This window comes from Candidatus Thiodiazotropha sp. AKAK3 (assembly GCF_058244645.1).
Genome location: NZ_JBSYOQ010000034.1, coordinates 115343 through 173013, shown reverse-complemented (window position 1 = coordinate 173013; position 57671 = coordinate 115343). Strand labels below are relative to the sequence as shown.

50 protein-coding genes (2 of these 50 running past the window's edge) are annotated in these 57671 nt (G+C 49.2%); 32 read left to right on the top strand and 18 right to left on the bottom strand.

Annotated features, from left to right (window positions below):
• A protein-coding gene (locus AC4IE7_RS06165) for an Lcl domain-containing protein (RefSeq protein WP_490775937.1) crosses the window boundary here: on the bottom strand, positions 1–262 show its 5' portion. It extends 1517 nt beyond the left edge of the window; 262 of the gene's 1779 nt are visible here — the first part of the coding sequence; the start codon lies at positions 260–262; its stop codon lies beyond the left edge, outside the window.
• A gap of 476 nt (positions 263–738) precedes the next feature.
• On the opposite strand from AC4IE7_RS06165, the gene AC4IE7_RS06160 reads away from it, so the two are divergent.
• The 5 genes from AC4IE7_RS06160 (at position 739) to minE (ending at position 5643) form a co-directional block, all read left to right on the top strand.
• A complete protein-coding gene (locus AC4IE7_RS06160) occupies positions 739–2352 on the top strand; it encodes an Lcl C-terminal domain-containing protein (protein ID WP_490775936.1) in 1614 nt (537 codons plus the stop codon).
• 126 nt (positions 2353–2478) lie between these two features.
• Entirely contained in the window at positions 2479–3165 is a 687-nt protein-coding gene (locus AC4IE7_RS06155) for a DUF599 domain-containing protein (protein ID WP_490775935.1), read from the top strand.
• Between the two features lie 606 nt (positions 3166–3771).
• Positions 3772–4491: a septum site-determining protein MinC gene (minC, locus tag AC4IE7_RS06150; protein WP_490775934.1), complete on the top strand. Its 720-nt coding sequence runs from the start codon at positions 3772–3774 to the stop codon at positions 4489–4491.
• A 67-nt stretch (positions 4492–4558) separates the two neighbouring features.
• Complete coding sequence (minD, locus tag AC4IE7_RS06145) at positions 4559–5368, top strand: septum site-determining protein MinD (RefSeq protein WP_490775933.1); 810 nt, start codon at positions 4559–4561, stop codon at positions 5366–5368.
• 5 nt (positions 5369–5373) lie between these two features.
• The gene (minE, locus tag AC4IE7_RS06140; protein ID WP_490775994.1) at positions 5374–5643 is read left to right on the top strand and encodes a cell division topological specificity factor MinE; all 270 of its coding nucleotides are present in this window, start codon (positions 5374–5376) and stop codon (positions 5641–5643) included.
• Between the two features lie 132 nt (positions 5644–5775).
• On the opposite strand, the gene AC4IE7_RS06135 is transcribed toward minE, so the two are convergent.
• Positions 5776–6810 (bottom strand): cytochrome-c peroxidase, encoded by a 1035-nt coding sequence (locus tag AC4IE7_RS06135; RefSeq protein ID WP_490775932.1) that lies wholly within the window; start codon positions 6808–6810, stop codon positions 5776–5778.
• Positions 6811–7059: 249 nt separating this feature from the next.
• On the opposite strand from AC4IE7_RS06135, the gene AC4IE7_RS06130 reads away from it, so the two are divergent.
• Positions 7060–9012 carry a diguanylate cyclase domain-containing protein gene (locus AC4IE7_RS06130; RefSeq protein WP_490775931.1) on the top strand — a complete coding sequence of 651 codons (1953 nt, stop codon included), beginning with the start codon at positions 7060–7062 and terminating at the stop codon, positions 9010–9012.
• A gap of 71 nt (positions 9013–9083) precedes the next feature.
• Here AC4IE7_RS06130 and aroE read toward each other — a convergent pair whose 3' ends face one another.
• Both aroE and hemB read right to left on the bottom strand, forming a co-directional pair.
• Positions 9084–9896, bottom strand: a complete 813-nt coding sequence (gene aroE / locus AC4IE7_RS06125; RefSeq protein WP_490775930.1) for a shikimate dehydrogenase — start codon at positions 9894–9896, stop codon at positions 9084–9086.
• Positions 9897–9901: 5 nt separating this feature from the next.
• Positions 9902–10915: a porphobilinogen synthase gene (gene hemB, locus AC4IE7_RS06120; protein ID WP_490775929.1), complete on the bottom strand. Its 1014-nt coding sequence runs from the start codon at positions 10913–10915 to the stop codon at positions 9902–9904.
• A gap of 464 nt (positions 10916–11379) precedes the next feature.
• Here hemB and AC4IE7_RS06115 point away from each other — a divergent pair, with 464 nt between their 5' ends.
• The gene (locus AC4IE7_RS06115; RefSeq protein ID WP_490775928.1) at positions 11380–11745 is read left to right on the top strand and encodes a thioredoxin family protein; all 366 of its coding nucleotides are present in this window, start codon (positions 11380–11382) and stop codon (positions 11743–11745) included.
• A gap of 302 nt (positions 11746–12047) precedes the next feature.
• On the opposite strand, the gene tsaC is transcribed toward AC4IE7_RS06115, so the two are convergent.
• Positions 12048–12620 (bottom strand): L-threonylcarbamoyladenylate synthase type 1 TsaC, encoded by a 573-nt coding sequence (tsaC, locus tag AC4IE7_RS06110; RefSeq protein WP_490775927.1) that lies wholly within the window; start codon positions 12618–12620, stop codon positions 12048–12050.
• Positions 12621–12802: 182 nt separating this feature from the next.
• Here tsaC and AC4IE7_RS06105 point away from each other — a divergent pair, with 182 nt between their 5' ends.
• The 3 genes from AC4IE7_RS06105 to AC4IE7_RS06095 all read left to right on the top strand — a co-directional run bounded on the left by AC4IE7_RS06105 (position 12803) and on the right by AC4IE7_RS06095 (position 16119).
• A complete protein-coding gene (locus AC4IE7_RS06105; protein WP_490775926.1) occupies positions 12803–14239 on the top strand; it encodes a transporter substrate-binding domain-containing protein in 1437 nt (478 codons plus the stop codon).
• 119 nt (positions 14240–14358) lie between these two features.
• Positions 14359–14994 (top strand): MlaC/ttg2D family ABC transporter substrate-binding protein, encoded by a 636-nt coding sequence (locus tag AC4IE7_RS06100; protein ID WP_490775925.1) that lies wholly within the window; start codon positions 14359–14361, stop codon positions 14992–14994.
• A 207-nt stretch (positions 14995–15201) separates the two neighbouring features.
• Entirely contained in the window at positions 15202–16119 is a 918-nt protein-coding gene (locus tag AC4IE7_RS06095) for a hypothetical protein (protein ID WP_490775924.1), read from the top strand.
• A gap of 216 nt (positions 16120–16335) precedes the next feature.
• Here AC4IE7_RS06095 and AC4IE7_RS06090 read toward each other — a convergent pair whose 3' ends face one another.
• The 3 genes from AC4IE7_RS06090 to AC4IE7_RS06080 form a co-directional block, all read right to left on the bottom strand.
• Positions 16336–16977 (bottom strand): methyltransferase family protein, encoded by a 642-nt coding sequence (locus tag AC4IE7_RS06090; RefSeq protein ID WP_490775923.1) that lies wholly within the window; start codon positions 16975–16977, stop codon positions 16336–16338.
• A gap of 93 nt (positions 16978–17070) precedes the next feature.
• Positions 17071–17985 carry a polyphosphate kinase 2 gene (ppk2, locus tag AC4IE7_RS06085; protein WP_490775922.1) on the bottom strand — a complete coding sequence of 305 codons (915 nt, stop codon included), beginning with the start codon at positions 17983–17985 and terminating at the stop codon, positions 17071–17073.
• Between the two features lie 92 nt (positions 17986–18077).
• A complete protein-coding gene (locus tag AC4IE7_RS06080; protein WP_490775921.1) occupies positions 18078–19808 on the bottom strand; it encodes a chloride channel protein in 1731 nt (576 codons plus the stop codon).
• Positions 19809–19917: 109 nt separating this feature from the next.
• On the opposite strand from AC4IE7_RS06080, the gene AC4IE7_RS06075 reads away from it, so the two are divergent.
• From AC4IE7_RS06075 to AC4IE7_RS06035, 9 genes are all read left to right on the top strand, one after another.
• Positions 19918–20649, top strand: a complete 732-nt coding sequence (locus AC4IE7_RS06075; RefSeq protein ID WP_490775920.1) for a class I SAM-dependent methyltransferase — start codon at positions 19918–19920, stop codon at positions 20647–20649.
• A 128-nt stretch (positions 20650–20777) separates the two neighbouring features.
• Positions 20778–21029: a FeoA family protein gene (locus AC4IE7_RS06070; RefSeq protein WP_490775919.1), complete on the top strand. Its 252-nt coding sequence runs from the start codon at positions 20778–20780 to the stop codon at positions 21027–21029.
• Between the two features lie 25 nt (positions 21030–21054).
• Complete coding sequence (gene feoB / locus AC4IE7_RS06065; protein WP_490775918.1) at positions 21055–23409, top strand: Fe(2+) transporter permease subunit FeoB; 2355 nt, start codon at positions 21055–21057, stop codon at positions 23407–23409.
• Positions 23409–23645 (top strand): FeoC-like transcriptional regulator, encoded by a 237-nt coding sequence (locus tag AC4IE7_RS06060; protein ID WP_490775917.1) that lies wholly within the window; start codon positions 23409–23411, stop codon positions 23643–23645. The genes feoB and AC4IE7_RS06060 overlap by 1 nt, the downstream gene beginning before the upstream one ends.
• A gap of 938 nt (positions 23646–24583) precedes the next feature.
• Positions 24584–25528 carry a hypothetical protein gene (locus AC4IE7_RS06055; RefSeq protein WP_490775916.1) on the top strand — a complete coding sequence of 315 codons (945 nt, stop codon included), beginning with the start codon at positions 24584–24586 and terminating at the stop codon, positions 25526–25528.
• Entirely contained in the window at positions 25470–28223 is a 2754-nt protein-coding gene (locus AC4IE7_RS06050; protein WP_490775915.1) for a Kelch repeat-containing protein, read from the top strand. The genes AC4IE7_RS06055 and AC4IE7_RS06050 overlap by 59 nt, the downstream gene beginning before the upstream one ends.
• Positions 28224–28229: 6 nt before the next feature.
• The gene (locus tag AC4IE7_RS06045) at positions 28230–28886 is read left to right on the top strand and encodes a hypothetical protein (protein WP_490775914.1); all 657 of its coding nucleotides are present in this window, start codon (positions 28230–28232) and stop codon (positions 28884–28886) included.
• Between the two features lie 682 nt (positions 28887–29568).
• A complete protein-coding gene (locus AC4IE7_RS06040; protein ID WP_490775913.1) occupies positions 29569–29862 on the top strand; it encodes a hypothetical protein in 294 nt (97 codons plus the stop codon).
• 601 nt (positions 29863–30463) lie between these two features.
• On the top strand, positions 30464–31066 hold the full coding sequence (locus tag AC4IE7_RS06035) for an SRPBCC family protein (protein ID WP_490775912.1): 603 nt from the start codon (positions 30464–30466) through the stop codon (positions 31064–31066).
• Positions 31067–31238: 172 nt separating this feature from the next.
• On the opposite strand, the gene AC4IE7_RS06030 is transcribed toward AC4IE7_RS06035, so the two are convergent.
• From AC4IE7_RS06030 to argS, 3 genes are all read right to left on the bottom strand, one after another.
• A complete protein-coding gene (locus AC4IE7_RS06030) occupies positions 31239–31811 on the bottom strand; it encodes an NnrU family protein (protein WP_490775911.1) in 573 nt (190 codons plus the stop codon).
• A 264-nt stretch (positions 31812–32075) separates the two neighbouring features.
• Positions 32076–32660: an SPOR domain-containing protein gene (locus AC4IE7_RS06025; RefSeq protein ID WP_490775910.1), complete on the bottom strand. Its 585-nt coding sequence runs from the start codon at positions 32658–32660 to the stop codon at positions 32076–32078.
• 5 nt (positions 32661–32665) lie between these two features.
• Complete coding sequence (gene argS, locus AC4IE7_RS06020; protein WP_490775909.1) at positions 32666–34426, bottom strand: arginine--tRNA ligase; 1761 nt, start codon at positions 34424–34426, stop codon at positions 32666–32668.
• Between the two features lie 235 nt (positions 34427–34661).
• Between argS and AC4IE7_RS06015 the strand changes: the two genes are divergently transcribed.
• From AC4IE7_RS06015 to phoU, 7 genes are all read left to right on the top strand, one after another.
• Positions 34662–35015, top strand: a complete 354-nt coding sequence (locus AC4IE7_RS06015; RefSeq protein WP_490775908.1) for a PilZ domain-containing protein — start codon at positions 34662–34664, stop codon at positions 35013–35015.
• Between the two features lie 159 nt (positions 35016–35174).
• Positions 35175–35867 carry a phosphate regulon transcriptional regulator PhoB gene (gene phoB / locus AC4IE7_RS06010; protein ID WP_490775907.1) on the top strand — a complete coding sequence of 231 codons (693 nt, stop codon included), beginning with the start codon at positions 35175–35177 and terminating at the stop codon, positions 35865–35867.
• Between the two features lie 198 nt (positions 35868–36065).
• Positions 36066–37109, top strand: coding sequence for a PstS family phosphate ABC transporter substrate-binding protein (locus AC4IE7_RS06005; protein ID WP_490775906.1), 1044 nt, complete (start codon positions 36066–36068; stop codon positions 37107–37109).
• A gap of 78 nt (positions 37110–37187) precedes the next feature.
• Positions 37188–38570: a phosphate ABC transporter permease subunit PstC gene (pstC, locus tag AC4IE7_RS06000; protein ID WP_490775905.1), complete on the top strand. Its 1383-nt coding sequence runs from the start codon at positions 37188–37190 to the stop codon at positions 38568–38570.
• Positions 38563–39861, top strand: a complete 1299-nt coding sequence (gene pstA / locus AC4IE7_RS05995; RefSeq protein ID WP_490775904.1) for a phosphate ABC transporter permease PstA — start codon at positions 38563–38565, stop codon at positions 39859–39861. The genes pstC and pstA overlap by 8 nt, the downstream gene beginning before the upstream one ends.
• A 33-nt stretch (positions 39862–39894) precedes the next feature.
• Positions 39895–40755 carry a phosphate ABC transporter ATP-binding protein PstB gene (pstB, locus tag AC4IE7_RS05990; RefSeq protein WP_490775903.1) on the top strand — a complete coding sequence of 287 codons (861 nt, stop codon included), beginning with the start codon at positions 39895–39897 and terminating at the stop codon, positions 40753–40755.
• Positions 40756–40773: 18 nt separating this feature from the next.
• Complete coding sequence (gene phoU / locus AC4IE7_RS05985; protein ID WP_490775902.1) at positions 40774–41502, top strand: phosphate signaling complex protein PhoU; 729 nt, start codon at positions 40774–40776, stop codon at positions 41500–41502.
• A gap of 305 nt (positions 41503–41807) precedes the next feature.
• Here the strand turns inward: phoU and AC4IE7_RS05980 are convergent, their stop codons facing one another.
• Positions 41808–44006: a primosomal protein N' gene (locus tag AC4IE7_RS05980; protein WP_490775901.1), complete on the bottom strand. Its 2199-nt coding sequence runs from the start codon at positions 44004–44006 to the stop codon at positions 41808–41810.
• A 338-nt stretch (positions 44007–44344) separates the two neighbouring features.
• Here AC4IE7_RS05980 and AC4IE7_RS05975 point away from each other — a divergent pair, with 338 nt between their 5' ends.
• Positions 44345–45223, top strand: a complete 879-nt coding sequence (locus tag AC4IE7_RS05975) for a fructosamine kinase family protein (protein ID WP_490775900.1) — start codon at positions 44345–44347, stop codon at positions 45221–45223.
• A 696-nt stretch (positions 45224–45919) separates the two neighbouring features.
• On the opposite strand, the gene hisC is transcribed toward AC4IE7_RS05975, so the two are convergent.
• The 6 genes from hisC to AC4IE7_RS05945 form a co-directional block, all read right to left on the bottom strand.
• Positions 45920–46975, bottom strand: a complete 1056-nt coding sequence (gene hisC, locus AC4IE7_RS05970) for a histidinol-phosphate transaminase (RefSeq protein ID WP_490775899.1) — start codon at positions 46973–46975, stop codon at positions 45920–45922.
• A gap of 5 nt (positions 46976–46980) precedes the next feature.
• Entirely contained in the window at positions 46981–48291 is a 1311-nt protein-coding gene (gene hisD, locus AC4IE7_RS05965; RefSeq protein WP_490775898.1) for a histidinol dehydrogenase, read from the bottom strand.
• Between the two features lie 102 nt (positions 48292–48393).
• Positions 48394–49032, bottom strand: coding sequence for an ATP phosphoribosyltransferase (gene hisG, locus AC4IE7_RS05960; protein ID WP_490775897.1), 639 nt, complete (start codon positions 49030–49032; stop codon positions 48394–48396).
• A gap of 167 nt (positions 49033–49199) precedes the next feature.
• Positions 49200–50459: a UDP-N-acetylglucosamine 1-carboxyvinyltransferase gene (murA, locus tag AC4IE7_RS05955; RefSeq protein WP_490775896.1), complete on the bottom strand. Its 1260-nt coding sequence runs from the start codon at positions 50457–50459 to the stop codon at positions 49200–49202.
• A gap of 493 nt (positions 50460–50952) precedes the next feature.
• Positions 50953–52023: an adenylate/guanylate cyclase domain-containing protein gene (locus AC4IE7_RS05950; RefSeq protein ID WP_490775895.1), complete on the bottom strand. Its 1071-nt coding sequence runs from the start codon at positions 52021–52023 to the stop codon at positions 50953–50955.
• Positions 52024–52361: 338 nt separating this feature from the next.
• Entirely contained in the window at positions 52362–53519 is a 1158-nt protein-coding gene (locus tag AC4IE7_RS05945; protein WP_490775894.1) for a trypsin-like peptidase domain-containing protein, read from the bottom strand.
• Between the two features lie 153 nt (positions 53520–53672).
• Between AC4IE7_RS05945 and AC4IE7_RS05940 the strand changes: the two genes are divergently transcribed.
• The 5 genes from AC4IE7_RS05940 to sspA form a co-directional block, all read left to right on the top strand.
• The gene (locus AC4IE7_RS05940; protein ID WP_490775893.1) at positions 53673–54425 is read left to right on the top strand and encodes a Nif3-like dinuclear metal center hexameric protein; all 753 of its coding nucleotides are present in this window, start codon (positions 53673–53675) and stop codon (positions 54423–54425) included.
• Positions 54426–54635: 210 nt separating this feature from the next.
• Complete coding sequence (gene petA / locus AC4IE7_RS05935) at positions 54636–55235, top strand: ubiquinol-cytochrome c reductase iron-sulfur subunit (protein WP_490775892.1); 600 nt, start codon at positions 54636–54638, stop codon at positions 55233–55235.
• Positions 55232–56473, top strand: a complete 1242-nt coding sequence (locus tag AC4IE7_RS05930; protein WP_490775891.1) for a cytochrome b — start codon at positions 55232–55234, stop codon at positions 56471–56473. Before petA ends, AC4IE7_RS05930 begins: the two co-directional genes overlap by 4 nt.
• The gene (locus tag AC4IE7_RS05925; protein WP_490775890.1) at positions 56470–57207 is read left to right on the top strand and encodes a cytochrome c1; all 738 of its coding nucleotides are present in this window, start codon (positions 56470–56472) and stop codon (positions 57205–57207) included. The genes AC4IE7_RS05930 and AC4IE7_RS05925 overlap by 4 nt, the downstream gene beginning before the upstream one ends.
• A 134-nt stretch (positions 57208–57341) precedes the next feature.
• On the top strand, positions 57342–57671 hold the 5' portion of the coding sequence (gene sspA, locus AC4IE7_RS05920) for a stringent starvation protein SspA (protein ID WP_490775889.1). 294 nt of this gene lie beyond the right edge of the window; only the first 330 of its 624 coding nucleotides appear in the window; it begins with the start codon at positions 57342–57344; its stop codon lies beyond the right edge, outside the window.

Genomic DNA, 57671 nt, shown 5'->3' with positions numbered 1-57671 from the left:
ACTGTAGTCCAGTATTCAGGTCGGTGACGGTGCCGTCCCTGTTGTCACGATATGCCGGTGGATGGCTCTGGTATTGCGCATCCTGACCAAAGAAGGGTTGCCCAAGTGTAGGGCAGCGTATGGCCCTGGCCTGGTTGTAACAGCGGATTTGCCCTGTATCTGGAATCTGTACAGCAGATCTTGCCTCCTGTGCCGGTAAGGCCAGGATGAGTGTCAAAAGAGTGGTAACGGGTAGAAGCCGGTTTAGTGAACAAGTGCTCATATGTTTACTCGATTGTTAATGCAACCAGGAACTTGCCAATGATAATGAATTATCTCCGAGGAAAGCTCATTAAATGTGACTTATAGGAAAGTTTAGTGAATAACTGTGGAGCGACTATGGTGAAAATATGAAGATACTCAGGAGCTGTTGTTCCAGCACTATGTTCACACTATTCACTATTAACCCGGCGACTAAGTATGTTGTCTTCAGCCGAAGTGTGCCTGCCTTCGAGCCGCGCCCCGAAGGAAGTGCCTTTGGGGTGCGCCTTGATCAAGGGCAGGCTTGAAACCCTGAAGACGACATACTTAGTCGCCGGGTTAATATAAGTGCAGAGAATCTTCACGTTTCCTCCATGATTCCTCCACTTTGTTTGGCTTAAATTGAAGGTAGCTCTGAATAAGTCAATCACCGACAAAATATTTAAGCTCGACCTATTCAGGATGAGAGTCTCAAGTTAACCTGTTGTGGAGAGTGTCATGTCAATTTTTAAAATAGTGTGTGTGGCAGGGATCTCGCTTTGCCTTGTGCTGACGGGGTGTGGAGGTGGTGGTTCAGGCGATAGTAGCGAAGATATCATTGATAGCGGTGATGGTACTGACACTAGTGGAGATGAAGAGACCGATAGCAGTGGTGATGATACTGATGGCAGTGATGGTAATGTATTGTACTACAGTATTGGCGGTACGGTTTCCGGTTTGATTGGTAGTGGCTTGGTTTTGCAGAACAATACAGGTGATGATCTCTCCATCGATAGTGATGGAGATTTTACATTCAGCACAACCTTGGCTGATGAGACTGTTTATGAGATATCTGTTGCGACTCAACCCAGTTTTCCGAACGGATATTGCAATATCTTAAATGGCAGCGGCACACTGTCTGGAAATGCGATCACCAACATTGAGATAATTTGTACCGGAGGACGTTACACGATTGTCGATACCAATCAAAGCCTGTGTTATGACTCCTCGACTGGTGTAGAGACGGTCTGCTCTGGAGTCGGTTATGATGCTGACTACAGTGGTCACCAGCCAGACTACACTTTGAGTGAGGACGGTAACAGTGTATTTGATCATGTTACCGGATTGATCTGGACTCAGAGCGCCGATCTGGATGGGAGTGGCGTGATTGATGTGGATGATAAGTTGACCCAACCTGAGGCGGCTAGCTACTGTTCTGGGCTGACTGAAGGTGGTTACGAGTGGCGCTTACCGTCGATTAAAGAGCTCTATTCATTGATGGACTTCACCGGTGGTGATCCCAGTGCCTATACAGGTAGCGACACATCCCGGTTAATCCCATTTATCGATAACACTATCTTCGCGCCGGGATTTGGTGATACCAGTGCTGGTGAGCGCATCATTGATGGCCAATACGCAACAACTACAATTTATCTCTCACCCGAAGGTACAATGGGAGGCAATGACACTATGTTTGGTGTCAATTTTGTGGATGGCCGGATTAAGGGCTACCCGTATAACTTCCCAAGTAACAATTCTAAGACTTTTTATCTGTTCTGTGTGAGTGGTAACGATCATTACGGCATCAACGATTTTGTCGATAACAGTGATGGTACAATCAGTGATAACGCAACTGGTCTGATGTGGGAGACGAATGACTATCGATCTTCAAATTTTGAGGATGCGATCAACTATTGCGAATCGAACACTACGGCTGGTTGGAGTGATTGGCGTCTGCCTGACATCAAGGAGCTACAGAGTATCGTCGACTATGAGCTTGCTCCAGATTACAGCGGAAGCGCCGCCATAGATCCTCTATTCAATGCTACTTCATTTACAAACGAAGGCGGTGAGGAGGATTGGGGTGCCTATTGGGCATCTACTACCCATGCTACCTCTGAGGGGATGGGTTTTTCCGCAACCTATCTCTCCTTTGGACGGTCTCTTGGTTACTTCAATAGTGAGGTTGTTGATGTACATGGTGCGGGGGCTCAGCGAAGTAACCACAAGTCAGATATCACTTTTCAAGCTGACGGTAGTGCCAATGAGGGGTTTGGTACTTTTTATTATCATGGGCCTCAGGGTGACATTTTACGGCTTGATAATATGGTCAGGTGTGTGCGAATACCTTAGATCGTATATGAATCGATATGGGCTGGGGTGACTCAGTCGATATCGATCAAAGGAGTTTAGGGTGGTAGGTACAAACTAGTGAAATCTTGCTAAACTCTGACCGTAAGCCCTCTACGACCCGGTCTTATGATACCTCTACTCGACTTATCTGCTTTTATCTGGTTTATGATCTGCTGGGTAAGTTATACCCGCTATGCCGACCTGCAGGCTCGTGACAATCTTACCCTGATGAGTGTCATGCATGGCTACCGTTTGCAGTGGATGCATGAAATGTTGAAAAGGGATGTACGGATCGTTGATTCAAATATTGTTTTGATCCTTGCAAGAAGCGCGACTTTTCTTGCATCTACAACTATTTTTATCCTGGCTGGGCTTATCGCCATATTAGGGACGATGGATACGGCCATTGAGATAATAGGTGAATTACGCTACGCGGTTCAGAGTTCGCGAGAGATATGGGAGCTGAAGCTGATTGTTCTGCTACTTATTTTTATCTACGCTTTTTTTAAGTTTACCTGGTCAATGCGTCACTTCAACTATCTCTCCATTATGATCGGTGCTGCACCCAGCAGTGATGCACTACCGGAATGGAGTGATACCTTTGCTGAACGAGCTGCCAAGGTAAGTTCAAAGGCGAGCAATACTTTTAACCGTGGTCTTCGTGCTTACTACTTTGGTTTGGCTTTTCTGAGTTGGTTCATACATCCGCTTGTTTTTATTCTTGCTACTCTACTTGTGGTCGGGGTTTTATATCGTCGTGAATTTAAATCAGGGATGCTGCGCGAGTTGGGAGATCCGAAAGATTTTTGCTAGTCGTATCAGCTACGGTGATAGTTAATGATCTGCGGAAGCTTGCAGGCTGTTTTGTGAATTTCCAGCGCGATTTGGAGGGGCAGAGCCCCACCCCACCTTTCCGTATAAACGTAGGGTGGGGCCCTGCCCCACCAGCTTCACTAGAAAGAAAAGTGGCGCTTCTAAGAATTTAAGTGGATTTCTACCAGACACTACCCTGTGTGTCGTAATATTTATGGTCTGAATACTACGTAGTTACAGGTTGATATTCTATTGCTGAGTATCGCCGGTAATCAGGATATGTTAAATGCTGTTCAAATATATTTATTAACAAGATCATTCCAAAATTTTATATTAAAAATTCCATAATCTGAGCTGGTTCACAAGATGTAAGAAACAATAGGGTCGGCAGCTTGAATATCCATTACGATTTGCTGGCTGCCACTGGGTAACCCGTGATTGTTCCTGATTCGTGTTTAATTGGCGAAATATCAACTGAGTTTTCTGAGATGAGTATGCGTCTGATATTTTCAAGACGGATCAGTGGCTGTTATTCGTTAACCTTTTAAAGCGTCAGGTAGCCTGTTTAATGATTGTGAAACATTTCAATATAGAGGTGACTGATCAGTGAGTTCAGATTCACAGACTGCTTATAGTGCAGACGGTAATGTCGAATTGAAGGCAGGATCATTTACACTACTCAAGCTGACGATGTCAGAACTGAATATTGAAGCTATAGATGAGCTGTTATCGGATCGTATCGCAAAAGCGCCGAATTTTTTTCGAAATACACCCATTGTGATAGACCTCAAGTCATCATCTGATGGTGCAAATATAGATAATCTTGCAGTAGCCATAGGTGCGATCCGTGGTTATGGCATGGTTCCTGTTGGTGTTCGTGGTGGTTCTAAAGCCTTTCATGAACAGGCCAGTCTGTTGGAGTTGGCGGTTTTTTCTGAGAAGCGCCGAACTTCTGCCACTTCTCCTGCCAAGTCGACAGCAACTAAGGTGCATAGATCACTTCCTGCAAAAATTGTTGACTCGCCTGTGCGATCTGGGCAGCGTGTCTATGCCCAGGATAGTGATCTGGTTTTACTGGCGCCGGTGAGTAGTGGGGCTGAGGTGGTGGCAGACGGGCATGTCCATGCCTATGCGCCGATTCGGGGTCGGGTGCTTGCAGGTGTCAAAGGGGATAAAAGCGCCTCTATTTTCTGTAAAGATTTAAGGGCTGAGCTGGTGTCAATTGCTGGGCGTTATAAAGTAAGTGATGATCTGTCTCCAAGGCATATGGGGCATTTTGTCTCTGTCTCTCTTCGTGGAGATGCATTTGTATTCAAAGAGATCTGATTGTTTTCTGTGCAAGTTCAAAATGATTATTCGAATCATTATTTTAGAGAATCTTAGGAGTGATTAATTGGCCAGAATTATCGTAGTCACGTCCGGTAAGGGCGGTGTAGGTAAGACGACAACTGCTGCTGCATTGGCTATGGGTCTTGCAGAGAAGGGGCATAGAACCGTAGTTATCGATTTCGATGTTGGTTTGCGGAATTTGGATTTAATAATGGGATGCGAAAGACGGGTTGTCTATGATTTTGTCAATGTCATTCAAGGGGAGGCTCGTCTAAAGCAGACGCTGATCAAGGATAAGCGTAACGATAACCTGTTTATACTGCCTGCATCTCAAACCCGTGATAAAGAAGCCTTAACAAAAGAGGGTGTAGGAAAAGTACTGGATGAACTGTCGGGTGATTTTGATTTCATTATCTGTGATTCGCCAGCAGGTATCGAGATAGGCGCTACTATGGCGATGTACTATGCGGATGACGCGTTTGTTGTAACCAACCCTGAGGTTTCTTCAGTCCGTGACTCAGATCGTATGATTGGAATTCTCTCTAGTAAATCGAGGCGGGCCGAAGAGGATCGAGAACCGATTCGGGAATACCTTTTACTGACCCGTTACTCCCCTGAGCGAGTTCAGCGCGGAGAGATGCTTAGTGTGGAAGATGTTCAGGATATTCTATCCCTCAACCTGATTGGTGTGATACCTGAATCTCAGGCAGTACTTAACGCCTCGAACTCGGGGGTACCGGTTATCATGGATAATGAAAGTACAGCAGGGCAGGCATACAGTGATGTGGTTGCGCGGTATCTCGGTGAACAGTTACCTCACCGGTTTTTGGATATCGAGAAGAAGGGTCTGTTGGGCAGGTTGTTTGGGGGTTAATGGCAATGGGTTTGCTGAACTACTTTAAATCAAAAAAGAGCACCAACTCAGCATCTGTTGCAAGAGAGCGATTGCAGATTTTGGTGGCTCATGACCGGGCTGGACGAGATGCGCCGTCATACCTGCCTCAGTTACAACGGGATATCCTCAAGGTGCTACGTAAATATGTTGCAGTTGAGCCAGGTGCGGTTAATGTTAATGTCGAGCACGATGAGCATCATGAGATACTTGAACTTAATATAGTTCTACCTGAAGGAGAGCGAAAGACAGGATAGGCATAGTTACTCTTTGGTACTATGCCCAGCCTTATCTTTCTGTCTGCCATCCGTTAACTTTTAATCATTATCTTGTTAACGGTTAATCTTTTCTGGCTTCTCTTGATGCATGCAGGTTGTATCAACGTGTGATTATTCGAGTAGATCTCCTGGTGTGGCTGGCAGCCTTGGCATGGTCTGTATAGGGAACTCTCCATTTAAGGTCTCTAAGAAGGCGACGATCTCTTGAACGTCACTATCTGAAAGATCTTTATCAAGTTGCGTTTTACCCATTACCCTTACCGCTTCATTAATTGATTTGACAGTCCCGCTGTGCATATATGGCGCGGTGTAGCGTAAATTCCGCAATGTTGGTACTCGCCACATGTTCTTGTCCGCAATATTTCCAGTAACATTCATGCGGCCAGTGTCATTCATTAATCCATACTTGGTAACATATGAGTTGTTGGTAAAGATCGGAAACTTTTGAAAGAAGCCTTCTCCAGCAGGTAGTGAAGGGCCATTGAAGTTTGCCCCTGAATGGCAACCAGTACAACCCGTGCTGGCGAAAGTCTTCATGCCACGGATCTGTTGTTCATTCATCGCCTTGCCATCACCCCGTACATATTTGTCATAGGAACTGTTAGGTGTGATTAATGTTCTTTCATAGGCGGCAATTGCTTTGGCGATATTGTCAATTGTAATATTATCGCCTGCGCCAAAAACATCATTAAAGTGCGTTTTGTATCCAGGTATTTTGGCAATTCTATCAGCAACTGCATCGAGATCAGACATGCCCATCTCGATGGGATTGGCAGGGGGGCCTTTGGCCTGGTCTTCCAGGCTGGTAGCTCTGCCATCCCAGAATTGAACAGAGTGGAAGGCTGCGTTCCAGACAGATGGGGCGTTTCGTCCACCTGCCTGACCATGCACCCCAATCGATGTGGTGCGGTGATCATCACCACCCTCCATGACATTATGACAGGAGAAGCAGGATACTGTGCCATTGGATGAGAGTCGTGGATCAAAAAAGAGCATCTTACCCAGTTCGACTTTTTCTGGTGTGGTTGGATTGTCTGGCGGTGAAGTTGCTGTTTCCGGTAGCGCCTGCCACTGCTGCGCTATTGCTGAACTGCTGATAAGCAATAAGATTAAGTAAGCTGGGTATCGTTGTTTTGAGTTAAACATGTCGAAGCCTCCAATGCGTCATATCATATTAACTTTTTCACGCTAATAGCCCTGAAGTGTTAAATTCGAATAGGGCTGATAGTAATAGTTAACCTGTCAAGCTGAAATGAAGCTGAAAAAATATTGTTTAATTAATAAATCCTCAAGTCCAATAGATGGTTGCCGATGCCCAATTCAGGCAATTGGAAAAGGATAGAGGCAGTTCGTCTGATTTATAGATTCTATTTATGCTTGCTCGAGGCTAGGTAAGTGAGCCACTTTTGGGCCAATTTGAATGCTGCTTGGCGGGTGCCTTTCATCCGTTATGGCTTGATTGTGTCTGTTGCCGCTGTATTGGCATTTCCAATACTCTCTTCGCACTATCTACAGCCTAAGTTTTCTGATTTATTGATCTCAGTTGTTGAGCGTAATGCAAAGTTATCCGCGGGGCACATGAGCAGTATGCTCGGTCTGTTGGAGCAGCCTGTCAGCTCCAGGAATGTTGACCATGAATTTAGGCATCATATATCGATGTTGGAGAAAGATTATGCGCTATGGAAAGCCAAATTGTTTGACGCCTCAGGAGTGACAGTCTACTCAACGGATAGCAACGATATTGGTCAACAAAACATCTATACCTATTTTCACGAGAAAGTTGCAGTTGGTGAGGTCTATAGCAATCTTGTGAGTAAGCAGGCGAAAACCCTGGAAGGTCAAATCGTCCCTCGGGATGTAGTCGAAATCTATGTGCCTATTATGGATGGCGACGAATTTCTCGGTGCTTTCGAGCTCTACTACGACATAACAGAGGACAATCAGGCGCTGATTGCTCTGATTAGATATGGTACATCGCTAAGCCATGGTCTATCTCTGTCCATAATGATTTTACTGTTGATCATTGCGTTACGGGCAGGCTTTGATGTTCGAAGACGCCAGCAATTTCAGGATCAGCTGGCTGAAGAGGAGATGAAGTTGCGTACCATGACCGATTCAGCTCAGGATGCGATCATTTCAATTAATCACAATGGCGATGTCGAAAGCTGGAATCCAGCTGCGCAACGCATATTCGGCTACCAGGAAGAGAATATCATTGGGCAACCAATTCAACATTTGATCGGTACCCCTCAGCTGAATGAGGGGCAGGTCGGTGGATTGTCCGATTATATCAATAATGGAAAAGGTCGGGTTGTTGGTGCGGTTATTGAGCAGCTGGGGATTAGTAGGGATGGCAGTGAGTTTCCCCTGGAGATGTCGATTGCATCGATGCAGCTTCAGAATCATTGCCACTCAGTTTGTGTTATTCGAGATATCACAAGCAGAAAGCAGGCAGAGCAACAGCTGCGGCTCAGCCATCAGGTTATGGCATCGGCTACAGAGGGAATCATTATCACCGATAGTCATGAACAAATTGTATCTGTGAATAATGCCTTTACTGAGATTACCGGTTATACCTTTGAAGAGGTCAGCGGTAAACATCCAAGTCTACTGAAATCGGGTAAACACCCTGAGGATTTCTACCATAAAATGTGGTCAGAAATTCAAGATAAAGGCTCATGGCGGGGTGAGATCTGGAACAGACGTAAAGATGGTGCTGTTTATGTTGAGTGGCTGGGCATTAGTGCGGTTTATGATCAAAAGGGTGAGCTATCTCACTATGTCGGTATTTTTTCCGATATGACCCAGCGCAAACGTGAGGAGGCGGAACTGGAACGGCTTGCGTTTTATGATCCGTTGACGGGCCTTGCAAATCGGCTCTTGCTTCATGATCGACTGGAACAGTCCTGTAGTTATGCCAAGCGGAATGGTTCAATGGTCGCTGTTCTGTTTCTGGATCTCGATCGATTCAAAGCAGTTAATGATAGCTTTGGGCATGAAGTCGGTGATCAGTTACTGCAGGAGGTATCCAGGCGAATACAGGGAGTGGTTCGTGAAGGTGATACGGTAGCGCGTCTGGGGGGGGATGAGTTTGTCGTTGTATTGCGGGATTTAAAAGATAGCGATGGTGTTACTCTGGTTGCGGAAAAGATAGTCTACGCAATAGATCAGCCTATATATATTCAAGAGAATCACTGTGCGATTGAGGCCAGTATTGGTATTGCCCTCTATCCCAATCATCAAGAGGTCGATAGTTTACTTAAGCTTGCGGATCACGCAATGTACGAAGCTAAGCGAAACAGTAAAACTAAGATCTGTTTTGCTGACTTGGGTGATATTTCTGAATAGTAATTTCGATCACGACCAGATCGTTGTTTTCACGCCAAGCTGACAATTCATGAAATGGTCGAAACCTTGTATCAACGCCGCAATTGGGCAATCACTGGCGGGGTTTCCGGTAAGATGTCTCGCCAGAGCCGGAAGGATTCAGCAGCCTGTTCCACCAGCATGCCTAATCCATCCAATGAGCGGGCGGCATGATGGGCGCGCGCCCAAAGCTGAAAAGGTGTCGCCTGGTTACTGTAGAGCATGTCGTAACACCATCCCCCTTTGGCCAGTATATCATCGGGTATCCGGGGTACCTCTCCTGCAAGTCCAGCCGCAGTGCCGTTGATGATCAGATCGAATTGCATGCCTGCTATCTCTTCCAGGCCGCAGCCTGCGACCTGTCCATAGGGTGCCAGTCCACTGGCCAGTGAATAGGCTTTGCTGGCTGTACGGTTAGCAATAATGATGCGTTTCGGTTTCTCTTCCAGCAGTGGTCGCATTACCCCCCGAACAGCGCCACCGGCACCCAGCATCAGGATGCGTTTGTCAGCCAAACGAAAACCCTGGTTCACTGATAGATCACGGACCAGGCCAACCCCATCGGTGTTGTCACCCCGTAACAGATTGCTGTCCAGGCGAATCAAGGTGTTTACTGCACCCGCGGTATGGGCTCTGTCACTCAGTTCATCAGCCATTCGCCAGGCTTCTTCCTTAAACGGGACTGTGACATTCAATCCACGCCCTCCCTCGGCCAGAAAAGTGCGGACGTCAGCAGCGAAGTTCTGCTTGTCGCCCAGCAGGCGTTCATAGCTTATTGATTCTCCTGTCTGTCTGGCAAAAGCCGCATGTATGTCAGGTGACTTGCTATGCTCTATGGGATTGCCGATTACCGCGTATTTATCCATATGGGCTAGTCTTGTTGCAGCCAAAGGGCGGCCTGCTTTGCAAAGTAGGTGAGTATGCCATCACAGCCAGCCCGTTTAAGGCAGAGCAGAGATTCCATCACAACCGCTTGTTCGTCGAGCCAACCGTTCTGTGCCGCAGCCTTGAGCATGGCGTATTCGCCACTGACCTGATAGACAAATGTGGGTACCTGATAGGTCTCTTTGACCCGGCGCACGATATCCAGGTAGGGCATACCGGGTTTCACCATCACCATGTCAGCCCCTTCCTGAAGGTCGAGTCCTACTTCGTGCAAGGCCTCGTCACTGTTGGCAGGATCCATCTGGTAACTATATTTATTGCCGCCACCCAGGTTTGCAGCTGAGCCAACTGCATCACGGAAGGGGCCGTAGAAGCTGGAAGCGTATTTTGCTGCGTAGGAGAGAATCCTGGTGTGAATATGGCCATGCTCTTCAAGTGCTTCACGAATAGCACCGATTCTTCCATCCATCATATCTGACGGTGCCACCACATCAGCACCCGCATCAGCATGGGAAATAGCCTGCTTTACCAGAACCGCTTTGGTTTCATCATTCATCACATAGCCGGTGTCATCGATAAGGCCATCCTGACCATGGGTGGTGAATGGATCAAGGGCCACGTCGGTAATCACCCCAAGGTCGGGCAGAGCTGCTTTTAGCGCACGCACAGTTCGTTGGGCCAGTCCATCGGGATTGTAGGCTTCACAGGCATCTTCGCTTTTTGCGGAGAGCGGCGTGACAGGGAAGAGGGCCATAGCGGGAATGCCCAGGGCATGAATCTGTTTGGCCTCTTCCAGCAGCAGGTCGATGCTCATGCGCTCAACGCCAGGCATTGAAGGCACTTCCTCTCGCTGCTGCTCGCCTTCTAGAACAAACACCGGATAGATGAAGTCTGCTGGGGTCAAAATGTTTTCACGCATCAAGCGACGGGAGAAGTCATCGCGCCGCATACGTCTCATACGCGTGGCGGGAAATTGGGATCGGCGATAGTGGCTGGACATGATCGATACTCTGTCGGCTTGGGTAAAACCCCTAAGATAACCTATGATCCTGAAAAAATCAGTTGACCGTTCCGTTCTAGGGCCTGTTAACACTAATCCAGCAGGTTCCTGGCTTTTTAGAAAATAGCTTATGATGCCGGTCTGAGTTTACTATCCGCTGAAAATGGCTATTCAGTCACTATCCCCCGGCAGATCTTTTCGTTCATTCACGGCCAGGCTCAAATCAGAGCCAGGTAAGGCCTGCCGACCATTGTGATGTGGGTTTCTGCCAATTCCAGGATACTTTCCTCGTTACCCTCAACCTCTGTAGAATCGGGCTCTCTATCAACCGGCTTGTCAGGTGGCTTTGATTTCGGTTGGAGATAGTGCGGCAGGACTGCACACTTGAATCTATCCTCGGGTAATTACCGCAGATTAACTCTAAATTAGACGACCGGCTGAGATATCCGGAGCAGGCAGTATGTATGAGTAGTAATAAACAACAACCTTCCTATATCTATGCTGTTGATGAGGCATCTTTTGAGGCAAAAGTGATCCAAGCGTCCCATGATCAGCCTGTTCTGGTCGATTTCTGGGCGGAGTGGTGCGCCCCTTGCCTATCCCTGGCTCCTGCTCTGGAGCGGGTGATCATAGAGCATGAAGGTCAACTATCCCTTGCCCAGCTTGAAGTAGATGACAACATGCGTTTGGCGGGACACTATCGATTACGTGGATTCCCGACAGTAATCATTTTTGTGGATGGAAAAGAGATTGGCCGGTTTCATGGTTCCCGGGCCAGTCATTGGATTCGGGAGTGGATCAATGAGCATCTGCAATCTAAAAAAGTATGAGTGGGTGGCCTGCAGCCTGAAGAGGTGAAATAAAATCCTTTGATGAATCGCTTTTTGCAACTGGGCTTAATGGGTAGTATTGAAAATAAGTTATTTATTTCAATTGGTTATGGCGTTTTGGTTGTGTAACCGAAAAAACTGCTCTCTCGATTAAAGTTTTTTCCAGATCCGCCGTCATAAAGGGTAAGTTTTGATGGTTTCGATCCTCCTCCGGCGCTGTTATATATAAGCGCTTTAAGCCCACCCATCCCCCGGGTGGGTTTTTTTTTGTGTCGAATCTGTGTTGGGTTTTCACGCTTAAATCAGGCACGAATCAATGCCTCACTCAGGGCGTCACGAATCACTGTCGGTTTTGTCTGTCCCCCCGTTTTACCATGCAATATAAGGTCTATCCCATCTCCACAGCGAAGATGGACTTCCATTGGGGTTCTGGCAGGGGGGTGTTGACTGATGTTGGCACTGGTGGATACCAGCGGTGTCGCTGCGATTTTACAGAGTGCTGACGCCAGAGGGTGGTCGGTAACCCTTACCGCCAGGGAATTATGACCTCCTGTTAGCCATTTTGGCGTCTTTTCTGAAGCGGGTATGACCCATGTGGTTGGGCCTGGCCAGTGCTGCATCACACGATCCCATACCTTGCTCGGCAGATCCCCCAGATAAGGGTAGAGTGCTTCCGCTCTATCTGCGATAAGAATCAAGCCTTTCTCCATAGGGCGTTGCTTCAACGCCAGTAGCCTCAACACAGCATCACCATCAAGGGGGTGGCATCCCAGGCCAAAAACAGCCTCAGTAGGATAGGCGACCAGCCCTCCCGCATGAATGACCTTTCGTGCCAGCCGAAAGTGCCAGGGATGAAGATATTGATCCGGGTTCAAGATTTATCCACAGAGTTGTAAATTCACCATTGTACGAACTAGGCTCTGTTAACACTAATCCAATCGGCCCTGCTGACCTGACGATTGTCTAATATTCTGTAAATCTATCTTGGCAGAAGGCTCAGTTCATGAAATAGTCTGTAACAGATGGGTAGAGGGTGAGTGAAGCGGTGAGTTCACGGATGTTATTACAGAAGCTTGGTCTGGGCCTTTTAGGGCTATTTCTTGCAGGCCAGGTATGTGCTCAGGTCTCCAGATTTAATCTGGCTGAAAAACAGTGGTTGGATGATCATCAGAACCTGAAAGTGGGTGTGGTTCAGATGACTGCGCCAGTGCTCTATTTCGAAGGTGGTCAGGCGATGGGACTGGCTGCTGACTATCTGCGCGCCTTATCGTCTAAGACCGGGCTGAATCTGGATATTGTTAAGTACAACAATAGTGAGCGCCTGGAGCAGGGGCTTCGAGAAGGTGAAATCGATCTGATAGGGGCTATGGTTCATTCCGCATCCAGCTCTGCCGATCTACATTTTTCCCGTCCCTATCTGAATTTACCAGCTGCGCTCTATGGTAAGGGTAAGATTACCGCCCAGGGCCTTGCCGATATCGCAGGGGGGGAGATCGCGGTGCTTGCCGGAAGTATCTGGGAAGAGGTTCTGCCCCACTACTTGCCTGGACTTCGTGCTAAATCATTCCCGACCCTGGATGCTGCTTTGCAGTCGGTGCTCGATGGTCGCATTCAAGTCTACCTTGGCGATGCAGCCAGTGTTGACCATTTACTGAAAGTTGGACGATTCAATGGGTTAACAGCGAGCCAACGGCTCGACCTGACTCTGGACATTGCATTGGTGACCCATGCATCCACGCCCGTCCTGCACAGTCTACTGCAAAAAGCGATGGATCGACTGAGTGAAGAAGAGATACATGAAATCTGGAATAACTGGCCGGGGATCGAACGTCCTCTACCTTATCAGTCCGGTTTCCTGGTCTATCTGCTCTGGGGTGTATTGCTGATTGCCTGGAGCCTGTTGCTGATGTGGATTGTCAAAAAGCGCTCAAAGCAGGGGCTTGAGCACCATCGTAGTAAGACTCGTCGTTCAATCAAACGATTGAGGCGACGTGAGGAGCTACTTAAACATAAACTGATGCAAATCAAGCACAAATCCAAACGTTACAGGATTCGATCAAAGAAACTGCAGCATCAGATAACATTCATGGAGGAGATTCTGCCGAGTGCCTCCTGGAGTTGGGATCCTGCCAATGGTGACTGTTTTTGGGAGGACGATATGTTCACCCTGACCGGCCTGGAGAAAGATGAATTCAAGCCGACTCTGGAGTCATTTCTGACACTGGTTCATGAGCAGGACAGAGTCTTGTTAGAGCCCCTATTGCAGAAAGAGACGACGGGTTCGAGTAAAATCAGTTATCGGATAGTGTTGCCTGATGGCACTGAAATTCAGCTATTACAGTACAGTCACTTTGAAGGGGCAGCAGAGGAGAGTGATCCCAAGTGGGTATGTATCTGTTGGCGGATCGACAACTATTCAAGTGCTCAGAATCAGCGGCATCTATCTGTTGTGCCTGCTGCTACACCAATTAAGGACGAGAAAGCGGGAGACTGAAGAGGCTGACACACGCTTGGAAATATGATTTCCGGCATGTGGTTTGTGTGGCATTCCCACGCACCTTTCCTAAAATCTGTTGTCTCAACAACCAGCTAAAAATTACGGGATTAAGACCCATGATGAGATTGTTTGCCATTTTACTGCTAACCCTGACGTTCACTGCCAGTCTGCCGGCTGCAGCCAAGGTGACCCCTTCAGAACGGGTTAAAGAGACAGTTAACAGTATCCTTGAGATACTCAAAGATGAAAATCTTGGTAAGACCGAGCGCCGGGAGATGGTGAAGAGCATTGTTCGTTCTCGATTCGACTATGACTCCATGTCCCAGGTGATTTTGGCGACCAACTGGCGCAAGGCAACTGATGAACAACGTCAACAGTTCATCATACTGTTTCGTGAATTACTGGAGCAGACCTACTTTTCGGCCATGGATAGCTACACTAACCAAACTGTACGAATGGGGCGTGAGCGCCTGAAGGGTAAGCTGGCAAACGTACAGACCTATATTGTCGCATCAAATAAAGAGTTGCCGGTGAGCTACAAGCTACGTTACCGCAATGAAGACTGGTACGCTTATGACGTGGCTGTGGATGGAGTGAGTCTTGTCAGTAACTACCGCACTTCGTTTAGAAACCTGGTAAAAACCAAGGGGATGGACGGGTTGCTTGAGGAACTTGCGAAAAAGGTTGCTACACTCAAGTCTCAGAATAAGAAAATTGAAAAAGAAGAGATGCCTGAAGCATCTACAGATTAAGGAACCTCTGAACAATATAGTGCCGAACTGTTTAGCTGATCAAAACATTCCGATCATGTGTGAGAATTCTGCGTAGTAGTCTGCTATTGCTAAGATCCTCAACACTGTATGGGTGCCTGTTGGCAGCAAGATGTCGGTCAATGGCTTGTTCAGAGGTTGCTTGAAAATCCCTATATACCAATCTGGATCATCGAAGGAGAAACAAGCATGTATAAGAAGAAACTCTTGACCCTGATGGTGGCATCCCTGCTGCCTTTTAGCGCAATACTGAATGCTGAAGAAGCCACCACTGAGGCTGCTGGCCTTGAAACTGAAGTGGCTGAAGAGGTTGTGGAGGCAAATGTTAGTGAATCGGACACCGCATCATCTGAGATGATGGAGCCCGCCCCAGCAGAGGAGAGTACGGAGGCCGATTCGAGTGAAGCCGCGGTTCCTCAGGTTGCGGAAAGTAGTGAAGCGGAACCCGTTGAACCTGCTGCCGTCGATGAGGCTGCCTCAGATCAAGCAGCTGAGGCTGAGGTGACTGCAAAGCACGATCCTGAGGAAATCATGGCTCAGCGCTGGAAAGAGCGGGAGCAGCGATATCAGGCTCTGCGGCAACGTGCAGAGGAGGCTGGGGTAATGTTGCCAGCTCAACCACCTTGGCGTTCGTCCCAACGAGACTCTGTCAGACCCAGTATGGATGAGCGCATGGAGCACCACCAGAAAATGATGAACATGAGTTCTGAAGAGCGTGATGCTTTTCGTCAGCAGCGCTATCAGGAGATGCGTGAGAAGGCTCAGCAACAGGGCCTTGAAATGCCGGAGACTCCACCTTGGGTAGCTCGCAGGCAGGCAATGGAGGATGAGTGGGCAAAGCATCAGAAGGTCATCGAAGGCATGTCTGAAGAAGAGCGGGCGGCTTGTCATGCCATGCACCGCCGCCATATGGGACGGGGGGCAGGTCACGGCATGGGGCAAGGTCATGGTATGGGGCATCCCGGTATGGGATGTGGTGGCCCAGGTAATTGTCAGGGGCCTTATGGAAACCCTGGCGGCGCTCCAGCACACGGGTATCCTGGTTACGGCTACGGCCCGGGCGCTGCACCCTATGGTCAAGGGAGTTTCTGGGATCCAAGTTACTAAGTGCTGGGCTAGTGTGAAGCAGCACCCTAGTATTGATCCTGATTTAGACTCCGTTGGTGGGGCATGGCCCCACCCTACCAAATAGCACAAGGTTGGGATGGCCCCACCCTACCAAATAGCACAAGGTTGGGATGGCTCCACCCAGTTAAATAGCTCAGGGTAGGGTGGGGCCATGCCCCACCAATCAAGGCAGAAAATACTTACGGTACTTTGCGACTACTCATTCTGTAGGGCTTTAGCCTGATGTTTTGAGAGATACTTCCAGGGTCTTGGAACCAGTCCCGGAACGCGTTTACGGTAGTCACGATAGCGTTCACCGTGAAACACCAGCAGTTTCCTCTCTTCCAGAACGGAACCGTAGATCAGATAGAGAGAGATACAAACAGCAGAAACCAATCGTGCCGGATCCATATCCTGGGTCCAGACAAGCACCAGTCCAAGGCTATACCAGGGGTGACGTACAAATCGGTGTAGCGGTGAGATGTGCAGCTGTTCCTGGTCTGCCGTACCCTGTTGTTGTCGCTGCAACTGTCTTAAGCCGAGAAATTCCCTGCTGTCGTAATAGCGTAGTGACCAGACGAATCCCAAGCAGGCCATCAGCATCAATAAGTAAGCAACCCAGGCCCAAGCTCCCTGCCAACGCCATAAGGGTTCACTATGAAGCCACCATAGGGCCAGCAGTGGTGGCACTATTAAGACCACAGCCAGGATATTGTAGAGAATTCGATACCAGGGCAGTATTCCCGGAAGACGTGATGCAAGCCACTGTTTCAGGGTGAGTGAAGCCAGCAGAGAGTGGATTGCAAAGTAACCCAGCCACAACAGCGCTAGCAGCGTAAGGTGGAGTGTTTGCGGCATAGTGTTGTGTCTGGTATGACCTGTTCCTGAAGGTCGTGAACAGGGCATATATTGCCTGGATAACGCCGAAGTAATCTCCGGCGAGGTTATTGATCAGCCGACGAACTTGCCTTTTTGCAAACGTTGAGCCTCCATCAATTCCAACTCTCTGGAACCGGAGATGACCACGCTCGGGTCGGGAACATAATCGAGATCGCTATTCAAACGCTCATAGGGTACCGAATTGAGGATCACCCGCATGGCGTTGAGACGGGCCAGATGTTTGTCATTTGAGCGAATAATCGTCCAAGGGGCATGGGTGGTATTGGTACGTCTCAACATCTCATATTTCTGAGTTGTAAAATCGTCCCATCGATCCTGAGCCTGTACATCGATCTCAGACAGTTTCCACTGACGGAGATTGTCGCTCTTACGACGCTCGAACCGTCTTGCCTGCTCCTCTTTTGTTACAGAGAAATAGAGTTTTACGAGAATGGTGCCCTGACGAACCAGATCTTTTTCAAAGCCTGGGCAGCCGACCATGAAGTTCTCATACTCTTCATCACTGCAAAAACCGAAGATCGGTTCCACCACTGCACGGTTGTACCAGCTGCGATCGAAGAGCACCACTTCTCCGCCACGAGGGCATTGAGTGACATATTTCTGGAAGAACCACTGGGTTTTCTGTTCATCGGTGGGTTTGCCCAGTGCAACGACCCGATAGTGTTTCTCATTCATATATCGGGTGACACGTCGAATAGTGCCGCCTTTACCTGCAGCGTCGCGTCCTTCGAAAAGAATGACCATGCGGGTGCGGGTCGCCTCCAGGTATTGCTGCATTTTGATCAGCTCAGCCTGGTAAGGTTTTAGCTCTTCCTCTCGGTTGAATCTTCGAACGGCCTTCTTTTCCTGCTTCTGCGTATTCTCGGCATCAGCTTTGAGTTTATTGTATTCAGCCAGTAACTCATCCAATCGTACCGGCTGTTCATCAACGAGGATGGTGTCTGGATTGTTAATAGTGTCGTTCATGAGCCCCCCTCAACAGTCGTTTTAAATGATTAGCAATATCTTATGCTTTTTAGCCTTTAAATGTTGGTTTTTTTTGCCTTCTTGCAGTGAATTCAAAAGTGGTAAGCCGATTCAATCTGAGTGCGGGTCAATATGCCCTGGATGCGCCAATAGTGTGCCTCGTCGAACCATTCGATGTAGAGTGCTTCGGCGCTGCTGTTATCCAATGCCTCTAAAGCCTCCTGCAGGGTGGACTGCATACGGATAGGAGCCATTTGGTAGCGGGTGGCAGGTATATTCAGCAGATCCAACTCCTGATCATCATGTAACTCAAGGTTTCGCAGCAGCTCGACGCTGGGCATCAATACCCACTCCTCATCTGCGTCATTAATCAACACCCAGTCCGGTTTCTGGTTGAGGGCCATCTTTGCGGCATCACGACTCATTTTTGCATCGAGCTGGACAAAACTCCGGCTCATGAATTCAGCAGCTCCGGTTCGCCGCAAAGATTGCATTACCGGGTCGGTATGGTAGTTCAATCCAGAGGCCTCCAGCAGAGTATGGAACATCGATGACTTACCAAACAACTCACTGCTGACCAGGCTGGCTACGACAATCGCCAGCATCCCAGGCATGATGATTTCCGGGTTGTGGGTCAATTCGATCACTGTGGTCAGTGCTGCAAGGGGGGCTTGCAGAGCAGCCCCCATTACTGCGCCCATGCCGATCAGGGCATAGACTCCTGGGTCGGATACCTGGCCATCAAACAGAAGTGAGGGTAGAGGGGCGAATAGCCCACCCAGGGCGGCGCCGATGAAAAGTGCTGGTCCTATGGTGCCTCCGGGAATGCCCAATCCGATGCTGGCGGCAGTGGCAACAAGTTTTGCAATCACCAGCAGCACAAGCAGATTTAAAGCAACGTCACCAAGCAGTATCTGGTTGACTGTATCGTAGCCGATGCCCATCACCTGAGGGGCAACGAGTGCACAGAGACCGACCAACAGACCGGCGCTTAGATTGCGTACCCAGAAGGGCAGTTTCTGGCTCTTGTCTGAGACAAACTCAATTAGATGGACATAGGTTGCAGAGACAACACCGGCCGCAAGGCCAAGCAGTAGAATAAACGCCAACTCATGAAGTGAGCCAAGTTGAGTAACTTCCAGGTCGAATACCCGCCCCCCTTCAAAGAGCATCAAAGAGAGGCTGTTGGCACTTACTGCAGCAAGCATGATCGGGATGAAACTGACCAGGGTATACTCCATCATCACAACTTCCAGGGCGAAGATCACCCCTGCCAGGGGGGTATCGAATGATGCTGAGATCCCGGCCGCTGTTCCACAACCAACCAGTATACGGATGCTGTTGTTGGGTAGGGATAGGTATTGACCCAGCAGTGAACCGCTGGCGGCACCGAGGAACACATGGGGCCCCTCTCTTCCCACTGAATGGCCGCTGATAATAGCGATTGCCGCGCCGAAAAACTGCAAAAAGAAACCTCGCAGAGAGAGGTGACCTTGATGATAGATCAGACGCTCCATGACCCGGGGGATGCCTAAAACATGGAGCCCCTTTGAATAGCGCAGGAAGATCAGCCCTAACACCAGACCGCCTAAAACAGGAAGGGCGAACTGCAGCAGAGGTGGCAAAGCCTCATAATTTTCAGCATTTCCACCTGGCAGCATGGATGATTGAATCGATTCAACCAGCAGGCGGAAAATAACGATCACCATACCGGCTACGAATCCACACATCAGGCCGAGAACAGATAGGATCAGCAAGGCGTCGTGACGGGAGAGCTGCAGGCGCAGCCGGTCAAACCAATTTACAATCCCATCGAATAGCACAATATGCAAACCTGTAGAATAGAATGAGTCATAGTTTACGAGTTACTCAGGGGGAACAACAATGTGTAACCTTACTGGGTACAAAGCAAGATAATGGAGCAGTAGTAAGATGTCAGCAAATCAGATGGTTCTTGACCGGCCTGAGGCTTATGTTACCGGGCGGGAGTTGGATATTATGGAGCAGCTGCTGCCCTTCGATAATATGCGGGGGCTGGAGTTGGGGTGCGGCGCTGCCTGGCTCACAAGAGAGTTGGCACAACGGCATCCTGACTGCACTTTTATTGCCACTGAAGTGGATGCTATTCAGCACCAGAAAAACCTGGCTAGTCCCATCTCCAATCTCCAGTTTCGGCTTGAAGGGGCGCAATCCATCAGCGAGATGGATGAGAGTATCGATGCGGTATGGATGTTGAAATCACTGCATCATGTCCCGCAGCCAATGATGGCGCAGGCAATGGATGAGATTGCACGGGTTTTAAAGCCTGGGGGCTACGCCTATTTCTCAGAGCCGGTCTATAGTGGTGATTTCAATGCACTGATGAGCCTGGTTCATGATGAGAAGATCGTCAGAGAAGAGGCCTTTTCAGCGATCTGCAGTTTGGCTGATCGCCCGGAAATGGCGCTGGAGCAACAGGTTTTCCTGAATGTCCCGGGCTGCTATAAATCCTGGGAGGTGTTCGAGTCCCGGTTCCTGAAAGTGACCCACACAAAGCTGGAGATCAATGAAGTCCAGTATGAGCGGATCAAGCAAGGATTTCTGCGCCAGATGGGCGAAGATGGTGCACATTTTCTCAAACCGCACCGAATTGATCTCGTGAGAAAGTCGCTCACTGGTGATTAGCCGCTGTTTTTTACAGCATTAGTTAATCGCCAAATACTGTAAAATGGTGATTGCATGGGCGTGTTGTCCCTGCTCTAATGAGAATCATTAATATTTAATTGCGGATCTATCCATCTGGATGAGTGATATTGGAACATTACCTCTCTGACAAACTGGTGAAACTGTCTGGATTACCAGTCGGTAGCCGTGCCTGCATCAAACGGGTAGTGGGAGGACGACTTTTGGTTCATCGCCTGCTCAGTCTGGGTCTGAGAGTAGGATCGGAAATAGAGCTTTTACAGCGAAGAGGAAGTGGTGTGGTTGTTGCCTGTCAAGGATCAAGGGTTGCTTTAGGTGCTGGTGTGGCGGAAAAGTTGCTCCTGAGTCCAATAGAGCGCTAAGCGCAACAAGGAATTACGAACCATAATGGCCTGTCACGATTCGGAGATTTCAGATATTCCGTCAACCCCAGGGACGTTGACCATCGCCCTTGCGGGAAACCCCAACTGCGGAAAAACCGCACTGTTCAATATCCTCACCGGTATTCGCCAACGTACGGGCAACTGGCCTGGTGTCACGGTGGATCGAAAGGAGGGGCAGTTTCAGATCGACAGTGATGAAGTGAATGCTGTGGATCTACCAGGCATCTACTCCCTTGACGCCTCCTCTCAGGATGAGAAAGTCACCCGGGACTACCTGCTCTCAGGGGAGGCTGATCTCATCGTCAATGTTGTTGACGCCTCCAACCTGGAGAGGAATCTCTATTTCACGGTACAGATGCTTGAGATGGGTGTGCCACTCCTGCTGGTACTGAATATGATGGATGTGGCGCGCAAACGTGGAATGGAGATCGATCTCCAGCGCCTTAGCGAAGAGCTTGGTTGCCAGGTGATACCTGTGGTCGCGGTCAGCGGAGAGGGGGTCACCAAGCTAAAAGGTGCTATCCAGGATCTTGCAGCCGGAGCCATCAAAGGTGGATTTCCACTGGCTCAGGATGAGATGGTGGAACAGGCAATCACTGATCTGGAGTCCGGATTACAGCTGCCTGACAGTCGCTACCACTCCCAACGCCGCTGGTTGCTGCTGAAGATGCTCGAAGGTGACGAATTTGCCTTGAACTTCGCGGATGATCTACTGCATGAGCGGATAGACAACTGGCGAAAAATGATCGAAGACCGGGTCGATGAGGAGCTGGATATCCATATTGCGGATTCCCGTTTCAGTCATGCCCACGCCATTGCCCAGAACGCGACTCGCAACCAGGGGCGTCTGGAAAAGACAATCAGTGACCGTATCGATAAGGTTGTACTCAGCAAGCTGTTCGGTATCCCGGTGTTTTTGGCCGTGATGTATCTGATGTTTATGTTTGCTATCAACATCGGCGGTGCATTTATCGACTTCTTCGATGGCGTGGCCGGCGCCCTGTTTGTTGATGGCTTCGGCCACTTGTTGGCGTCAATCAATGTGCCTCAATGGCTGGTTGTGTTGCTGGCTGATGGCGCTGGTGGTGGCATTCAGGTCGTTGCCACATTCATCCCGATTATCACCGCCCTCTATCTGTTTCTGTCGGTTGTGGAAGATTCAGGCTACATGGCCCGAGCCGCCTTTGTCATGGATCGATTCATGCGCTCCATCGGCCTGCCCGGTAAAGCCTTCGTACCGATGATTGTCGGATTTGGCTGCAACGTACCTGCAGTGATGGCGACCCGAACCCTGGAGAGTGATCGGGAGCGCAAACTCACCATACTGATGAACCCCTTCATGTCTTGTGGCGCACGTCTGCCGGTCTATGTACTGTTTGCAGCGGCTTTTTTCCCACAGAGTGGACAGAATCTTGTTTTCAGTCTCTACCTGATCGGCATCGCCGTAGCGATACTGACTGGGCTGATCATGAAGAAAACGCTCCTATCCGGTGAGAGTTCAGGCTTCATGATGGAGTTGCCTCACTACCACATGCCGACCCTGAGAGGGGTGATGTTACGCACCTGGGATCGGGTGAAACTATTTATCAAAGAGGCAGGGCAGGTGATTGTGATCATGGTTCTGGTGATCAATACCCTCAACTCAATCGGTACGGATGGCAGTTTCGGTAATGAAGACACCGAGCACTCGGTCTTGAGCGCAGTGAGTAAAGCGGTGACTCCGGTACTCTCGCCAATGGGTATAACCGATGACAACTGGCCGGCAACGGTTGGCGTCTTTACCGGTATTCTGGCAAAAGAGACGGTGGTGGGCACCCTGGATGCACTCTACAGCAATATTGCTAATGATGAGGCTGGGGTTTCAGGAGATACAACACCCTTCGACTTCTGGATGGCGATCAAACAGGCTGTCGAGACGATACCTGAAAATCTGCTTGGAATAAAAGATCTGCTCACAGATCCTTTGGCCATGGATGTTGGTGATATCTCCAACATCGAAGCGGCTGCGGAAGCACAAGAGATCAACATCGGTGTATTCGGTGCAATGGCGGCACGTTTTGATGGTCAGGCAGGGGCTTTCGCCTATCTGCTTTTTATCCTGCTCTACTCTCCCTGTGTTGCAACCATCGGTGCAATCCGTCGTGAGGCAGGGACACGCTGGGCTGCTTTTGTGGTTGCCTGGTCAACGGGGGTCGCCTTCGTTTCAGCAAGCCTCTTTTATCAGTTGGCTACCTATGACAGCCATCCAGACAGCGGCCTGTTTTGGGTTGTCGTGCTGATTGGTCTGCTGGTTGCGACCATTGTCGGGTTAAGGTTCTGGTCAATGCGCGGTCAGGCCAATGCCGAAGTTGAAGTCTAATGCTGTCGGCCATCCGCGATTATCTGCAACAGCGTGGAGAAGCTTCACTGGCGGATATTGCCCGCTATCTGGATGCTGATGCAGAAGCCGTGCGCGGGATGCTTGAGCAGTGGGAGCGCAAAGGCCGTGTTGAGCGTCGAAAAATAAAGGCTGAGTGCGGTTCCAGCTGTAACCGATGTGATCCTTTAGCGATGGAGCTTTATGTCTGGCGTGGTGGAGTTACACGTAAGAGTTGATGGCATGCCAGATCAGCTGGTGATCTGTTTTATCCTCGGCACCCCGGCGTGTTACGAGGCTTGATGTGCGCAACCAGCGACTGGTTATACCGAAAGAGCGCGCGAATTTATCTACACAAGATTGAACAAAAGCAGGTACTGCTTGTGGGCAAGTTAAATTCCTCTAAACATTGAGTGTCACTCTTCGAAATCATTGAGGCGACATCTGCTGCGAATTTGGTAAAAGAGGGAGTGCTAAGGTTGTTTTAACAGTGCTCTGGTCTCTTCTTTTGCTGAAGATGGTGTGTGTGACATCCTCAAGCATATGGAACAAGTCATTATCTTTTTAAGAAACACTATTGTCCCATTAACTTTCAATCTTCTCAGAACAACTCTGAAAGCCCCTCTCCCTTTACGGGAGAGGGGTTGGGGAGAGGGTGTACGCGAAGCGTTTCATGTGGTTGAAAGAGAAAAACTGCATTGATCGTTCATCTTTATCTTGCTGATTGTTGGGGGAAATAGGGTGTTCATTCTCTCCCCACCTATTTAAGATACTGATGACTTGTAGGTTTTTCTAGCCGTGACCCTCTGCTTTACGATGCTTTTCATGTCTCAATCAGCAATAGAAACCAACAGCAATGAATCAGTTACAACCGTAATAGGTAAAGTAAGTGGGACAGCAGTGTTTTAGAAAGTAAATGACTTGCTTACATTGTGGTTATCTATGCTACTCTCTCGATTGAACTAAAAAAGTGACTGTCTACAAACCCTTAGGTTTTCTTACGTTCTAGTTAGTAGATGGATTGAAGCTGACTGATTCAGTTTGTGTGTCACTCTATGCCTACCTGAAGTAAAGGGACTTTTTCCAATTGAGCTGCCCTAGTCAAAGATCACCATCTCTCTATATTTGGTTGTTCCTCTTTCTGCTGCCTCTCACCACAGCTAATGCCGGTCTCAGCGTGAAATATGAGACACGCAATGCTGAATCATGTCGTGAGATGGTCAATGAGAACTATGATGCCCTCATCGAGAAGATGCGAAAAAGCGGGAGCTCATCCCGTAGTCTCTTGAGTGTCGAGACCCGAGGGCGGCATGTTGATTTGAATGATTGCAAGGTGATGCATCAGAAGGAGCAGTTGGCTGTTTTGGATCAGGCTTATGATCGTCTCTCAAAGGTGGTGGATCTCTACAGAACCCAAGGGGTAGTGAACGTAGCACTACATCGGGTTTTGGCGGAAGATTTTAGATCGATAAACAGGCTGCCTAAGTCTGATTATCATAGCGCTTATCTTCGTCTATATGCTGATTATCAACGATACAAATCCGCAGCCCCAACTGCCACTCAAAAAAACATTAACAAACAGCTTGTGCACCAGTGTGTTGATGAGTTTGGCAAAGTTACTTTGAGTGATCGTCCCTGTATAGCTGAATTATCTGCCCAACATAACAAATTACCGCTAGAGATTGATGCGGGTAGTACGAACCCGAAAATTTGTAGCAAGCTCAAACAGAAAGCGAGTCAGGCGAAACGGCGTTATCAAAAGGCAATCTCCACATTGATCGCCATAGACCCGGATTCACCGGAACTTGATGATGAATGGAAGCTTGTTGATGAAGTACGTATTGACGCCCTATATGACTATAAATATCAACTTACACGGGCTGGGTGGGCTGGTTGTCCAGTCGATGTAAAAGAGCAACCAAAACCTGATACTCCATCTGATAGCCGCTCTCCTGCGGCAGGCCCTGATCCTTTTTTGGATCTATCCTTTGCTGCGGGCCGATTGCTCTATGCAGGAGAGCCTGGTAATAAAATAAGAGGTAATACGACCACACAGTTGAAGAGTGGCTCGATCCTTCAATATGGTGGGGGGTCTGATAGCACCAGGTCATATACTTCGTGACGATTATTTGGAGAGTCTAAGAAGAGAACGTAGAGCATTAAGTCGTTCAAATGAGAGTTTTGTACTGTGGGATACAGAGTTAGAAGGTTGGGTGAAGCTCTCCCATCCCGATGAGTGTCCTTATGGGGCTCGAATGTTCCATACAGCAACCCTAATTGAAGCGGGTAAAGTTCTCTATGCCGGGGGGATTTGTGATGCGGAACTTTCAAAAACCACATACCGTTATCCCGAATATACCGCCTTGTCACTTTGGGATTCGGTGACTCGTAAGTGGCTTCCAGCACCGTCACTCAAACAGGGTCGTCTCTACCATACCGCATCACTTTTAAAAGATGGCAGTGTATTGTTTGTTGGTGGTGAAGGGGATCCAGGGGTCTATCTGACACCCAAAGAGCCGGTAATAAATAGTGTGGAGCGCTATATTGACGGAAAAGTTGAGGCCATGCCTTCACTCAATGTGGCTCGTGCAAAACATACCGCTACGGTGCGTGAAAACGGATGTGTAGTGGTCAGCGGTGGTTTCGATAGCCAAGGCCTGCCAATTAGTGATGTTGAGCAGTGGTGCCCAGGCGAGAGCAAGTGGCGACTCATCTCTCAATTAGAGACGCCTCGTTATGATCATACCGCCACTCTGTTGAAGGATGGCAGGATTATTGTTGCGGGGGGTAAAGGGGAAGATGAACGAACATTAGATAGTAGTGAGATATGGGAGCCAACAGCGAAACGCTGGGTGGCGGGGCCTCGACTACCTTTTGCGTTACACCGTCATGCTGCGACACGACTCTCTGATGGGCGGGTACTCATTGCTGGCGGTACCTGGGAATCGGCGACACCCTGGGCCTGGGTATGGGATACACAGGCTGACTATTGGATTCTGGCTGGTAATGCAACGCCACAAATGGCCTGGAACAAACATAATCATGTCAGGTTGATGCCACGGGAGAATGGTAAAGCGTTGCTGTTTACCGAAAGCGCAATTATGCGTTGGGAGCCGCTGGCTACCGGGCAAACTATTTCAACACCAGTCTGGAGGAACACGCCCGCTGCGACAGAGTTGCATGATGGCCGGGTTATGATGGTTGGTGAGGAGTATGGCGATCCAGAGTTGGGGCGACACAATGCGAGGATCTGGAACCCCCGTAATAATCGTTGGCAATATGCAGGAAGCCCAGGAAAACCGTTTGTAAAAAATAGTAACCTCATAGAGCTTAAGACAGGGGATGTTATCTATCTGGCAAGAGATAACAGCCAGCGTTACTCCTGTGATATCTGGAAGCCCAATAGCATTCAGTGGAAAAGTTGTGGTCTGATCGAGTTTGAGTATAAAAGCAGTTGGTCTCCTGAGTTGGCAACGCTCTCGGATGGTCGGGTGATCACACTGATTAACAAACATGAAGCCTATGTCTACGATCAGCAACAGGGTGACTGGCAAAAATTTCAGGTCGAGTGGGACATGGCTGGAATAGTGAAAGGCTCACCGGTTCGTGTGCCTATGCCTGTGACTGTTGCGGTCGACCCTGGCAGCGGTCTGCAGTTTGAAATCAATGATCTCGGCTCAAGGATGTTATGGCCAAGATCAACCTCAGCTTATTCTATGTCGTGGAATGAAGATGCAGAAGAGTGGCGCTTTGTACTTTCTCCCGGTGAGATGGGGTTGGATACTCACGTTCTTCCTGATGGTTGCGCCATCTCTTCATCACCCCTGGCGGTTTTTAATCCAGAAACGGGTGAGGTGACCAAGCTGGCAGATCCTGGTTTCGGCATTAAGTCCGAGATAAAGATGTTAGTGTTAGAAAATGGAGATGTGATTTTTGCCGGAGAGCCCAGTGGTGCAAACGACCCTGGGAATGGTTTTTTTCATGCGCGGGCAAGTTGTGATGGTATATCACTGTTCCCTGGCAGTGAGGAGTATTTTAGTTTACGTTGGCTGGATAAAAAAACACCTCACTATCGTACAAAGCGTTTCACTTCGTTAAAAGCGGTTGAAAAAAGCGTTAACAAAAAAGCGCGAAAATTAAAAAACGATCCACTTGAAGTGGAACCAGGTCAAGCTGAGCAGGTTTTTGCATTAGTGCATAGATATAGAGAGTGGTTATTTCTTGCACTGGCTGCTTTATTGGTGATTTCATTTCTACATGTTCTTAAAGTACCTTATATTCCGCATATCCCAAAATGGCTCATGCGACTGCTGGTATATGGGATTGTGGCGATCTATGCCGTACCGCCAATATGGTCCTATATTGCCACTGGGAAGCGCCAGGAGCTCTCCTTGTTTTCATCCTCTGGGTTCAATGGGCAGAGATGCCGTGATGACCCCAAGGCGTGCCTGGATCCGGAAACCGGTCTCTTGGTAAACCGTAAAGGGGAGAGTCGTATTCCTTGCCATATCATTGGAGAGTGGACGCTAAGACAAAAAAATAACATGTACCGAATACGATTTAAGGATGATGGCAGTTATATTATGACTAACAGCTTTTCAGGTGGCGGGCGCAGAGCTGGGTATCATGGTTACTGGGCAGTACAGGATAAATATATGGTTTGGCGCCACTATAGCGGACAGGATAGATTTGATATCAACGAAATCATCCCCGAGAGTGATCAGCGCTTTAAGGTGATAGAGATGAATGGCGTGGAGAGCAGTTATGAGTTGATTAAACTGGAAAGATCGACAAAATGTAGCAAATCGGCCTGGTGACAAAGCGTGATGATCACAGATTTTTATAGATCTAAAAATTTACTGTTTCTGGTATTCATGGTGATAAGTGGTTTTACTTATGGTGACATGAGCTATGAGTGTGTTAGCAATGGCAAAAAGAGTTTTCAGGATAGACCTTGTGTCAAAGTGGGGGCGCCTCAGAAGAATCAGCAACACCAAAATCAGGGAGCCATTGAAGCAGTTTATAAGAAATTAGACTTTTTGGCCTACCAGGGATATGGCCTCTCCCAAAGCAGGAAACCAAAATCTCAATCAAAGCCTAGTCAATATGTGGAAAGCGTCTGTGGAAAACCGAAAAGTTGGCAGGTTGGAAAAGCCTACAGACTCTGTAGTGCAAGTGCTTTGCAAGAGTTGACTCAGCGTAAGAATGCAAGATCTGTAGCGCAGTTGAGCAACTTTTATGATGAGATAAAAGAGTTCTGTGGAGCAAAGTGGCGGCAATTGCCGAGTGTTGGTATGACAGATGAAGATTTCAAGTTCTGTAGTAGCCACGGCGCTATAAAGCAGGAGGTATTAATAGATGAAGATGGGACTTTCGCGGCGCTTTATGTATTGGCCGATAAGAAAAACAACCGAGTCTATTCAATTAATGGTGTCGTCACAAAAATCTCTACATCCGCGACTAATCGTTCTTTTAGGTGAATTGAGTTGAGAGTAATGAAGCGTTGTTCCTGCCGCTCCCTCAGGTTGATAATCCCCCAGAAAAATCCAAGATATTTTGTTCATTGCCAGCTAGATCTGTAGATTGACTTGTATGGTGGTTTTGGTTTTAGTTGGACATGGTGCGGCAGGGCCGCACCCTACATTTGAATCTATTTCGAGGAGTCATCTGGATTTTGTATTGTCTCCCTGGTCGATTTACGTTCCTCGTTCCCACGCTCCAGTGTGGGAGTGAATACGAAAGCTATGATGAATCGTAGGGTGCGGCCCTGCCGCACCTTTTGTTAATAATAGAGATGCCCAAATGTTTGATCTTGTTTGGCTCTTTATTTTGAGTCGGTTTTGAGACAAGAAAAAACACAATTAATCAGTGACAAACAGGATGAGTGCTCCCCTCTCTCGTCAGGGCTAGGGGGTGTTCCGGCATTCGCAGAAGTAAAGAAACACACCTTCGTTAATGAAATACGACATAGTTAGAAGAGGTTGAGAGGACTAGATAGGTATGTATGTGGCCATTATTAGTATATTTTTCCTGAAATGTTTTTTAGGCCCGGTTATTTTCAAAGATCGCTCCATAGATAGACTCTCTACATTATATTACTATATATAAGCAGTTATCCCTTTTCCTTTTCGATATATAGAGGCTTTTACAGCTAAAATAGTGATGATTAAAAATAATTTTCCATTTATTGCCTTGGGTCTTGGTCTGTTTCTTATGCTGCTGGTAATGAAAGGCAGTGAAATAGGGGGGGATGGAGTTACCTTGATCCCCCTACTGACACTCCTCTTTGTATGCGAGTTTGCTTTTGTTGTAACCGCCATTGGTTCATATTTAGGTATCAGAGGCACACTGGCAAGCGGTTTTAAGCCGTTCTACTCAACAGTCACCTTGATCTGCATTCTGCTATCTCTCAGCTTTTTCTGGCAGGGAGTGACACTATGGCAGTCTGCCATGTAAGAGTCTCTCTCGCTCTCTAACTCTTCCGCCTTATAAAAAAACTTGTCGAAAAGATAAATGCCTGATCAGAGATGGATGGTTGCAAGATAGGCACAGGTTGGTTTTTTACACGTATATAACTTCTCCAGGATGTTTAAATAATGTTTCTAAGGAGGCGAGTGTTGCTATGTAAATGCTATTTCAATCTGGTTGGAATTTACTCGATGCACTGCTGTCCAAGATTTAGGTTCTGGTTGCACAATCACAACAATTTAAGCTATCGGTAAAAGTGCCAATCCGCATCTGAACATCGATCATTACGATCAGGTTTTATAGAATAGGCTGGCCACCTCACATTCCCTCACATTACTTATCGAAGTGACGTTCATTGTGTAACAGTAAGTTTAACGGGAGTTTAAAAAAACACCGTTATGAATTACTTCTCAATTTCCATCGCGGTATCTTCTAGTTGTCATGGGGATTGAAGGCAATTGAAGAGCTTACTGTGAGCATGGTTTTCGAGCTTAACTATTGCTGAAAAGTGCCGATATACAGAGTGCGATTTGATTACAACTTTCGACAAATGACCATTATATGATTAATTAATACTCTGGAAATAACGATGTTAGTTAACAATATTCATAATATTGACAGGGCGTGGAGCAGAAAGAAAAGCAATAAAAGTGTTGTCTGTTATGAGCGAAAATTAATCAAAACATATTTCATGGAGTACCGCGCTAATACTCTATTAAACGCTACATATGCGAAAGTTGTTGATGTATTGAAGAATATATCCGCCTACCCAGAGTGGATGTACAATTGTACTGAGGCCATGGAGCTTGAGGCGAAAGATGATTTTAGTAAGGTAATCTATTATGCCCAAGGCTCCTCTTTAGGGCATTGGAATGGTGACATCATACTATCAGCAAGAAAGATGTCCGATATAAGTGATGAAAAGATGGTGATTACTATAAATTCTATTGATAATCATGCTTATAAACATCCCAATTTGAAAGTGCGCGCTAAACGTTTTCGGATGACTGGATTTAAAGGCTGCTGGAGACTTACTGCAGTGAGTGAAAAATCAACTCAGGTGAGTTTCACTGTTCATGCAGATCCGGGTATGGTGAACCAGGAAAATCTAATTAATAATCTTATGCAAAATATATGCTTTAGCTCGTTACAAGGATTGCTTCGCATGACAGGAAGAAGCAGCAAACTCTAAGCCAATCAAAATTTATAACTATAAATCTTATTGAGTTGTTACAAGTAGCAATTCATTGGCCAGGCCCATGACAAGCCCAGCATACACAACCTGTGAAACTTGATAGGGAGTTACCACTCTTTCCAAGGAGCAGAATAAAGAGATGGTCGCTGAGTGTATGCTACATAATCCGTCAGACCCCGACCAGGGAGACGCCGGATAAATACTCATGAAACCAGACCATAACCAAAGCCAATACAACACCTAAAACTATTATGATTGCATCCATATGCAACGGTAAGTATGTTTGCGGTTTTTGCCATGGCCCATCACGCAGGTTGATGGTTATCATCGATACTACACTCCAAAATGCAAGTGCGGAAAATAGTAACAGTGAACGACTGTCGCCGTTGGTAAGTAAATGGGCGATAGCCCAAAGCAGGAGACCAGTCAGTTGCGGATGTCGTATGAACCGTTTAACTCGGGTGTTGGGTGAATTTGCAGCGGCCATCAGGATAAAGCCAATAACCACCAATACTATTGCGATAGTGCCAAGGGTAGGCATGGGGTCATAGACAGGCGAGGTAGCGGAGTTGCGCCAGCCTATTATAGTCAGTGCCACACTGGAGAATATGCATAGCGAGAAGAGACCCTGGTATGGCATTTCGCCCAGTTTTCCGCTCAGTGCTTTACGTGTATTGGGCGCTAACGAAGGAAGAAGATGAACGCCTATCCACAGCACCAACCCTAAAATCAGTAGAGACATGGCAGTTTCCTGTGTTTGTTTGCCCTCTATTCTAATTGAGAAAAACATTATTAACAGGTAGTAATTGCACCAGGCTCAGAATGTTATCTATCGTTAATTCACTACATCAATTGAATATTTTAATATTAGAGTAATGGTTGTCCAGATTAAGGCGCTGGGTTATTAGCTACCAGCTCCGATCGAGTGCGTTACATATAAAGTTGTTACTGGTGTGTGCGAATAAACCCTGATTTCAACTCAGTGCTATTTTCGGAATCAATAATCTTACTCTTTAAGCTTGATCACCAGACTGGTGATGCCATTTTTCTTCGCCAGGCTACGGGCGCTGTTGAGCTGGGATTGAGAGCGATAGGGGCCACTTCGAACCCGGTGATAGGTGTCCCGGTTGTTGATGCTGACTTTCTGGATCTCTGCTTCGATTCCCATCAGTGCCAGGCGGGCTTTGAGACGATCTGCATCCTGATATTTTCGGAATGATCCCATCTGCAGGATATAGCTACCCTTGGCTTGTGTGGCAGCTCGTGTCTCCTGTTGCGCTTTGGGCTTTCGCTGGCTAGGCGAGGGTTCTGGTGTAACAATCTCCTCATCGGGGATAACCACTTCCATCTCTGGAAGAATGGTATAAAACTCAAAGTTGGGTTTTGGCGCGGGGGGTTGCTCCTGCCTGGTCTGTTTGGGTTTTGTTGCAATGCCAGGAACCTCATGAACGGAGAGGCGAGGGCTCAACTGCAACCAGGCCAAGCCGGCCAGAAATATGCCAGCCACCAGGCCGCCGAAAAAAAAGAGTCCATGACTGCAGCTGCTGGGGCGCTTTTTCTTAGTGCCAGCGCGATGTTTATAATCTGCCATGGTTGTTACATCTTTTCAGGGGCAGAAACCCCCAACAGACTGAGTCCGTTGCGCAGCACCTGACGGGTGGCAATGATGAGTTGCAGCCGCGCATCTCTGATCGATATATCATCTATCAGGAACTTGTGTGCGTTGTAGTAGGTATGGAAATCGGTAGCCAGTTGACGCAGATAGTGGGTTAACTGATGTGGCTCCTCATTCAGTGCCGATATCTCCACAGCTTCAGGGTATTTTGCCAGGTTTGTCAGCAGGGCCTGCTCCTGGGATTCTGTTAAGCAGGCGTAGTCGACTGTGCCTGGATCGCTGGCAATGGTGATCTGCTGCTCAGCGGCCATCTGTAACACACTGCAGATGCGGGCGTGGGCATATTGCACATAGTAGACCGGATTGTCATTGGACTGGGATTTCGCCAGGTCCAGGTCAAAGTCCATGTGTTGTTCACATTTACGCATCACGTAGAAAAAGCGGGCGGCATCAGCGCCTACCTCTTTACGCAGCTCCCTCAGAGTGACGAATTCACCGGAGCGGGTGGACATTTGAGCCTTTTCACCACCGCGGTAGAGAATCGCAAACTGAACCAGCAATACATCGAGTTTATCTGCGTCTTCTCCCAAGGCCTTCAATGCTGCCTTGACCCGGGGTACGTAACCGTGGTGATCAGCACCCCAGACATCGATAACCCGTTCGAAACCGCGCTGAAGTTTATCCAGGTGGTAGGCGATGTCGGATGCGAAGTAGGTGGTTTGGCCGTTGTCGCGCACCACGACCCGATCTTTCTCATCACCAAAATCGGTGGAGCGGAACCAGAGTGCCCCCTCCTTTTCGTAGAGATGGTCGCTGTTGCGCAGGCGCTCAATGACCTGGTTGACTGCACCAGACTCCATCAGGCTGCGTTCTGAATACCACTCTTCATAGTTGACCCCAAACTGGGAGAGGTCGTCTCGAATGTCATCTAGTATGGTGTTGAGGCCCAATTCAAAGACGAAGCGGTAACGATTGTCGCCCAGCACTCTCTTCGCCTGGTTGATCAAGGCATCAATGTGGAGCTCTTTATCGCCACCATCGGGCTCGTCTGCAGGCACCCCCTCAAACAGGGTTGCGGCATCAATTTTGTAGGTCTCCCCATGATCCCGGTGCAATGTGGCTGCGATGTCCCAAACATAATCGCCTTTGTAGCCATTTACAGGGAAGGTCAGTGTTTCATCGCACAGTTCCAGATAGCGCATCCACACAGAGGCGGCGAGAATGTCCATCTGTCGTCCGGCATCATTGACGTAATATTCCCGATGTACTTCATATCCAATCGCCTCAAGCAGGTCGGCGACGACCGAGCCGTAGGCTGCCCCCCGGCCATGGCCAACATGCAGCGGACCAGTCGGGTTCGCTGATACATATTCAACCTGTACTTTTTTGCCGGCTCCCAATTCACTGCGGCCATAGTGGTGGCCCTGCTTGATAACAGATGGGATCAGGCTGTTGTAAGCGCTGGGTGAGAGGGTGAAATTGATGAATCCCGGGCCAGCGATGTCACACTTCTCAACAATATCGGATGTGGGCAGTGAATCGACTATTGCCTGGGCCAGTTCTCGAGGGTTTTTTCTGGCCAGCTTGGACAAAACCAGGGCAGTATTGGTCGCAAAATCACCATGTTTGCTATCTTTTGTCCGCTCAATTTTAGGTATTGCCAGGTTGTCTGACGGGATAATGCCTTCTGCGACGAGATGTTGCAGCGCAGAAACTACCAGTTGTTCGATTTGCTTCTTCATTTCTGTTGCCGATTAAACCACTCTGAGAGGCCGGCAAGGATACCAGGAATTACGCATTACGTGGGAGATTCAGCACAATTTGTTTCATTTCGTGACCCTGTTGATAGCTGCGTCTGTGGGGGCAAGATTTCACCTCAGGATCAAATGCGGGTCAGAAAGGGTTCATCCTCATGTCATACGTTAGTCATCTTGGCTTTCTACACTTTATTGGTATAAAAACAGCAAGGATAAAAAGATGCCAGTTGAGAAAAGATACAGTAAGCGCTATCCGATGGATGGTGATGTCTACATCCGCTACCGTAAACAGCGCTTATTTCCCGCCAGGGCAGAGAATTGCTCTGTGCAGGGTATGTTCCTGCAGACAGAGAGTTTAACCCTGCTGACAGGTTCATTGGTCGAACTGGAACTGTTTCGCCATGGACGACATTGGTCCATTATGGGGGTTGTTACACACTCCCATCAGGGCGGTGTGGGTGTGATGTTCTGGAAACCACAGTCTGAACTTTATGAATCAGTCATTGCGGATGCCTCAAGTCGCAGAAGAGTAGAGGCAGTTTCCAGCCCTGTTGCTATGGAAGTTCATCCCTAAGTTTCGCAATTAAGCCAATCTATGGAATCAGGAAAATGGATTTAGCAGAGTTATGTCGTTGATCTTCACCGGCCCCCTAAAACAGCATTCTGTTGTCATCTCCATGTAACAAACCTCCTGTTTAATAATGCGCTGATTTTGCAAAATATGGACATGGAGATGACAATCCCCCGAATACTTGCAGTCGACGACGAGCCGGCCGTTGGCGAGATGTTGCGTTTCATCCTCGAGCAGGATGGTTTTCAAGCCGATTTCGCTGAAGATGCGACTCAGGCAATCAGTCAAATCAACAAATCACGCCCCGACCTTATCCTGCTGGATTGGATGCTGCCGGGTATGAGCGGTATCGAATTAGCTGGTCGTCTTAAGAAAGACAGTAAGACCGAGTCTATTCCCATCATCATGCTAACTGCAAAGGGTGAGGAGAACGACAAAGTCCGTGGATTGGATATTGGTGCCGAGGATTATGTTACCAAGCCCTTTTCCGCTCGGGAGCTACTGGCCAGGATTCGTTCAATATTAAGACGGGTTTCACCCTTGTTGGCCGGAGAAATATTAGGTTGCGGCGGCTTGCAACTCGATCCGGTCAGTCATCGGGTAACTTCAGATGAAGAGGTGATTGAGCTGGGACCGACTGAATTCCGTCTGTTGCACTACTTTATGACTCACCGGGAGCGTGTCTTTTCACGCAGTCAGTTGCTCGACCGGGTTTGGGGTACCAATGTCTATATAGAAGAGCGCACTGTGGATGTACATATTCGTCGTTTGCGCAAAGCCCTTGAACCTTCCAGCAAAGACAAACTGCTGCAGACTGTTCGCGGGGCGGGATACCGCTTCTCAGACAAGCTCTGATCGTATGTTTCAGAGCGGATTGGTACGCTAAGTTTATCTACCTGCTGTCCTCCTGTTCAGGAGGCGGTAGGACGTTTTAGTGTAATAAAACTGTCATCTAATTCTCATCCAGTATTCATCTTTTCCGCCTATCCTCTCCACACCTGATTAAGACGTCTCGCCACACTGTTGGCTACATTCTCGAAGGAGAGAAAAACTATGAAGAAGCTGATTTCAGCAGCGGTCGCACTCTCGCTGACCGGTTTTGTGAGCATGGCCTCCGCCCGCGACTACATAAGTGTAGTTGGTTCCTCGACCGTATATCCTTTTGCTACCGTGGTTGCTGAGCAGTTCGGCAAAACCACCAAATTCAAAACCCCAAAGATCGAATCTACCGGTTCTGGTGGTGGTTTGAAATTGTTCTGCGCAGGTGTTGGCGTAGAGCATCCTGATATCACCAATGCTTCCCGTCGCATCAAGAGCTCTGAAGTAGAGCGCTGCGCAGGCAACGGCATAAACGATATCATCGAAGTTAAGGTCGGTTACGACGGCATCGCTCTGGCCAACTCCAAGAAGGCCCCGCTGTTCAAAGTAACCCGTAAGGACATCTTCCTGGCCCTGGCTAAGCAAGTTCCAGATCCTAAGGATCCTACCAGCGGCAAGCTGGTTGCCAACCCTTACAACACTTGGAAAGAGGTCAACAAGGATCTGCCTGATATGGCGATCGAAGTACTGGGTCCTCCTCCAACATCCGGTACCCGTGACGCTTTCGCTGAGCTGGCACTGGAAGGTGGCTGTAAAAAGGTCGATTGGATCAAAGCCATGAAGAAAAAGGACAAAAAGGCTTACAAGTCACTTTGCCACACTGTTCGTGAAGACGGCAAATACATCGAAGCTGGCGAGAACGACAACCTGATCGTGCAGAAACTGGAAGCCAACAAAGGCGCACTGGGTGTGTTCGGTTACAGCTTCCTGGATCAGAACTCCGACAAGGTACAGGGTTCTCTGATCGACGGCGTTGCCCCGACTTTCGAGCTGATTGCTGATGGCAGCTACCCTGTCTCCCGTCCGCTCTACTTCTACGTGAAGAAAGCACACATGGGCAAAATCCCTGGCATCGTTGAGTATCTGGCTGAGTTCAGCAGCGACAAAGCCTGGGGTGAAGAGGGTTATCTGGCTGACAAGGGCCTGATCCCAATGCCTACCGAAGAGCGCAAAGCGTTCAAGAGCGACATCGAAGCTATGAAGCCTCTGAAGCTCTAATTTACTGACGCTTTGGCTGCAAGGAGCGGCTACTTGTTTAACAGCAAGTAGCCGTTTTTTTCTGGGTAGAGAAGAAAGATGCATACATCGACACTGATTATTATGTTGCTAGGCCTGATGTCATTGGCCTACTACTTTGGACGTAAACGTTCTCTCACTCTTGTTGGGGGAAGAGTACGTGATCTTCATTCTCTACCCTCTTACTATGGAATGCAGACCGCTATGTGGTGCGGCATTCCGGCTTTGATCCTACTATCTCTCTGGATCTCATTTGAAGAGACAGTGGTCACCGGAATGGTGGTGGAATCGCTTCCACAGGAGGTGCAGGAGCTGCCTCCCGAACGTCTCAATCTGGTGCTTAACGACGTTCGTAATCTCTCTCAGGGTGATATCGTCTCCTCGACGGTGGATCAGGCCATGCAGCAGGCGGCAGACCACTACAGCAGCCTGATGGATATCAGCCACATGGCACTGTTCGTTGTGGCGCTGAGCGTCGCTATCCTGGCCGGCCTCTGGGCTCAGCGCACTATTACCCGTGAGCAGAGGGCGCGAAACCGGGTTGAAAAAGCGATTAACTTCTTTCTGCTCTCAAGTTCAACACTGGCGATCTTCACCACGATAGGTATCGTGTTGTCGGTACTGTTTGAATCAGTCAGATTCTTTCAACAGATCCCAGTCACAGAATTTCTGTTCGGTTTGGAGTGGTCACCCCAAACCGCCATTCGGCCTGATCAGGTGGGTTCATCCGGTGTATTCGGATCGATTCCCCTGTTTGCGGGCACAATGTTGATTACCCTGATTGCAATGGTTGTCGCCGTACCTATCGGCTTGATGTCTGCAATCTACATGGCCGAGTATGCGAGTAAAAGTTTCCGTACCCTGGCAAAGCCGGTATTGGAGGTTTTGGCAGGTATTCCCACAGTGGTTTATGGATTCTTCGCCGCACTTACCGTGGCCCCCTTCTTCCGAGATCTTGGTACCGACATTGGATTGACCGTCTCCTCTGAATCGGCACTGGCCGCCGGAGTGGTGATGGGCATCATGATAATTCCCTTTGTCTCATCCCTCTCTGACGATGTCATAAACGCGGTACCACAGGCGATGCGCGACGGCGCGTACGGATTGGGCGCCACCCGTTCTGAAACTATCCGCAACGTGATCATACCTGCGGCACTCCCTGGTATCGTCGGTGGTGTGCTGTTGGCCGTTTCCCGTGCTATCGGTGAGACCATGATTGTGGTGATGGCCGCCGGCCTCTCTGCCAACCTCACAGCGAACCCTCTGGAAGCAGTAACCACAGTTACCGTTCAGATCGTCACCTTGCTGGTAGGGGATCAGGAATTCGATAGTGCCAAGACCCTGGCTGCGTTTGCCCTGGCGCTGGTGCTGTTTGTCATCACTCTAGCGCTCAACATGATCGCACTGCACATCGTTCGCAAGTATCGGGAACAGTATGAATAATCAGCAGCAACAACATGATAGGACCATGGACAGGGTTCAAAAGGGGCTGGATCGCCGTTATCGCAAGGAGAGACACTTTCGCTGGCTTGGACTGGGCGCGATCATGCTCGGTCTCTTGTTTGTATCGTTTCTCTTCATCACAATTTTTTCGAACGGTTATACCGCTTTTCAGCAGACCTATGTGAAGCTGGATGTGTTTTATGATCCGGAGCTGATTGCCCCGGTTGGTGAGACCGATCAAGATGTGCTTTCGGGGGCAAACTACGGTGGTGTGATCAAGGCCACGATGCGTCAGATGTTTCCTGATGTGAACAACCGTCGTGAGAAAAAAGTTCTCTATGGACTGATCAGTACCGGCGCCTCTTATGTACTCAGAGACAGGGTGATGAGCAATCCCGAGCTGATCGGCACTAAAGGTGAGCTCTGGGTGGCGGCCGATGACGATGTGGATATGTTGATTAAAGGACATATCGACCTGCTGCTTCCAGAGAGCGATCGGCGTATCAAGGACAATCAGCTTGCCTGGATCCATGAGCTGCAAGAGCAGAATCGTGTAGAGAAGCGTTTCAATACTACCTTCTTCACTGCCGGTGACTCCAGAGAGCCGGAGCTGTCAGGTATCAAAGGTGCCGCATTCGGTTCCTTCTTCACTTTGATCATATGTCTGTCAATCGCATTTCCCGTTGGTGTTGCCGCGGCGGTTTACCTTGAGGAGTTTGCTCCCAGGAACCGTTGGACTGATCTGATAGAGGTGAACATCAATAATCTGGCAGCTGTACCTTCAATCGTATTCGGTCTGTTAGGTCTGGCAGTATTCATAAACTTTTTCGGCCTCCCGAGATCGGTACCGGTAGTTGGTGGACTTGTGCTGGCATTGATGACGCTGCCCACGATCATTATTGCCAGTCGTGCTGCACTGAAGTCTGTTCCTCCCTCAATTCGGGAAGCTGCACTGGGTATAGGTGCTTCACCGATGCAGACCGTTACACATCATGTTGTGCCATTGGCGATGCCGGGTATGTTGACCGGTACCATAATCGGCATGGCGCAAGCATTGGGTGAAACGGCACCGTTGTTGATGATCGGTATGGTGGCCTTCATCGTCGATATTCCGGGTAGCGTGATGGATCCCTCGGCTGTGTTGCCTGTGCAGATCTATCTGTGGGCAGACAGTCCGGAACGGGCGTTTGTAGAGCGTACATCTGCGGCAATTATGGTACTGCTGGCTTTTCTCATCAGCATGAATCTGCTGGCGGTATGGCTGAGAAAGAAATTTGAACGTCGCTGGTAAGCCGGCGTAAGTGAGGACACTGTGGAACAAGTTATGAATGATACAAGTGCCGCCAATGCTGGTGTGAAGACTGGTGCCGTTGCTGCGGTAACTGAGAATACAAGCAACGAAGGAACTGTTGGCGAGATCTATGTCGAAGACCCGCGGATGACCTGTCGTAATGTGAACGTCTACTACGGCGAGAAGCAGGCCATTTTTGATGTCAGTCTGGATATAGGTAAAAACCAGGTGATATCGATGATTGGTCCATCAGGTTGTGGTAAGTCGACCTTCCTGCGCTGCCTCAATCGTATGAATGACACCATCGATATCTGTCGGGTGACCGGTTCGATTAAAATGGATGAGATGGATATCTATGACGGTGGATTGGATGTGGTGCCACTGCGGGCCAGTGTTGGCATGGTGTTCCAGAAACCCAACCCATTTCCGAAATCGATCTATGACAACATTGCCTACGGTCCCAGAATTCACGGACTGAGTGATGACAAGCCGCACCTGGATTCTATTGTAGAGCACTCACTGCAGAAAGCGGGTCTCTGGGAAGAGGTAAAGGATCGTCTCGATCAACCGGGTACTGGTCTATCCGGTGGGCAGCAGCAAAGACTCTGTATCGCACGTGCGATTGCGGTCAGTCCTGAGGTTATCCTGATGGATGAACCCTGCTCAGCGCTTGATCCCATCGCGACAGCTAAGATCGAAGAGTTGATCGATGAGTTGCGTGAGAACTTCACCATCGCCATCGTTACCCACTCCATGCAGCAGGCCGCCCGTGTCAGTCAACGCACTGCCTACTTCCATCTGGGTAAACTGATCGAGGTTGGCGAAACCGATCAGATCTTTACTTCACCGCGACACAAACTGACTGAAGACTACATCACTGGCCGATTTGGCTAATACCAGGGTTGATCTGTAATGAATGAGATGACAAACGGACATATCGTAAAGGCCTATAGCACTGAGCTGAAGCATCTGAACAAGCTGGTTCTGGATATAGGTAACCTGGGTCAGGATCAGTTACGCAGAGCGATCCAGACATTGAAGGATGAGGATCCAAAAGCTGCGGGTCAGGTGATTGATCGTGATCGCAAGCTTAATGAGATCGATGTTCAAGCTGATGAAGAGATCATTCGTCTGATCGCCAAACGTCAACCGATGGCCAAGGATCTGCGGGATATTCTCACGGTGCAAAAAACCGTGGCAGATCTGGAACGAGTGGGTGATGAAGCAAGAAAGATCGCCAATCTTACCATCCACTTTTATGACAACGGTAAAAATCCACCCAACAAAGAGATTCTGCACGATATCTATGATATGGCAGAGTTTGTTGATGAGATGCTGGGCATCTCTCTGCAGGCCTTCATCGAGCTCGATCTGGACAAGGCGTTGGAAGTGATTCAGATGGATAAGAAACTCTACGAAGATTTCAGGGGAAGTCTGCGTCGCCTCTCAACCTTCATCATGGAAGACTCCCGCAATGTTGGCTCTGTTGTCGATATTGTTCTGGCACTTCGTGCCCTGGAGCGTATCGGTGGACATGCTAAGAATATCGGTGGTTTTGTGATCTTTCTGGTTACCGGGAAGGATGTACGTCACGAAGATATTCAGGCGATCTCAGATGAGATTCAAGCCGCTCGGTTGTAAGTTTCCTGATTGAGTTTCAATAGCCATTTAAGATGGGTAATCCTTCTCATCCATGAAAATTGTGCGGATAATCTAAGCTAAATAAAATGAGATTAGCAATCAATATAAGTAAGTGACGTTGAAATAAATGGCGCTGCCCTGCACCATCTTTTAGGGAAACTGGATTACTAAATTGATATTGGTGTGTTGAAGATTCTTTTAAGTCTGCAGGCAGGCACACTTCGGCCTGTCTTTTAAAAAATCATATTGTTAGGGGTTTCAAGTCTGAAGACGACATACTTAGTCGCCGGGTTAATAGTAGTGGTTTAAAGCATCTCTTGTGGATCAACGTCCACGGACCAGCGAACCCTGCGGGCATGGGATAGATCTCCAAACAGATGGATAGCCTCAGAAAGCCAGCGATGCAGTGGTTGTCGTTGTGCTGACTGAATCAGCAGATGGGCTCTGGTTTTGCCTGCACGTCTCTCCATTGGTGCTGGCACCGGTCCCCAAAACTCAAGTGTTGCGGCGCTGGGTAGTTGTTGGCAGGTCTGTAACAACTCCTTTAGAAACAGCTCTGGAGAGTCTTGCCGGTTTGAATCGGCACGAATCAGGATCTGATGGGTGAACGGCGGCAGCATGGCCAACGCTCTCTCCTCTAGCGCCTCCTTGGCAAAACCGGGGTAACCCTGTTGAATCAGCAGTTGCATCAAGGGGTGGTCGGAGTGGCGGGTCTGGATCAAAACCTTACCAGGTCGTTCGGCTCTTCCCGCTCTGCCGGCAACTTGCAGAATCAATTGCGCCATCCGTTCTCCAGCTCTGAAGTCTGCCCCAAACAGACCCTGATCAACATCCAGAATAGCAACCAGGGTAACCGCCGGAAAATGGTGCCCTTTTGCCAGCATTTGTGTGCCAATCAGTAACGGGGTTTTCCCTGTATGAATCTCTGCCAGCAACTTCTCCAGCGCCCCTTTACGACTTGTCGAGTCGCGGTCGATACGGGCCAGCCCGGTACCCGGAAAGAGCTTCTGCAGGGTCTCTTCAACCCGCTCTGTGCCCTGGCCAACAGGGCGTAGATCTGGACTGCCACAGCTGGGACACTGTGCAGGTACCCTTTGTTGATGACCGCAATGGTGACACCAGAGCAGGTGTTGATGTCGATGATGCGTCATACGGGCATCGCATCGTGGGCAGTCGGTCAGCCAGCCGCAGGCATGACAGGTCAGCATCGGCGCATAACCGCGACGATTCAGAAACAGTATCGCTTGTTCGCCCGCATCCAGCGTCTGTTTGAGTTGCTTGATCAGGGCGGGGGAGAGACCACCTTTAATCGGCGCATCGCGAATATCGATCAGTTGTAGTTTAGGTAGGCTTGCGTTGGCTGCTCGATGGGGTAGTTCCAGCTGATGGTAGCGCCCCTCTTGAACATTTCTCAATGATTCCAGGGATGGGGTGGCAGAGCCGAGGAGTACAGGGCAGCCGGTCTGCTGGGCGCGAACCAGGGAGAGATCTCTGGCGGAGTAGCGAAACCCCTCCTGTTGTTTGTAGGAGAGGTCGTGCTCTTCATCAACAATAATGAGCCCCAATCTGGGTAGTGGTGTGAATATCGCCGATCGGGTGCCGATCAATACCCGTTGTTGGGCCTGTCGCATTGCGTGCCATACTTTTTCACGCTCACCATCAGCCAGCCCAGAGTGCATAACGGCCACTTCGTGACTAATTCGTTGACGAAATCTTTGCAGTAGCTGTGGGGTGAGGCCGATCTCAGGAACCAGAATCAAGGTTTGTCTGTCTTTGGCCAGAACAGATTCAACAAGGTGTAGATAGACCTCTGTCTTGCCACTACCGGTAACACCATTCAGAAGAAAGGCATGGAAGCCATCCAGTTTTTTGCGGACGGACTCAACGGCATTTGACTGTTGAGGGTTCAGTTGAAAGCCTTCAATTGCCGCAACTGGTGTTGGGGGCGGGTTGCAAGGTGTAGCTAACCCCTTTTCCTGTAACGCACGGAGTACTGATGGGGTTGCGCCAAAGTCTGTTACGAGTTGGCTTTTTAGTAAGCCATCTGGGTGTTGTTGTAGTGCTTCAATCAAAGATTGCTGCTTAGGTGCCCTTGATAGGCTCCCAGGTTGCAGCTTCTGACCAGCTTCGGTTAAACGCAATCCCGTTGGTTTTGTCTCTCCCTGGGTGAGTTTCTTTCTCAGGTTGATCGGTAGGGCGTGAAATATCACATCACCCAATGGATGTTCATAATATTCAGAGGCCCAGCGCAACAAGCGCAGATCAGCGGGCTGGAGTAGTGGGATTGGGTCGAGTTGGCTGATAGCCCGTTTCAGTTTAGTGGTTGGTAGTGTGCTTTTGTCGGTGAGTGCGATCAGAACTCCGACTCGACTGCTGCGCCCGAACGGTACCTGGAAACGACATCCGGGGAGCGGGGAAGTGGCTTGATCTTTGGGCGGTAAGTAGTCAAAACAACCGCGAAGTGGCCCAGCGAGAGCGATCTGAAGAATGGGATCCGAATCCATGGCGAGACTCTATCATGTTGCCGCTGGCTAGGCGCCAAAATCTCTACAGTCAGAGGCCACTTTTTTTTCCACAAGAGCTGTGGATAACTTTGTGGACATTTATGGTATAGAAGTGCCAAAGCCTTGTGTTTATTGGTTTCCTGTTAATTTGACTATTTTTTTGTCAGTTTGGCTAACACTATAATTAACAAGTAGTTATAGTATATTAACCACTTCTAATAGTAATGAAATTCGTATAGTGAATAATGTTGCGATGCAATATCAGCAGTATGTGAATAAATCCGGGTAGTTGTGTGCTCTATATAGTGCCGATTGTAGGCATCGGAAAGGGGTTATCCATGAATCAGTGGCAAATTATCGCGCAGCACATCTCTCAATCTATTGGTGCACCCTTTAATCCTTTGGAGCCAAAATCTATCGGCGGTGGTTGTATCAATATTGGGGTTCGCCTGACCGATGGCGAGAAGACATTTTTTGTCAAACTTAACCAGTCGGCTCTGCTGGATATGTTTGAAGCAGAATCTGAAGGGCTAAAAGCGCTCTCTGATACCCTGACCATAAGGGTACCTAAACCGATCTGTAGTGGGCTTTGTGGTGATCAATCCTACTTGGCAATGGAGTTTATAGAGTTTGAGCATGGCAGTAGAGAGGGGCCTGAACTTGCAGGCCGACAGCTTGCGGAGATGCATAAGATCAGTCAGCCACACTTTGGCTGGCATCGGGACAATACCATCGGCTCGACGCCGCAACCGAACCGGATAAATGAGAATTGGGTGAAATTCTGGCGTGATCAGCGTCTGGGGTTTCAACTGAAATTGGCAGCCAGTAATGGTTTTTCGGGCAATCTACAGCGGAAAGGGGAACGATTGTTGGAAGGGTTTCAGCTGTTGTTGGACCATCAGCCGGTACCCTCCTTGCTGCATGGGGATTTGTGGGGTGGAAATCTCGCCTATGATCGATCTGGGCAGCCGGTGATTTACGACCCGGCTGTCTACTGTGGTGACCGGGAAGCTGATCTGGCAATGACTGAGCTGTTTGGTGGATTCGGAAACCGTTTTTATGACGCCTACCGGGAGAGCTGGCCACTCTCCCCGGGATATTCAACACGAAAGGTTCTTTATAACCTCTACCACATACTCAACCACCTCAATCTTTTTGGCGGTGAGTATCTTGGTCAGGCTGAAGGGATGATCGAACGCCTGCTGGCAGAAGTGTAGGGACCGCACCACACACTCTGAAATGTAGCCTGGATGGAGTGCAGCGGAATCCAGGAAGGCTGGAGCGCGATTCCCCCGGATTCCGTTGCACTGCATCCAGGCTACGGACTGAGTTGGTCAATCTCCGGGATATTCGGCAGGTAAGGTTCTCTATAACCTCTACCACCTTAATCTGTTTGGTGGAGGTTATCTCGGTTAGGCTGAAGGGATGATCGAACGCCTGCTGGCGGAAGTGTAGGTTACGCACCACACACTCTGTAATGTAGCCTGGATGGAGTGCAACGGAATCCAGGAAGGTTGGAGCGCGATTCCCCCCGGATTCCGTTGCACTGCATCCAGGCTACGGACTGAGCTGGTCAATCTCCGCTATATTCAGCACGTAAGGTTCTTTATAACCTCAACCACCTTAATCTGTTTGGTTGAGGTTATCTCGGTTAGGCTGAAGGGATGATCGAACGCCTGCTGGCGGAAGTGTAGGGACCGCACCACACACTCTGTAATGTAGCCTGGATGGAGTGCAGCGGAATCCAGGAAGGCTGGAGCGCGATTCCCCCGGATTCCGTTACACTCCATCCAGGCTACGGATTATGGAGGGTGAATTCCAAAGAGCTACCCAGATTACGCATACTGGAATCATATTCAAGAAGTGCAGGGCACTTCTCCTGAGGCATCACAGACTACGGATTCAGGCAGCAATCAGAGAATCTCTCTCAAAACCTCGAGTAACCGTTGATTCTCATCCGGCGTACCGACAGTAATACGCAGGTAGTCCTGAATACGGGGTTGTTTAAAGTGGCGCACAATGACGCCCTGCTCACGCAATTTTGTTGAGAGGGTCTGAGCCACTTGCTCTGGATGGGTGGCAAAAACAAAATTCGCTGCGGAGGGGAGTACCTTGAAGCCCAGTCCAGTAAGTTCATCGCTCAAGGCTTCCCGTGAACTGATTATCTGTTGGCGGATCTGTTGAAAATATTTCTCATCCTGGAAAGAGGCGATGGCTGCCTTTGCCCCTATGCTATCCATCGGGTAAGAGTTGAAACTGTCTTTTACCCTGATCAACCCTTCGATCAAGCCGGCATCCCCCAAGGCAATGCCGATCCGCAACCCGGCCAGTGAGCGGGACTTTGACAATGTCTGAACCACCAGCAGATTGGGGTAGCTGTTAATCAGGCTGACTGCACTCTCTCCACCAAAATCGATGTAGGCCTCATCAACCACTACCGCAGAGTTCTGATTTTTAATCAGTACTCTTTCAATCGCCTCTAATCCCAGCACTCGCCCGGTAGGCGCGTTGGGGTTGGGGAAAATGATGCCGCCGTTCTCCACTGCATACGGTTCCAGATCGAGGGTGAAATCTTCCGCCAGTGGCATGGTCTTGTAGTCGATACCATACAGACCGCAATAGACTGGGTAGAAGCTATAGGTGATCTCAGGAAACAGTAGTGGACGGGGCTGTTGAAACAGAGCAAAAAAAGCGTGTGCAAGTACCTCATCTGAACCGTTACCGATAAACACCTGGTTGGCATTAAGCTGGTAGTAGTCTGCTACAACTTTACGCAATTGTTCTGAATCGGGTTCAGGATAACGTCTGAGATCCTTATTGGCGGCCTCCCGGATCGCTTCGATTACCCGTGGCGAGGGGGCATAGGGATTCTCGTTGGTATTAAGTTTTACCAGGTTGTCGATTTTCGGCTGCTCCCCCGGTATGTAGGGCGAGAGCTTTTCGATCGCCGGGCTCCAAAAGGGGTTCATCAGGATCAGTCCTTGTCTGCTTTGAATCGGTACTCTGCGGATTGGGCATGTGCAGTCAAACCCTCACCTCTTGCCATCACAGATGAAGTTCTTGCCAAACTGTCTGCCCCCTCTGGTGATGCCATGATCAGGCTTGAACGCTTCTGGAAATCATAAACCCCCAAAGGCGAGGAGAAGCGGGCAGTTCTGGATGTGGGCAAGACATGATTGGGGCCTGCACAGTAATCACCCATTGCCTCTGCAGTATGGCGACCCATGAAGATCGCACCGGCGTGGCGTATACGCTCGGCCATCTTTTGTGGTTCGTCGACTGAGAGTTCTAGATGCTCCGGGGCGATGTGGTTGGCGACATCCACAGCTTCATCCATGTCTTTGACTTCGATGAGTGCACCGCGTGTACTCAACGCTGTGGCAATGATCTCCTGCCGCTCCATGGTAGGTAGAAGTTTGTCGATACTGGCCTTTACCTGACGCAGATACTCCGCATCAGGAGATAACAGGATCGACTGCGCATCCTCGTCATGTTCTGCCTGGGAGAAAAGATCCATAGCGATCCAGTCCGGATCGGTTTTTCCATCACAGACGATCAGAATTTCCGATGGCCCAGCTACCATGTCGATACCGACCTGCCCGAAGACTGCACGTTTTGCCGTGGCGACATAGATGTTGCCCGGGCCCACGATCTTATCGACTGGCGGGATGGTTTCTGTGCCATAAGCAAGGGCTGCAACAGCCTGGGCGCCCCCTACTGCAAATACCTTATCGACACCTGAGACATGGGCTGCAGCCAGTACCAACTCATTGAGATCTCCATCTGGTGTGGGCACCACCATGATCAGCTCGGCGACCCCAGCGACTTTGGCGGGGATTGCATTCATCAGCACCGATGAGGGATAAGCTGCTTTACCACCAGGCACATAGAGTCCGACCCGGTCGAGGGGGGTGACCTGTTGTCCCAGAAGAGTGCCGTCTGCTTCAGTATAGGACCAGGAGTCCATCAGTTGACGCTCAGCATAAGCACGAATCCGTTCCGCAGAGAGTTGAAGTGCAGTCTGTTGCTCTTGAGGAATGGTCTCCCAGGCTTGTTCTAAACGGCTGAGGGAAATTTGCAGGCCATCATCCCCGTCTGCTTGCCAGCGGTCGAAGCGCTGGGTGTATTCGAGTAGCGCAGCATTACCCCGTTTGCGGATCTCCTGGATAATCTGATTGACTGTATCATTGACCGCTGTGTCCGAAACCGACTCCCAGGCAAGCAGGGCATCAAGCTGCTGCATGAAGTCACTGTTACTGGTCGAGAGTTGGCGTATTTCACTCATGTTTAGGTTCTCGTATTTGGTGGTCGTACACCTTTGAAGAATGAGAAATTCCGATTTAATAAAAAAACCAGATGGCTGGTAGTTTTAAGGCAATCTGCGAGTCTACTCTTTTACCGCTTCCCGAAAGGCGTCTATCAGCTGCGTGATGAGGGCGTGTTTCATCTTCCAGGACGCTTTGTTGATTACCAGACGGGAGCTGATATCAGCAATATGTTCAAGCGGTACCAATCCATTGGCCTTCAGCGTGTTACCGCTCTCAACCAGGTCGACAATGATATCCGCCAAGCCAACGATTGGGGCCAGTTCCATGGAGCCGTAGAGTTTAATGATCTCAACCTGCTCGCCTTTGGCTGCGAAATAGCGTTGAGCACTCTTCACATATTTAGTAGCGACCCGCAAACGCCCCTTTTGTTCGACAGCATCGGGAAAACCGGCTGTCATCATTCTGCAGCGGGCGATATTCAGATCCAGGGGTTCATATAAGCCTTCACCACCGTGCTCCAGTAAAACATCTTTCCCGGCTATACCGATATCCGCTGCCCCATACTCCACATAGGTGGGAACATCGGTGGCGCGGATAATCACCAGTTTAACCTGCTCGTGATTGGTATTGAGAATCAGCTTTCTGCTTGTTTCCGGGTCATCTGTTGGCTCTATCCCGGCATGGGCCAGTAGTGGCAGGCTCTGGTTAAAGATTCGGCCTTTGGATAGGGCAATTGTAATAGGTGCGTCGAATTTCATGGTTCGCTTCGGCTTAGTCCAGCTTAGGATGTGCAAGGATAACAAATGATGAACGCGAAGGAATAAGAGAAATGGGTTAAATTCCCATAATACTCTCGCACTGCACAGCAATCTGAACAGTCCAGGCTAACCTTTCCACGTTCCAGCTTCTTGATTACGGTTAATGCTTAACTCGGTAGTCGCCGTATCTCTCCGCCCAGACCGGCCAGTTTTTCCTCGATATTCTGATAACCACGGTCGATGTGATAGATCCTGTCGACCAGAGTTTCACCTTCTGCAACCAGGCCAGCAAGAACTAGACTGGCGGATGCACGCAGATCGGTGGCCATTACAGGGGCCCCTGTTAGCTTCTCTATTCCGGTACAGATGGCAGTATTGCCTTCGAGTTTGATTTGAGCCCCCATACGTTGCAACTCGTGCACATGCATGAAACGATTCTCGAAGATGGTTTCGGTGACTATGCCCACCCCTTCCGCCACTGAATTCAAGGCGGTGAACTGGGCCTGCATATCTGTCGGAAAAGCTGGGTAAGGCGCAGTATAGACATCGACAGCTTTGGGGCGATTACCCATCATGTCTAGGCTGATCCAGTCATCCCCTGTCTCGATGGTAGCGCCGGCTTCGCGGAGTTTTTGCAGCACGGAATCTACCAGTTCAGGACGGGTATCGCGAATTTTAATGCTTCCACGTGATATGGCTGCAGCGACCAGGAAGGTACCGGTTTCGATTCTGTCGGGCAGTACGTTATATTCTGTGCCGCTAAGGGTGTCGACACCCTCGATGGTGATGGTGGGTGTGCCAGCCCCGGTAATCTTCGCGCCCATGGTATTGAGGCACTCGGCGAGGTCTACTACCTCTGGCTCCCGTGCTGCATTTTCAATCATGCTGGTTCCTTTCGCCAGGGCGGCTGCCATCATCAGATTTTCTGTGCCGGTTACAGTCACCATATCCATCACAATGCGGGCACCATGCAGGCGTTTGCAGCGGGATCTGATATAGCCGTTTTCCACATCGATAGTAGCACCCATGGCCCTTAAACCCTCTATGTGGAGATTGACCGGTCGAGAACCAATGGCGCAGCCACCGGGCAAGGAGACGTCGGCCTGGCCAAAGCGTGCCAGCATGGGGCCCAAAACCAGGATCGATGCACGCATGGTTTTAACCAGCTCGTAGGGTGCATTGAACTCCTTGATTGTATTGGCATCCACCTCGATGCCCATTTTCTCATCCACCATCAGGCTGACGCCCATGCCACCCAGTAGTTCCATGGTTGTGGTGATGTCCTGCAGGTGCGGCACATTGCCTACCCGCATCGAGCTCTCAGAGAGAAGCGTAGCTGCCAGAATTGGCAGTGCTGCATTCTTAGCGCCAGCGATGCGGACCTCGCCTGATAGGGGTAAACCCCCGCGAATGATCAATTTATCCATGGTTTTTCCGGATGGTCACTTTAAAGTAACGGTATATTGAACCAGTCAGCCTGATTCGTTAGCAGTAAGCGATTGACTCAGTCAAAAACTCTCTAACAGTCCGACAATGGCGCTGGATGACAATAAGCTCACAACGCAAAATGGAGCAGCTTTGAATGCCATTCTCGCCCCGAACCCAGGGATTCTGGTGAAAAAGACTGGAAATGATAACGAAATTGAATAGAAAACGGGAGTATTTGTTAAAAACATCCTGATTACCCCCCCCCATGCTCAACAAAAGAGTATCAACCTGTATGACCGTAATATGCGGCTAGTGCAGTTGGTGGGGCATGGCCCCACCCTACACTTTATCGACAGGTAGGGTGGGGCCCTGCCCCACCAAATCGCGCTGGAAATTCACAAAACCCCCTGCAACCTTCCGTAGATCATTATGGGCACCTCTCTTAACAATCACTGTAGCTGACCTTGGAGGGTAATCAGGAAAAACATTAAATCAGCGTCGGCTGACGGCCTGATCGATATAATCTTTTATCGCCGCCTGACCCGAGTCATCAATGCCGGTGAATTCCATTCTGCTTAACCAGTCATTACCCTGTTTTTCGTTATCGAGTATCTTGGCGTAGATGTGGCTGCTCTGTTCACTCATCAGTGAGGTGTAGAGGGTGATGCGAATATCAGAAAGGGTTTGCAGTTGAATGGGTAACAGCGCTTGAAGCCCATTGTAGCTCAAGTCGACGGCCCGTCCTGCAAAGCTGGTTGGTGAGACTGATTTTCCATTAAGTGGTTGAAATGATAGGGGGAAGTCGACCTCAATTCGTGGGCTTCGTCGAGACTCGACCCGCGGCACTTCCAGATGTCTGGGGCGACTGGTGGCAAGCAGTTCATACAGGTTGACCGGTACCTGTTTGCCTTTGACTAATACCTGATTCGGTGCAGTACATTCGATATAGTCTTTGGCGAGTTCTCTTGAATGTTCACTCAGCAGAATTTGACCACGAAGGCTATAGGCTTCAATACGTGAGGCAAGATTCACTTCATCACCGATGACGGTATATTCATGGTGCAGTTCCGAGCCGAGATTCCCAGCGACCACATAACCTGTATTGATACCTATACCCATGAACAGGCGTGGATGACCATGTTTTACATTTTCGCTGTTAATGTTCTGCATGCTGCGTTGCATCTCTACAGCACAGGCGATGGCCCGCTCTAGGTCGTCATCCCGTTGTTCGGAAAGTCCAAACAGCGCCATGATGGAGTCACCCATGAATTTATCGATACTGCCACCGAAGCGAAAAATGATCTCGCACATACGGGAGAAATAGAAGTTCAGAATCTCAATTACAATGTCAGGTTGGTAGTGTTCTGATAACGCAGTGAATCCTCGCAGATCCGATAGAAGGATGGTGACCTGTTTTGTCTGAGGTTTCTTTCCACCCTCTGGGGAGTCAAGGGTTTTAATCAGTGCCTGATGCAGACGACTCTTCTGCATTGGCGATAGCTTGGTTTCCAGGACGTCACCGACAGTATCGATAATACGCTCGATCTCTTCGGCTTGTTTCATTGTCTGGCTCCCAGCTTCTCTAAATTGATTAGCCCGGTAATCGCCTTGATGACTGTCATCCGACTGGTGAAAGGTCTGAAGACATTCGATAGTGGGCATGGGCTCCAATTTTCAGTATAGCCAGCGGGAGGTATTCTGGAACCTGTTATTAACCCTTGTGTGGTGCAGTTTATACGTTACACCGCACTAGTCCTGTTCTGGGCTTCAAGGATGCTTCGGCTGAATATGGCTTTTCAGATGCAGGGTTAATGATCTTTAAATGAAACCGAGCTTTTAAACGCTTTCAACTATCCGGGAAGTAGGCAGCAATACACTCCATTGCTGCCTGTATGGATTCTCTATTTATCGAATGCTGGTCGTTCATCAGATACTGCATTCAAGCTGAAGGCGTCGTTACCCCGCCAGCCGCCAATTACAAGCTGGGTACCTGGTGGTTGTCCGGCAATATTTTGCATCAGATCCTGTGAGTTGCTCAGCTCTGTGTTATTAATGCTGGTGATCACGTCGCCGGGACGTAACCCAGCCTTGCTTGCCGGCCCATCTTCAAGTACTCCTGTCACCAATACCCCATCCTCGATATGCAGACCGAAGGCTTCGGCCAGCTTTTTTGTTACATCCTGCCCCTGAATACCAATCCAGCCCCGTACTACATGACCGGAGCGGATCAGTTGCTGCATGATGCCCTCGGCCAGATCATAGGGGATCGCGAAACCGATGCCGTGAGATCCGCCGGTTTTGGAAAAGATAGCGGTATTGATGCCAATCAGCTCCCCATGTCCATTCACCAGGGCGCCTCCAGAGTTTCCGGGATTGATGGCGGCATCAGTCTGAATAAAGTTTTCGAAGGTGCTGATACCCAGGCGTGAACGACCTGTTGCGCTGATGATGCCCATAGTGACCGTCTGTCCCACACCGAAAGGGTTGCCAATAGCCAATACCACATCACCCACCTGTTGAGTGCCTGAGTGGCCGACAGGAATCGGCTGCATCGGCTGATCACTGTTAATTTTAAGCACCGCAACATCGGATTCCGCATCACTGCCAACGATACTGACGCTGACGCTCTGGCCATTTGCCAGCACTACTTTGATTTCGTCTGCACCGTCGATGACGTGGTGGTTTGTCAGAAGATATCCATCTTCAGTGACAATCACTCCGGAGCCAAGGCTGGTGTCAAGGCGCTGGCGGGTCTTTTCCGGGAGTATGCTGCCAAACAGGTGCTGCAATACCGGGTCTTTGAAGCGCATCGCCTGGGATTCAGTAGTAATTTTGGTGGTGAAGATATTGACCACCGCAGGCGCTGCTTTTTGTACCGCTTCGGCATAGGAGACAGGCCCCGCTTCCCGAGGCAGAGCGACTGCAGGTTTTTTATGTTGCTGTAGATATTCTGCGGATTGAGGAGACAACGTTCGCTCGGGCAAGAGGAACAGTACAACAAAGGCTCCAGCCAGACCTGCAGTCAGAGCAGTGAGTAGAAGTGAAAACAGTCTTTGCATGCGCATGAGATGATTTAGTGTGGTACAAAAGGATACTCTACAGACGCCTCTGCACTACATAAAGTAGATAGATTACACCCTTGTGTGATGCCGGAAAATCTCCGTCACAGGTAGCTGAGCGTCATTAGGAATCCCGTTTCAGGTAAACATAACATGATTGACCTATTAACGCTTGAAGACTATTGCAACAAACTACTCTGCGTAGAGGCGTTTGAGGACTATTGCCCAAATGGTATACAGGTAGAAGCCTCAAATGAGGTGCAGAAACTGATGGTTGGGGTGACTGCATGTCAGGCGCTGATTGACGAGGCGGAGCGTTGGGGTGCTGATGCGCTGTTGGTTCATCATGGATACTTCTGGAAAGGAGAGTCTCAGCCACTACGTGGTATCAAAGGGCGTCGGATTGCCACCCTGTTTCGTCAAGGTATCAGCCTGTTGGCCTATCATCTGCCTTTGGATGCTCACGAGATCCATGGTAACAACCGGCAATTGGGGGATTTGCTCGGATTGACACAGGCTGAGCCATCCCAAGCGGGTCATGGTCTTGTTTGGACTGCCACCCTTGCAGAGCCGATTTCACCGCAGACTCTGGGGTCTCAGCTGGCTGATGCGCTGGGTCAAGCACCGCTGCATATCAGCGCTGATCAACAGATGTTAAAGCGTATTGGGTGGTGTACCGGTGCGGCCCAGAATTATATTGAAGCTGCGGCAGAACTTGGTCTGGATGCTTATATCTCAGGGGAGATATCAGAACCAACAGTTCATCTTGCCAGGGAGCTGGGTGTTCACTACTATGCTGCTGGTCACCACGCCACTGAGCGATATGGTGTTCAGGCTCTGGCAGAGCATCTATCAGAGTGTTTTGAGATTGAATGTCGTTTTTGTGACATTCAAAACCCTGTTTAGATCCGGCTCACCATAATACTGGCAAGAGCATAGGTATTTAATCTTTTTCCATGAGAATGCGCCTTGACCAGCGCGGACACATTGTGGAGAATGCGCGGTTAATTTTCATTGTTTTATGTAAGTATATTCTAATGTCCTGAAAATGTGGGTCGGGAAGAGGTCAGTTTGGCCTTCAAGGCTCACATCAGTATCCGGGGAGTCCATAAAGTTATGAGCGCAGATGGCGTTGATTTAAAGAAGCGGCGTACTCTTACGCTTGCTACCAGTGCGGTCGGGGCGGTTGGTGCCGGTTTCGTGATCTATCCATTCCTGGCGGCCTGGGCCCCCAGTGAAAAGGCTAAAGCGGCTGGAGCGCCGGTTGAAGCCGATATCAGTAAGCTCGAATCCGGGCAGCTGATGAGGGTGAAATGGCGCGGAAAGCCGGTTTGGATCGTCTCTCGTACCGAACAGAATCTTGCAGATCTACCGACACTTGACGGTGACCTGCTCGATCCGATGTCCGAAGATACCGGTCAGCAGCCTGATTACTGCAAAAACCCAGTTCGGTCAGTCAAGGAGAAATACCTTGTTGCTGTGGGAATATGCACTCATCTTGGTTGCTCCCCGACATATCGGCCTGAAGTGGCCCCTGAGGATCTCGGTGCCGAATGGAAAGGTGGGTTCTACTGCCCCTGTCACGGTTCAAGATTCGATCTGGCCGGTCGTGTGTATGCTGGTGTGCCTGCACCTAAAAACCTGGAAATTCCTCCCTACCAGTATCTCTCAGAGACAAAGATTCTGGTTGGTGCTGACGGAGGCGCAAGCTCATGAGTATGATGAAAAATTTTATGGGCTGGATAGATGAACGCTATCCGGCTACCAAAGCCTGGAATGAGCATCTCGCTCAATACTACGCCCCGAAGAACTTTAATTTCTGGTACTTCATGGGTTCACTGGCACTGCTGGTTCTGGTGATCCAGATTTTGACCGGTGTCTGGTTGGCGATGAACTATAAGCCTGATGCCGAGCTGGCATTCGGTTCTGTTGAATACATCATGCGTGATGTGGACTGGGGTTGGCTGATTCGCTACATGCATTCAACCGGTGCCTCGGCCTTCTTTATTGTAATCTACCTGCATATGTTCCGTGGCCTGATGTATGGTTCATACCGCAAGCCTCGTGAATTGCTGTGGATTATCGGTGTAATCATCTATCTGGCGATGATGGCGACAGCCTTCTTCGGCTATCTGCTGCCCTGGGGCCAGATGTCCTTTTGGGGTGCTCAGGTAATCGTCAATCTGTTCTCTGCGGTGCCGGTGATAGGCCCTGATCTGGGTGTCTGGGTACGTGGTGACTATGTTATCTCCGACGCGACCCTGAACCGCTTCTTTGCACTCCACTTCCTGTTGCCCTTCGTATTGGCGGCATTGGTGTTTGTTCACATCGTCGCGCTGCATAAGGTTGGTTCCAACAACCCTGATGGCATCGAGATCAAGAAGGGCCCTAAGGGCAACCGCTGGTCTGACAAGGCGCCAGCAGACGGCATCCCTTTCCACCCCTATTACTCGGTGAAGGATATAGCCGGTGTTGCCGGGTTCCTGTTTCTATTTGCAGCAGCGGTCTTTTTTGCTCCGGAGATGGGTGGTTACTTCATTGAGCATCCCAACTTCGAGCCAGCCAACCCGCTGAAGACGCCTGCACACATTGCCCCAGTCTGGTACTTCACCCCTTTCTACGCGATCTTGCGTGCGGTGCCTTCGATTGCCGGTTCAGCGTTCCCTGGTGTTGTGGCGATGTTCGCTTCGATACTGGTGATGTTCTTCCTGCCTTGGCTTGATCGCAGTCCAGTGAAATCAATTCGTTACAAGGGCTCACTCTACAAAGTTATGCTCTGGTTGTTCGTTGTGGATTTTATTCTGCTGGGCTTTTTAGGTACCCAACCAACCACTGACCTATACGTAATACTGGCGCAGGTCGGAACAATCTACTATTTTGCTTTTTTCTTTTTGATGCCCATCTACAGCAAAATAGACAAGACCAAACCAGTACCGGAGAGGGTGACCGAATGAAAAAGCTGATTGTTGCATTCTTATTAGCCGCGGCCCCGATGCTCGGACTGGCAGCTGGTGGCGGTGTTCATCTGGATGACGCTGATATTGACCTGAGTGATCAGGCTTCTTTGCAGCGTGGCGCCAAATATTTCATGAACTACTGCCTGAGCTGTCACTCAGCCAAGTACCAACGCTATAACCGTATGGCAAGGGATCTGGGTCTGACTGAGCAGGAAGTTGTGGATAACCTGATGTTCACCACCGATAAAATCGGTCAGACCATGAACATTGCCATGACCTCTGACAAGGCTACTGAGTGGTTCGGTAATCCCCCACCTGATCTGAGCGTTATTGCCCGCGCCAGAGGTGTGGATTGGATCTATACCTATTTGCGCGGCTTCTATCTGGATGAGAATCGTCCATTCGGGGTAAACAACAGGGTTTTTCCTGATGTGGGTATGCCCAATGTACTGTGGCAGTTGCAGGGTGATCAGAAAGCAGTCTACAAGACTGAAAATCACAATGGCACCGAAACCGATGTGTTAGATCATCTGGAACCCGCGAGCGAAGGCACCTTGAGTGCAGAGGAGTTTGATCAGGTTGCCCGTGATCTGACAGCATTCCTCAGCTACATTGGTGAGCCGATTCAGATGGAGAGAAAGCGCCTGGGTGTATGGGTGCTGATGTTCATTGCGGTGTTCTTTGTGTTGGCTTACTTGCTCAAAAAAGAGTACTGGAAAGACGTTCACTAGCACGGTTTAGTGTTTAGCTGACAAAAAGGCGCACAGTTGCGGTATACTGTGCGCCTTTTTTTATGTGAAAACTATCAGTCTGCACTCATATCGTACTTGGATATGGTGTCGGACGTTTTGCAGAGAGGCAATAAATGGCAGCAGTTGCGAATAAACGCTCAGTGATGACCCTCTATTCGGATCCGACAGACCCTTACTGCCATCGGGTCAGGATGGTGCTGGCGGAAAAAAATATCACTTATGAAGTTGAGGATATTGATCCGTTGAATGTGCCTGAAGAGGTCATGGAATTGAACCCTTATGGTACCCTTCCTACCCTGGTGGATCGGGATCTGAAGTTGTACGAATCCCGTATTATCATGGAATATCTGGACGAGCGGTTTCCTCATCCGCCACTGTTACCGGTAGATCCGGTGTCACGCTCTACGTCGCGTTTGCTGATGTATCGTGTTGAAAGCGACTGG

Excerpts from the sequence above, each read along its gene's own strand:
- AC4IE7_RS06160 (WP_490775936.1), top strand. The coding sequence starts at position 739 with ATGTCAATTTTTAAAATAGTGTGTGTGGCAGGGATCTCGCTTTGCCTT.
- AC4IE7_RS06155 (WP_490775935.1), top strand. The coding sequence starts at position 2,479 with ATGATACCTCTACTCGACTTATCTGCTTTTATCTGGTTTATGATCTGC.
- minE (WP_490775994.1), top strand. The coding sequence starts at position 5,374 with ATGGGTTTGCTGAACTACTTTAAATCAAAAAAGAGCACCAACTCAGCA.
- AC4IE7_RS06135 (WP_490775932.1), bottom strand. The coding sequence starts at position 6,810 with ATGTTTAACTCAAAACAACGATACCCAGCTTACTTAATCTTATTGCTT.
- aroE (WP_490775930.1), bottom strand. The coding sequence starts at position 9,896 with ATGGATAAATACGCGGTAATCGGCAATCCCATAGAGCATAGCAAGTCA.
- hemB (WP_490775929.1), bottom strand. The coding sequence starts at position 10,915 with ATGTCCAGCCACTATCGCCGATCCCAATTTCCCGCCACGCGTATGAGA.
- AC4IE7_RS06115 (WP_490775928.1), top strand. The coding sequence starts at position 11,380 with ATGAGTAGTAATAAACAACAACCTTCCTATATCTATGCTGTTGATGAG.
- AC4IE7_RS06105 (WP_490775926.1), top strand. The coding sequence starts at position 12,803 with ATGTTATTACAGAAGCTTGGTCTGGGCCTTTTAGGGCTATTTCTTGCA.
- AC4IE7_RS06100 (WP_490775925.1), top strand. The coding sequence starts at position 14,359 with ATGATGAGATTGTTTGCCATTTTACTGCTAACCCTGACGTTCACTGCC.
- AC4IE7_RS06095 (WP_490775924.1), top strand. The coding sequence starts at position 15,202 with ATGTATAAGAAGAAACTCTTGACCCTGATGGTGGCATCCCTGCTGCCT.
- AC4IE7_RS06090 (WP_490775923.1), bottom strand. The coding sequence starts at position 16,977 with ATGCCGCAAACACTCCACCTTACGCTGCTAGCGCTGTTGTGGCTGGGT.
- ppk2 (WP_490775922.1), bottom strand. The coding sequence starts at position 17,985 with ATGAACGACACTATTAACAATCCAGACACCATCCTCGTTGATGAACAG.
- AC4IE7_RS06075 (WP_490775920.1), top strand. The coding sequence starts at position 19,918 with ATGTCAGCAAATCAGATGGTTCTTGACCGGCCTGAGGCTTATGTTACC.
- feoB (WP_490775918.1), top strand. The coding sequence starts at position 21,055 with ATGGCCTGTCACGATTCGGAGATTTCAGATATTCCGTCAACCCCAGGG.
- AC4IE7_RS06060 (WP_490775917.1), top strand. The coding sequence starts at position 23,409 with ATGCTGTCGGCCATCCGCGATTATCTGCAACAGCGTGGAGAAGCTTCA.
- AC4IE7_RS06040 (WP_490775913.1), top strand. The coding sequence starts at position 29,569 with ATGATTAAAAATAATTTTCCATTTATTGCCTTGGGTCTTGGTCTGTTT.
- AC4IE7_RS06035 (WP_490775912.1), top strand. The coding sequence starts at position 30,464 with ATGTTAGTTAACAATATTCATAATATTGACAGGGCGTGGAGCAGAAAG.
- AC4IE7_RS06030 (WP_490775911.1), bottom strand. The coding sequence starts at position 31,811 with ATGTCTCTACTGATTTTAGGGTTGGTGCTGTGGATAGGCGTTCATCTT.
- AC4IE7_RS06025 (WP_490775910.1), bottom strand. The coding sequence starts at position 32,660 with ATGGCAGATTATAAACATCGCGCTGGCACTAAGAAAAAGCGCCCCAGC.
- argS (WP_490775909.1), bottom strand. The coding sequence starts at position 34,426 with ATGAAGAAGCAAATCGAACAACTGGTAGTTTCTGCGCTGCAACATCTC.
- AC4IE7_RS06015 (WP_490775908.1), top strand. The coding sequence starts at position 34,662 with ATGCCAGTTGAGAAAAGATACAGTAAGCGCTATCCGATGGATGGTGAT.
- phoB (WP_490775907.1), top strand. The coding sequence starts at position 35,175 with ATGACAATCCCCCGAATACTTGCAGTCGACGACGAGCCGGCCGTTGGC.
- AC4IE7_RS06005 (WP_490775906.1), top strand. The coding sequence starts at position 36,066 with ATGAAGAAGCTGATTTCAGCAGCGGTCGCACTCTCGCTGACCGGTTTT.
- pstC (WP_490775905.1), top strand. The coding sequence starts at position 37,188 with ATGCATACATCGACACTGATTATTATGTTGCTAGGCCTGATGTCATTG.
- pstA (WP_490775904.1), top strand. The coding sequence starts at position 38,563 with ATGAATAATCAGCAGCAACAACATGATAGGACCATGGACAGGGTTCAA.
- pstB (WP_490775903.1), top strand. The coding sequence starts at position 39,895 with ATGAATGATACAAGTGCCGCCAATGCTGGTGTGAAGACTGGTGCCGTT.
- phoU (WP_490775902.1), top strand. The coding sequence starts at position 40,774 with ATGAATGAGATGACAAACGGACATATCGTAAAGGCCTATAGCACTGAG.
- AC4IE7_RS05980 (WP_490775901.1), bottom strand. The coding sequence starts at position 44,006 with ATGGATTCGGATCCCATTCTTCAGATCGCTCTCGCTGGGCCACTTCGC.
- AC4IE7_RS05975 (WP_490775900.1), top strand. The coding sequence starts at position 44,345 with ATGAATCAGTGGCAAATTATCGCGCAGCACATCTCTCAATCTATTGGT.
- hisC (WP_490775899.1), bottom strand. The coding sequence starts at position 46,975 with ATGAACCCCTTTTGGAGCCCGGCGATCGAAAAGCTCTCGCCCTACATA.
- hisD (WP_490775898.1), bottom strand. The coding sequence starts at position 48,291 with ATGAGTGAAATACGCCAACTCTCGACCAGTAACAGTGACTTCATGCAG.
- hisG (WP_490775897.1), bottom strand. The coding sequence starts at position 49,032 with ATGAAATTCGACGCACCTATTACAATTGCCCTATCCAAAGGCCGAATC.
- murA (WP_490775896.1), bottom strand. The coding sequence starts at position 50,459 with ATGGATAAATTGATCATTCGCGGGGGTTTACCCCTATCAGGCGAGGTC.
- AC4IE7_RS05950 (WP_490775895.1), bottom strand. The coding sequence starts at position 52,023 with ATGAAACAAGCCGAAGAGATCGAGCGTATTATCGATACTGTCGGTGAC.
- AC4IE7_RS05945 (WP_490775894.1), bottom strand. The coding sequence starts at position 53,519 with ATGCAAAGACTGTTTTCACTTCTACTCACTGCTCTGACTGCAGGTCTG.
- AC4IE7_RS05940 (WP_490775893.1), top strand. The coding sequence starts at position 53,673 with ATGATTGACCTATTAACGCTTGAAGACTATTGCAACAAACTACTCTGC.
- petA (WP_490775892.1), top strand. The coding sequence starts at position 54,636 with ATGAGCGCAGATGGCGTTGATTTAAAGAAGCGGCGTACTCTTACGCTT.
- AC4IE7_RS05930 (WP_490775891.1), top strand. The coding sequence starts at position 55,232 with ATGAGTATGATGAAAAATTTTATGGGCTGGATAGATGAACGCTATCCG.
- AC4IE7_RS05925 (WP_490775890.1), top strand. The coding sequence starts at position 56,470 with ATGAAAAAGCTGATTGTTGCATTCTTATTAGCCGCGGCCCCGATGCTC.